42 protein-coding genes are annotated in these 45,067 nt (G+C 68.3%); 16 read left to right on the top strand and 26 right to left on the bottom strand.

Annotation, left to right across the window (positions count from 1 at the left end; genetic code table 11):
• Positions 1-440: 440 nt before the first annotated feature.
• From BLQ77_RS25710 to BLQ77_RS25685, 7 genes are all read right to left on the bottom strand, one after another.
• Positions 441-677 carry an MBL fold metallo-hydrolase gene (locus BLQ77_RS25710; protein WP_207545903.1) on the bottom strand — a complete coding sequence of 79 codons (237 nt, stop codon included), beginning with the start codon at positions 675-677 and terminating at the stop codon, positions 441-443.
• Positions 678-752: 75 nt separating this feature from the next.
• A complete protein-coding gene (locus BLQ77_RS25705) occupies positions 753-1,733 on the bottom strand; it encodes an LOG family protein (protein ID WP_089963987.1) in 981 nt (326 codons plus the stop codon).
• A gap of 414 nt (positions 1,734-2,147) precedes the next feature.
• On the bottom strand, positions 2,148-2,408 hold the full coding sequence (locus tag BLQ77_RS25700) for a hypothetical protein (protein ID WP_089963986.1): 261 nt from the start codon (positions 2,406-2,408) through the stop codon (positions 2,148-2,150).
• 36 nt (positions 2,409-2,444) lie between these two features.
• The gene (locus BLQ77_RS25695) at positions 2,445-4,310 is read right to left on the bottom strand and encodes a Na/Pi cotransporter family protein (protein WP_089963984.1); all 1,866 of its coding nucleotides are present in this window, start codon (positions 4,308-4,310) and stop codon (positions 2,445-2,447) included.
• Positions 4,311-4,558: 248 nt separating this feature from the next.
• Positions 4,559-5,149, bottom strand: coding sequence for a putative PEP-binding protein (locus BLQ77_RS29755; protein WP_278184732.1), 591 nt, complete (start codon positions 5,147-5,149; stop codon positions 4,559-4,561).
• A complete protein-coding gene (gene ppsA, locus BLQ77_RS25690) occupies positions 5,146-6,972 on the bottom strand; it encodes a phosphoenolpyruvate synthase (protein ID WP_278184731.1) in 1,827 nt (608 codons plus the stop codon). The genes BLQ77_RS29755 and ppsA overlap by 4 nt, the downstream gene beginning before the upstream one ends.
• 118 nt (positions 6,973-7,090) lie before the next feature.
• Positions 7,091-7,891: a hypothetical protein gene (locus BLQ77_RS25685; protein WP_089963982.1), complete on the bottom strand. Its 801-nt coding sequence runs from the start codon at positions 7,889-7,891 to the stop codon at positions 7,091-7,093.
• 252 nt (positions 7,892-8,143) lie between these two features.
• Here BLQ77_RS25685 and BLQ77_RS25680 point away from each other — a divergent pair, with 252 nt between their 5' ends.
• The 7 genes from BLQ77_RS25680 (at position 8,144) to BLQ77_RS25650 (ending at position 16,187) form a co-directional block, all read left to right on the top strand.
• Complete coding sequence (locus BLQ77_RS25680; RefSeq protein WP_165617214.1) at positions 8,144-9,283, top strand: 4Fe-4S dicluster domain-containing protein; 1,140 nt, start codon at positions 8,144-8,146, stop codon at positions 9,281-9,283.
• A gap of 3 nt (positions 9,284-9,286) precedes the next feature.
• On the top strand, positions 9,287-9,757 hold the full coding sequence (locus BLQ77_RS25675) for a cyclic nucleotide-binding domain-containing protein (RefSeq protein ID WP_089963978.1): 471 nt from the start codon (positions 9,287-9,289) through the stop codon (positions 9,755-9,757).
• 19 nt (positions 9,758-9,776) lie between these two features.
• Positions 9,777-10,595: an FAD/NAD(P)-binding protein gene (locus tag BLQ77_RS25670; protein WP_089963988.1), complete on the top strand. Its 819-nt coding sequence runs from the start codon at positions 9,777-9,779 to the stop codon at positions 10,593-10,595.
• 2 nt (positions 10,596-10,597) lie between these two features.
• Complete coding sequence (locus tag BLQ77_RS25665) at positions 10,598-11,365, top strand: NADH-quinone oxidoreductase subunit B family protein (RefSeq protein WP_207545902.1); 768 nt, start codon at positions 10,598-10,600, stop codon at positions 11,363-11,365.
• On the top strand, positions 11,358-12,647 hold the full coding sequence (locus BLQ77_RS25660) for a Ni/Fe hydrogenase subunit alpha (protein ID WP_089963975.1): 1,290 nt from the start codon (positions 11,358-11,360) through the stop codon (positions 12,645-12,647). The genes BLQ77_RS25665 and BLQ77_RS25660 overlap by 8 nt, the downstream gene beginning before the upstream one ends.
• Positions 12,640-13,152, top strand: a complete 513-nt coding sequence (locus BLQ77_RS25655) for a hydrogenase maturation protease (protein WP_089963972.1) — start codon at positions 12,640-12,642, stop codon at positions 13,150-13,152. The genes BLQ77_RS25660 and BLQ77_RS25655 overlap by 8 nt, the downstream gene beginning before the upstream one ends.
• Positions 13,153-13,451: 299 nt before the next feature.
• The gene (locus BLQ77_RS25650; RefSeq protein WP_089963970.1) at positions 13,452-16,187 is read left to right on the top strand and encodes a cation-transporting P-type ATPase; all 2,736 of its coding nucleotides are present in this window, start codon (positions 13,452-13,454) and stop codon (positions 16,185-16,187) included.
• A 547-nt stretch (positions 16,188-16,734) separates the two neighbouring features.
• Here BLQ77_RS25650 and BLQ77_RS25645 read toward each other — a convergent pair.
• The 10 genes from BLQ77_RS25645 to BLQ77_RS25600 form a co-directional block, all read right to left on the bottom strand.
• On the bottom strand, positions 16,735-17,196 hold the full coding sequence (locus tag BLQ77_RS25645; protein WP_008887797.1) for a universal stress protein: 462 nt from the start codon (positions 17,194-17,196) through the stop codon (positions 16,735-16,737).
• Positions 17,197-17,416: 220 nt separating this feature from the next.
• The gene (locus BLQ77_RS25640; RefSeq protein ID WP_089963968.1) at positions 17,417-18,193 is read right to left on the bottom strand and encodes a MetQ/NlpA family ABC transporter substrate-binding protein; all 777 of its coding nucleotides are present in this window, start codon (positions 18,191-18,193) and stop codon (positions 17,417-17,419) included.
• A gap of 36 nt (positions 18,194-18,229) precedes the next feature.
• The gene (locus BLQ77_RS25635; RefSeq protein WP_008887576.1) at positions 18,230-18,904 is read right to left on the bottom strand and encodes a methionine ABC transporter permease; all 675 of its coding nucleotides are present in this window, start codon (positions 18,902-18,904) and stop codon (positions 18,230-18,232) included.
• Positions 18,894-19,955: a methionine ABC transporter ATP-binding protein gene (locus BLQ77_RS25630; protein WP_089963967.1), complete on the bottom strand. Its 1,062-nt coding sequence runs from the start codon at positions 19,953-19,955 to the stop codon at positions 18,894-18,896. The genes BLQ77_RS25635 and BLQ77_RS25630 overlap by 11 nt, the downstream gene beginning before the upstream one ends.
• Before the next feature lie 487 nt (positions 19,956-20,442).
• On the bottom strand, positions 20,443-21,255 hold the full coding sequence (locus BLQ77_RS25625; RefSeq protein WP_089963965.1) for an HAD-IIA family hydrolase: 813 nt from the start codon (positions 21,253-21,255) through the stop codon (positions 20,443-20,445).
• A complete protein-coding gene (locus BLQ77_RS25620) occupies positions 21,252-22,106 on the bottom strand; it encodes a phosphodiesterase (RefSeq protein WP_089963963.1) in 855 nt (284 codons plus the stop codon). The genes BLQ77_RS25625 and BLQ77_RS25620 overlap by 4 nt, the downstream gene beginning before the upstream one ends.
• Before the next feature lie 82 nt (positions 22,107-22,188).
• Positions 22,189-23,439, bottom strand: coding sequence for an ABC transporter substrate-binding protein (locus BLQ77_RS25615; protein WP_089963961.1), 1,251 nt, complete (start codon positions 23,437-23,439; stop codon positions 22,189-22,191).
• Positions 23,440-23,557: 118 nt separating this feature from the next.
• Positions 23,558-24,532 (bottom strand): carbohydrate ABC transporter permease, encoded by a 975-nt coding sequence (locus tag BLQ77_RS25610; protein ID WP_089963959.1) that lies wholly within the window; start codon positions 24,530-24,532, stop codon positions 23,558-23,560.
• Positions 24,529-25,551 carry a carbohydrate ABC transporter permease gene (locus BLQ77_RS25605; RefSeq protein ID WP_089963957.1) on the bottom strand — a complete coding sequence of 341 codons (1,023 nt, stop codon included), beginning with the start codon at positions 25,549-25,551 and terminating at the stop codon, positions 24,529-24,531. The genes BLQ77_RS25610 and BLQ77_RS25605 overlap by 4 nt, the downstream gene beginning before the upstream one ends.
• Entirely contained in the window at positions 25,548-26,705 is a 1,158-nt protein-coding gene (locus tag BLQ77_RS25600; protein ID WP_089963955.1) for an ABC transporter ATP-binding protein, read from the bottom strand. Before BLQ77_RS25600 ends, BLQ77_RS25605 begins: the two co-directional genes overlap by 4 nt.
• Positions 26,706-26,826: 121 nt before the next feature.
• Here BLQ77_RS25600 and BLQ77_RS25595 point away from each other — a divergent pair, with 121 nt between their 5' ends.
• The 7 genes from BLQ77_RS25595 (at position 26,827) to BLQ77_RS28930 (ending at position 34,317) form a co-directional block, all read left to right on the top strand.
• Positions 26,827-27,705, top strand: a complete 879-nt coding sequence (locus tag BLQ77_RS25595; protein WP_089963953.1) for a LysR substrate-binding domain-containing protein — start codon at positions 26,827-26,829, stop codon at positions 27,703-27,705.
• 274 nt (positions 27,706-27,979) lie between these two features.
• Complete coding sequence (locus tag BLQ77_RS25590; RefSeq protein ID WP_089963951.1) at positions 27,980-29,020, top strand: ABC transporter substrate-binding protein; 1,041 nt, start codon at positions 27,980-27,982, stop codon at positions 29,018-29,020.
• Positions 29,017-30,210, top strand: coding sequence for an isochorismatase family protein (locus BLQ77_RS25585; protein WP_008887661.1), 1,194 nt, complete (start codon positions 29,017-29,019; stop codon positions 30,208-30,210). The genes BLQ77_RS25590 and BLQ77_RS25585 overlap by 4 nt, the downstream gene beginning before the upstream one ends.
• Complete coding sequence (locus BLQ77_RS25580) at positions 30,201-31,103, top strand: ABC transporter permease (RefSeq protein WP_089963949.1); 903 nt, start codon at positions 30,201-30,203, stop codon at positions 31,101-31,103. Before BLQ77_RS25585 ends, BLQ77_RS25580 begins: the two co-directional genes overlap by 10 nt.
• Complete coding sequence (locus BLQ77_RS25575; RefSeq protein WP_165617213.1) at positions 31,103-31,900, top strand: ABC transporter permease; 798 nt, start codon at positions 31,103-31,105, stop codon at positions 31,898-31,900. Before BLQ77_RS25580 ends, BLQ77_RS25575 begins: the two co-directional genes overlap by 1 nt.
• A 3-nt stretch (positions 31,901-31,903) precedes the next feature.
• The gene (locus BLQ77_RS25570; RefSeq protein ID WP_089963944.1) at positions 31,904-32,944 is read left to right on the top strand and encodes an ABC transporter ATP-binding protein; all 1,041 of its coding nucleotides are present in this window, start codon (positions 31,904-31,906) and stop codon (positions 32,942-32,944) included.
• Positions 32,945-32,952: 8 nt separating this feature from the next.
• On the top strand, positions 32,953-34,317 hold the full coding sequence (locus BLQ77_RS28930) for a hypothetical protein (protein ID WP_089963942.1): 1,365 nt from the start codon (positions 32,953-32,955) through the stop codon (positions 34,315-34,317).
• Here the strand turns inward: BLQ77_RS28930 and BLQ77_RS25560 are convergent.
• The 9 genes from BLQ77_RS25560 to BLQ77_RS25520 all read right to left on the bottom strand — a co-directional run bounded on the left by BLQ77_RS25560 (position 34,302) and on the right by BLQ77_RS25520 (position 43,527).
• Complete coding sequence (locus tag BLQ77_RS25560) at positions 34,302-35,012, bottom strand: IclR family transcriptional regulator (protein ID WP_165617212.1); 711 nt, start codon at positions 35,010-35,012, stop codon at positions 34,302-34,304. The genes BLQ77_RS28930 and BLQ77_RS25560 overlap by 16 nt on opposite strands.
• A 507-nt stretch (positions 35,013-35,519) precedes the next feature.
• Complete coding sequence (locus BLQ77_RS28925; RefSeq protein WP_165617211.1) at positions 35,520-35,684, bottom strand: hypothetical protein; 165 nt, start codon at positions 35,682-35,684, stop codon at positions 35,520-35,522.
• 312 nt (positions 35,685-35,996) lie between these two features.
• A complete protein-coding gene (locus BLQ77_RS25550; protein ID WP_089963938.1) occupies positions 35,997-37,034 on the bottom strand; it encodes an NAD(P)-dependent alcohol dehydrogenase in 1,038 nt (345 codons plus the stop codon).
• Between the two features lie 73 nt (positions 37,035-37,107).
• A complete protein-coding gene (locus BLQ77_RS25545) occupies positions 37,108-38,103 on the bottom strand; it encodes an ABC transporter ATP-binding protein (RefSeq protein ID WP_089963935.1) in 996 nt (331 codons plus the stop codon).
• An 18-nt stretch (positions 38,104-38,121) separates the two neighbouring features.
• Positions 38,122-39,546: a sulfatase family protein gene (locus BLQ77_RS25540; protein WP_089963932.1), complete on the bottom strand. Its 1,425-nt coding sequence runs from the start codon at positions 39,544-39,546 to the stop codon at positions 38,122-38,124.
• 4 nt (positions 39,547-39,550) lie between these two features.
• Positions 39,551-40,381, bottom strand: a complete 831-nt coding sequence (locus BLQ77_RS25535) for a carbohydrate ABC transporter permease (protein WP_089963930.1) — start codon at positions 40,379-40,381, stop codon at positions 39,551-39,553.
• Positions 40,374-41,258: a carbohydrate ABC transporter permease gene (locus BLQ77_RS25530; protein ID WP_040384920.1), complete on the bottom strand. Its 885-nt coding sequence runs from the start codon at positions 41,256-41,258 to the stop codon at positions 40,374-40,376. Before BLQ77_RS25530 ends, BLQ77_RS25535 begins: the two co-directional genes overlap by 8 nt.
• Before the next feature lie 89 nt (positions 41,259-41,347).
• On the bottom strand, positions 41,348-42,640 hold the full coding sequence (locus BLQ77_RS25525; RefSeq protein ID WP_089963927.1) for an ABC transporter substrate-binding protein: 1,293 nt from the start codon (positions 42,638-42,640) through the stop codon (positions 41,348-41,350).
• A 56-nt stretch (positions 42,641-42,696) separates the two neighbouring features.
• Positions 42,697-43,527, bottom strand: coding sequence for a helix-turn-helix domain-containing protein (locus tag BLQ77_RS25520; RefSeq protein ID WP_089963924.1), 831 nt, complete (start codon positions 43,525-43,527; stop codon positions 42,697-42,699).
• Positions 43,528-43,622: 95 nt separating this feature from the next.
• Here BLQ77_RS25520 and BLQ77_RS29750 point away from each other — a divergent pair, with 95 nt between their 5' ends.
• Together BLQ77_RS29750 and BLQ77_RS25515 are read left to right on the top strand one after the other, a co-directional pair.
• Entirely contained in the window at positions 43,623-43,754 is a 132-nt protein-coding gene (locus BLQ77_RS29750) for a hypothetical protein (RefSeq protein WP_278184730.1), read from the top strand.
• 298 nt (positions 43,755-44,052) lie between these two features.
• A complete protein-coding gene (locus BLQ77_RS25515) occupies positions 44,053-44,268 on the top strand; it encodes a hypothetical protein (RefSeq protein WP_089963921.1) in 216 nt (71 codons plus the stop codon).
• Positions 44,269-45,067: the final 799 nt, after the last annotated feature.

Below are 45,067 nucleotides of genomic sequence, written 5' to 3'. Positions count from 1 at the left end.
TCCCACGGCCGCACTCCAATCCTGCCCATTCAGGGGAGTGTGACACTTCAGCTTTGCTCATGTGGGACATTCTAACTTGGCGCTTACAGACAGATATCTCATAAGGTACATTATGTAATATCCTCGATCCCGCCAACCTGTGGCAACCGAACAAAGACTTACGCGAACTTAACCCGAGGCCGTTCGGCATCTTTCGGCGCCGTGGCGGCACCGTTTACGGGAGCATAAACCCCGCAAACGGCCATGGATATCACTCGATGCCGGCCAGCCAGACCTGCTCGATGGTCTCCTCGTGAGCTTCGATCCACTCTTCCGCAATGTCCTCGACGCTGCGACCACTTCGACGCTGCCACCGCCCCGGTCCGTGCCTGCGCAAAGCGCGGTCTGGGTGGCGACGATGACCGCCACCGATGACCGTGCCGATGGTGGCGCCGCGCGTCCTATTGGTGGAGATGCGCGGAACCGGGCAGCACCAGCCGCGCCGGAGCGCGGGTGGCCGAGGCCGGGATGATCTCACCGCGGAAGCCCTGCCTGCAAAGCAGCGGCAAGCGCCCGCAATGATCGAGATGGGCGTGGGTGAGCAGCACGATGTCGATCCCGGAAGGCTCGAACCCGAAAGGCCGGGCGTTCTTGTCATGCAGCGCGTGACCGCCCTGAAACAGGGCCGCAATCGGCAAGCATCCGACGTCCGGCGCACTCGACGAGGTGGCACGAGCCCGTCACCTGCCCCGCGGCGCCGTGAAACGAGAGCTTCATGGCATCGCTCCTCCCTCCGTGTGGGTCGGCGTCCCGATCAGCGCTCGACCGGCGCGGGCATACCAGCGCTGGATGTCCTCCCAGATTTCCTGCGCGGTTTCAGCATACCAGAAGAGCGCGCGGTCCTCGGGGTCGATGACGCCCTCCTCGACCAGAAAATCCGCGTCGAAGGCGCGCGCCCAGTAGTCGCGCCCCACGAGGATCACCGGAACCGGCTGGATCTTGCGGGTCTGGATCAGCGTAAGCGTCTCGAAAAGCTCGTCGAAGGTGCCGAAGCCGCCCGGAAACACCACCAGCGCCCTGGCGCGCAGCAGGAAATGCAGCTTGCGCAGGGCAAAGTACCGGAAGCGGAAGCAGAGATCCGGCGTGACGTAGGGGTTCGGGAGCTGTTCATGCGGCAGGGTGATATTGAGCCCGACGGTGCGCGCGCCGGCCTCGACGGCACCGCGGTTGGCGGCCTCCATGATCCCCGGCCCTCCGCCGGTCACGATCGCGAGACGGTTGCCATGCTCGCCCTCGGCGGCGCCGACGATGCGGCCGAATTCGCGGGCGATGTCGTAGTACCGGCTCTTGTCGTTCAGGCGCCGGGCCACGCGCAACCGGCGCTGCAGATCGGCGTCCTCCGGGTGGCGGGCGCTCTCGGCTTCCAGTGCCGCGAGGGTCGCCGCGGCGCGCTCCGGCTCGGTCACGCGCGTTCCGCCGAACACCACGATCGAGTGGGCGATGCCGTGATCCCTGAGAAGCGTCTCGGCCTTCTGGTAGTCGAGCTGAAGCCGTGCGCCGCGCATGACGTCGCGGTCGAGGAAATCGGCGTCCGCGTCCGCGAGCCGGTAATTGGGGTTTGCCATGATCTGACGGACAAGCGCAGGCGCGTCATCGCCCGGCGGCAGAGGTCGGCAGCCAGGCAGATCGATCTCGCGCCGGGTGGGATGCGCCGGAAATGGTTTGCCAAGTATCGCTGATTTCCGGTCTTTCATCCTGTCTCCTTCTGACGTCCATCCGTGAATGCGGGCACGGCCCGTGCTCTCGGGCCGCCCCCCGGCCCGGCAAGCTCCGCACCTGATTTGAGCGAAGCGTATCATCCCCGCGCGGCGGCAGGTATGACCCGCATCAATCGGTCACGGCGATGCGTCTCGGAGGCTGCCGCCCGCGGGACGTGTCGATCACAGTGCAGGCCCCGATGGACGACATTGACAGGGGGCTGAAACCGGTTTCGGCCAACCGTTGCGCTCTCATCGACACGCAGCAGCTAGGTGCGGCCCCCTCTTGCCGGGCTGGCACATCGTGGAAAGCGCGCGTAGGGGCCAGGCGAGGCGCCGGATCCGGTCCCGCCCACCGGCGCACCAGCATCACTCGAGCCCCAGCAGGATCGCAGGACCCGACCAGTCCGCCTAGGACGCGGGCTTTTTCACCTGCGCCATCAGCCATTCCGCGCGCGCGATCTGCTCCAGCGCGATCTTGCGCTTCTGCTCGAGCCGGGTCCGTTTCTCGGTGTCGCTCGTCTCGGCCATCTCCTCGCTAAGCGAGGCCTCCTTCCTCGTGAGTTTCGCGAGGATCCTTTCGACGTGTTCCGGCCGGATCTCGCGGACGCGACCGGCTTCCTGACGTTCTCGATACTCGGCCAGTCTGGCCGCCAGCTTCTTGAGGCCCATCGGCTCGCTTCCGGAAAGGGGGTGATCTGGGACATCCTACGCCTCTCGCGTGACATCTCCATGATTTGAGTCATCGTGGGCATCGCGTGGGCCGGTCGCGTCCGGAGCGGCGGGATCGTGCAGTTCTTCCTCTTCCAGCGTGAGGATCTTCTCGACCTCCGCCATCGCCCTGTCCCGCTCGATGTAGCAGCGTCTTGCGGCATTGGTCAGCTGCCGCATCGCGGCGTAGGCATAGGTCGAGTCGTTGAGAAACGAAGTCGCACTGCCGGGTGTCAGCACGCTGTCCCGGATCAGCCCGTCGATCCGCTGCGCCGTGACATGCGCGTCCTTCTCGATCTGCACCCGCTCCTGATCCAGCCAGAGCGCGCTGCGTTCCTCGGGGTCGGTCCGGGACAGCGTGTGGATCTCGAAGGCGATGCGCGCCATCTCGGTTCGGAGACCGTCGTAGAGTTCCGTCGTCAGGCCAAGAGACAGGGTCGTGTAGCGCAGCACGTTCTTGCGCAGGTGCTTGACGGCCTTGACCGCCTGCACGATCTCGCCTGCCACGTCTCGCAACTCGTAGACCCGTTCGGCGATGTCCGGTGCCAGATGACGGTCACCGATCCGGCTCGAGAACGCCAGGATCGCCTCGTGGAGCGACTTGATGCGCCGTGCGTAGGCATCGTCGTAGTCGAGTGGCAGCTGCGCCCGGTGGGCGCGGACCGTGCCGGCGAGGTCGCTGCTCTGGAAGACCGCCGCGCTCGGGAGGTTCAGACCCTGCAGGATCAGGTCGAGCGCATTGTCGGTCAGGTGCTGGACTTCGCGGCGCAAGGCGGTCTCGAAGGTCTGGGGGAATTCGTCGACGGCCTCGTTCAGGAAGTGCGGCTTGCTGACATCCGGCAGCTTCTCCGGCAGGATCCGCACCAGCGTCGCGACGAGCCGGTCGAGACCCGGCAGCATGAGACCGAGGCCGAGCAGGTTGAAGAGGGTGTGAAAAACCGCGAGCTTCAGCGCGTAGTCGTCGGGCGCGATGGTCAGGGCGTCGCTGATCCAGTCGACCGCGCCGCGCAAGGGAACGATGAGGATCAGCGCGGCCACCGCCGTCACCACGTTGAAGACGAGGTGGGCCAGCGCCAGCCGCTTGCCCTGTACGTTCGCCCCGAGCGACGCGATGATCGCGGTGATGGTCGTCCCGATGTTCGAGCCGATCGCCAGCGCAAGGGCGTTGTCGTAGGTCAGCTGACCCGACGCGAGCGCCGTCAGGATGAGCACCAGGGCGGCGTGGCTCGACTGCATGATCACTGTCGCGGCCGCGCCGATGAGCGTGTAGACCACGAGCCCGATAAGACCCGGCAGGGCGAACCGGGTCAGGTCGAGCTGCCCCTGGAAGGCGTCGAACCCGTCCTTCATGAACTGGATGCCGAGGAACAGGAAGCCGAGCCCGCCAAGCGCGAGGCCGATCCCGTGCAACGGCTTGGACTTCTGGAAGACCAGCACGATGCTCAGCGCCAGCATCGGCATCGCGTAGGCGCCGATGTCGACCTTGAGCCCGAGCCCGGCCACCAGCCACGCGCCGGTCGTCGTGCCGATGTTCGCGCCGAAGACGATCCCGACGCCACCCGCAAGCGAGATCAGCCCGGCGCTCAGGAACGAGATGGTGATGACCGACACGAGCGAACTGGATTGCAGCAGCGTGGTCGAGGCGACCCCGAAGAGCAGCGCCCGCGCCTTCGAACGCGTGGCCTTCTCGAGCCAGCGCTCGAGCATACCGCTTCCGGCCAGCTTGAAGCCGTCCTCGAGCATGCGCATGCCGAAGAGGAAGACCGCGACGCCCGCCGCGATCACCTGCAGGTCGGGGCTGATCCAGAAGACCAGAAGCAGCCCCCCCAAGGCCGCGGGCAGGGTGTAATTCCTCGTTCGCATCGCCAGCTCAGATCATCGTCGTCTATCAGGTATCTGCCGCGTCACCGCGGATCTCCGGAATACCCGCACCCCCGGGATCGGCAAGCGATAATGCCAGGCCGCGACCTGCCGGCAGACTTCCGCGCCGCGGACCACAGGCAACTCGGGCGCCCGGCGTCGCCTGTGGTCCGCGTCGCGGGACGAACCGGGGCGGACCCTCCGTCGCCGGCATGACCAGCGTGCCGGCAACCGGCGCGATGCGGCGGCCCTCAGGCCGGAGCCGGGCTCCCCGCCTTCTCGGCTTCCGCCACGTTGTTCCGCACGGCGATGAAGCTGTCCGGGGTCACCGAGATGCTGTCGATCCCGGCGCGCACGAGCAGCCGGGCGAACCCGGGATCGTTGCTCGGGGCCTGACCGCAAAGGCCGATCTTCCGGCCCGCCTTGCGCGCCTTGGCGATGACGGTCTCGATCATCCACAGCACCGCCGGGTCGCGTTCGCTGAAGAGGCCGGCCAGCGCCTCGGAATCCCGGTCGATGCCCAGCGTCAGCTGCGTGAGGTCGTTCGAGCCGATGGAAAAGCCGTCGAACCGCTCGGCAAACGCCTCGGCCTCGATCACGTTGGACGGGATCTCGCACATGACGTAGACCTGCAGCCCGTTCTCCCCGCGGCTGAGGCCGTTCTCGGCCATGACCTCGAGCACGCGGTCGGCCTCGCCCACGGTGCGGCAGAACGGGATCATCACGATCACGTTGGTGAACCCCATGGTCTCGCGCAGGTGCCGGATGGCGCGACACTCGAGCGCGAAGCCGTCCCGATAGGCGTCGGAATAGTAGCGCGACGCGCCGCGGAAGCCGATCATCGGGTTCTGTTCGTCGGGCTCGAAGCCCTTCCCGCCCAGCAGGTCTGCGTATTCGTTGGTCTTGAGTCACTCATGCGGATGATCGCCGGGTTCGGATACCACGTCGCGGCAATCCGCGAGAGCCCGCGCGCCAGCGTCTCGACGAAATAGTCGGTCCGGCAGTCGAACCCCCGCACGAGGCGGTCGATCTCGTCGCGGTCCGCGCCCGGCGCCAGCCTGTCGTAGCGGCTGAGCGCCAGCGGGTGGACCTTGACCTCGTTGCTGATCACGAACTCCATCCGTGCGAGACCGACCCCATCCACGGGCAACCGCCACCAGCGGGCCGCGGCCGAGGGGTTCGCGAGGTTGAGCATGACCTTGGTGCGGGTCTCGGGCACCTCGTCCAGCCGGGTTTCGCGGATGCTGAACTCTGCCTTGCCGGCATAGACCGCGCCCTCGTCGCCGCCGGCACAGGACACCGTCACCTCCTGCCCGTCGTGCAGCAAGTGCGTGGCGTTGCCGGTGCCCACGATGGCAGGCACGCCCAGTTCCCGGCTGATGATGGCGGCGTGCGAGGTCCGCCCGCCGTGATCGGTGACGATGGCCGCGGCGCGCTTCATGATCGGCACCCAGTCCGGGTCGGTGGTCGAGGTCACCAGCACCGCGCCATCGACGAACCGCTCGATCTCCTCGGCGCTCTCGATCAGGCAGACCTCACCCGTCGCAACGGCGCTGCCGACGCTGAGGCCGCCCAGAAGCTTCGCCCCCGTGGCGCCCAGCCGATAGGTCCTGAAGGCATCCGCCTCCATGCGCGATTGCACCGTCTCGGGACGGGCCTGCACGATGTAGACCTGCCCGGTGTCTCCGTCCCGCGCCCACTCCATGTCCATCGGCTGCCCGTAGTGCTCTTCGATCACCACCGCACTGCGCGCCAGCTCGAGGATCTCGGCATCCGACAGCACGAAGCTCTCGCGCTCTGCCTTCGATGTCGGCACGTTGCGTGTCGGGGCGCCCTGCCCGCCCGCGTAGATCATCTTGATCTCCTTGGCGCCGAGCGCCTTGTGCAGGATCGGAACCAGCCCCTCGTCCGCGAGGAAGGGTTTGAAGACCTGGTACTCGTCCGGGCTCACCGTGCCCTGCACGACGTTCTCGCCAAGACCCCACGCGGCATTGATCAGAACCACCTTGTCGAAGCCGCTTTCGGTGTCGATCGAGAACATCACCCCCGACCCGCCGATGTCGGACCGGACCATCAACTGTACCCCGACGGAAAGCGCCACATCGAGCTGACCGAAGCCCTTCAGCTTGCGATAGGTGATGGCGCGGTCGGTGAAGAGCGACGCGAAGCAGCGCCGGCAGGCCGACATCAGCGCCTCCTCGCCCCGGACGTTGAGAAAGGTCTCCTGCTGCCCCGCGAAGCTTGCGTCCGGCAGGTCTTCGGCAGTGGCGGACGAGCGCACGGCGACCGAGGGCGCGTCCTGTCCGACCCGCGCGCCAAGAGTCCGGTAGGCCGCACGGATTTCCTGCTCGATGTCCTCGGGCCACGCGCCGCCGGTGATGGCCGCACGGATCTGCCGGCCGGCCTCGGCAAGCGTCAGCTGTCCGGCGTCCAGTCGTCCGAGGAGATCTCCAAGCAACGCGCCAAGATCATTGGAAGCGATATAGCGGCGAAAGGTGTCGGCGGTGGTCGCGAAGCCCGGAGGCACCCTGACCCCCTTCTCGCCCAGCGACCGCACCATCTCTCCCAGCGATGCGTTCTTGCCGCCAACCGTGGCCACGTCGTCTCGCACGAGGTCCTCGAACCATCTGAGGACGCCCGTGCTCTCGCAGGTGCGCTTGTCCATTGGCATCTCCTCCCTTGCCATGGGCCAGCGTAGGGGAAGATCCGACCGCGGGCCTTGATTGTGGTCAATTCGAAGCCGGCCCGGCGCGACTGAGCCCCCTTGCCCCCGGGGCCTGCGCCTAGAGATCCGGAAGTCGGCGCCCGAAGACGTGCAGACCCAGTTCGGCAACCCGCGCCAGCAGCGCCGCCGAGATGTTGGCGATTGTGAGCGGCACCACCACGACAAGCCCGTGCCCCTGCGGGTAGCCGGGGTTGCGCGCCTTGAAGAACCGCACGTCGGAGCGGTCGCCGCGACGGTTCAGGGATTTCTCCGCGTCGGTCTCGATGGTCACCCAGCCGACGTCGCGGACGAACGGATCGTGTTCCGAGACTGCCGGATCGTCGAAGGACTCGATGAGCTCCTGCGCGATCTGGCGCAGCCTTGGCGGGTCATCGCGGGAATGGTGGGGGAAGATCTGCGGGAAATACTTGCAGAACAGGTGGTAGCTCGAGGTGTGGACGAGAGTCCCGAGGTAATAGAACGGCGTGAACGGGTGCCGGAGCTTCACCTCCGCGGCACGCGCGATCCCGATCCCGTAGGTCATGCTGCGGCCCCGATACTCCGGGCGCAGCCCCGCTTCCGCACGCAGGACAAGGCTCTCGCGCCCGAGAACCTTGCGGCGGAAGAGATGCAGCGAGCAATAGCCGACGACCGCGCCGTGATCGTCGAGGAACAGCTGGATGCGCGTGTCCTCGGCGGCGGGCTCGACGACATGGGCACGGAAGTCCTCCGGAGTGCTGCCGTCGAAGATGCGGCTGTGCACCGCGTAGAGCTGCGCCGAAAGGGCTGCGATTTCGGGCTCGGACAGGTGCCCGGGGCACACGGTGCGGTGGCGGGCGATACGGGGCGCAAGATCGATGATGTCCTCGCGAATTGCCATGTGATCCCCCCTCCCATCTGCATCCGCGCCAGAGTGTCCACCCGAACTTCGGTGGATGTCCACGATCTCGATCAAAGACAACGGCCCGCCTGCGGGTCTAGCTGAAGCGCGCTTTGGGGGCGCTGTCACCCCCGAGTGTGGCGTCGCATCAGATCGCGGGAGCGTTGATTTCGAGCGCGACGTGAACACCCCTTGGCAGTGGCCCGTCAGGCAAGACGAAACGTTGGTATGCGGTTGGGGAGGCCGGACCATGTGGAAGCGCTGCCGAACACCGCGGACGCGGGCATGACGCGCCCGAGGCTCATCGACGATCCGCGCGACCTGCTGAGGCATTTCCTCGGTCAGGGCTATCGGATCCTCGCGCCGCAGGAACGCGACGGTGTCATCGACCCTGCCCCGCTCACCGAGCCCGAAGCACTGCCGCGCGGCCGCGTGGACGATCAGGGGCCCGGGCACTACCGGCTGCGCGACGGCGATCCGGATCGCTGGTTCGACTACGTCGTAGGACCTTCGGGCTGGAAGGCGTGGCTCTATCCCGCAAGACGCAAGCTCTGGTCGGCAGAGCGGACCGACGATCGCCTCACCTTCCGCGATGCGACCACAGCATGGCCGAAGACGGTGCTCTTCGGCGTCCGCCCCTGCGAGCTTGCCGCCATTGCGCGCCAACGCCGGATCTTTGCCGAGGGCCCCTATGTCGATACCGCCTTCGCCGAGCGGCTGGAGCGGAGCATCATCGTCGTGGTGCAATGCGCGCGCAGCGCCCCGACCTGTTTCTGCGCCTCGATGGACACCGGCCCGCGGGCGGTGGCCGGCTACGATCTGGCGCTGACCGAGCTCCCCGCGGATCACGGCGCCGCTTTCCTTGTCGAGAGCGCCTCGCAGGCCGGTGACGATGTTCTGCACACGCTCGGAGGCGCTACCGCGAGGCCGAGGGACCATGCCGCGGCCCTCGACCTCTCGCGCGCCGCCGCTGCGCGACAGACCCGGACGATGCCCGACGACATCGCCGGCGGACTGAAGCTCCGGCTCGAGTCTCCGGTCTGGGCCGACATCGCGTCGCGCTGCCTGACCTGCGGCAACTGCACCCTCGCCTGCCCCACCTGCTTCTGCTCGGATGTCGAGGAGGTCAGCGACCTGTCCGGAGACCACGCCGAACGCTGGCAGCTCTGGGACAGCTGCTTCAACTCCGATTTCAGCTTCATCCACGGAGGCCCCGTCCGCAGCAGCCCCGCCGCCCGCTACCGGCAGTGGATGACCCACAAGCTGTCCTACTGGCACGACCAGTTCGGCAGCTCCGGATGCGTCGGTTGCGGCCGCTGCATCACCTGGTGCCCGGTGGGGATCGACCTCGTGGCCGAAGCGGACCGGCTGATGGCAGAAGGGACGGACTGACCGATGGCGCATCAGACGATCAGGGACATTCTCGCCGACCACCCGGCCTTCCTCGGGTTCGACGGGGCGGCGCTCGATCTCATCGCGGGCTGTGGCCGCAACATGCGCTACAGGGCCGGTGAGCTGCTGTTTCGCGAAGGCGATGCGGCCGAGACCGTGGTGATCCTCAGGCACGGCGATGCCGCCATCGAACTCGCCGCGCCGGGCCGCGGACCGCTCAGGGTCGAGTCGCTGCATCCCGGCGATATCGTGGACTGGTCCTGGCTGCTGCCGCCCTGCCGTGCCATGTCGGATGCCCGCGCCGTCACCGATGTCGCCGCCATCGCGCTCGATGCCCGGTGCGTGCTCGACAAATGCGACGAGCACACCGAGCTCGGCTACCGGCTGTTCAGGCTCTGGCTCCCGCACCTTGCCCGACGCGTCCGGATGCAGCGGCTGCAGCTGCTTGATCTCTACGGCGCCCATGCCCGCTGAGGCCGCGATCTCCGGGTCCATGCGGCCACAGCCCTACCGGGTGACCGAGGTCCTGCGCGAGCTCGACGACGTCGTCACCCTGCGGCTTGCCGCCGAAGACCGCGCACCGCTGCCGTTCCGGCCCGGGCAGTTCAACATGCTCTACGCCTTCGCCACAGGAGAGATCCCGGTCTCGATCTCGGGCGATCCGTCACGGCCCGACGAATTGCTGCACACGGTGCGACGGGTCGGCGCCGTCTCCTCGGCGCTTGCGCAGCTCGAACGGGGAGCGGTGCTGGGGCTGCGCGGCCCCTTCGGCTCGCACTGGCCGGTGGAGACCGAACGCGGCCGGCACCTGCTCTTCGTCGCGGGCGGTCTCGGCCTTGCGCCCCTGCGACCCGCGATCTGCCGCGCCCTGGCGCGCCGGGCCGACTACGCCGGCATCACGCTGGTCCTTGGTGCCCGGTCACCGCGAGAGATCCTCTACGCATGGCAGCTCGCGGGCTGGGCCGCCGCAGGGGCTATGAAGATCCATGTCTGCGTCGATCATGCCGGGCCCGAATGGGGCGGCCCGGTCGGTGTCGTCACCTCGCAGTTCCCACGCGCACTCGACGGCATCGCGCCGGACCGGGTGTCGGCCTTCCTCTGCGGGCCCGAAATCATGATGCGCCACGGCTGCGGCGACCTCGAGCATCTGGGCATTCACCCGGAGCGCATGTGGATCTCGATGGAGCGGAACATGAAATGCGCCACGGGACTCTGCGGTCACTGCCAGTTCGGCGCGGATTTCGTCTGCCGCGACGGCCCGGTCTTCCGCTACCGCCGGGTGCGCCGCCCCCTTGGGATCAGGGAGGTATGACCATGGCCCGCCCGAAACTCGCGGTCTGGAAGTTCGCGTCCTGCGACGGCTGCCAGCTCTCCATTCTCGATTGCGAGGACGAGCTTCTTGCCATCGCGGACCGGATCGACATCGCCTATTTCCCCGAGGCTTCCAGCCGGATGGCGCCGGGGCCGTACGACCTCTCGCTCGTGGAGGGCTCGATCACGACCGCCGATGACGTGGCCCGCATCAAGGACATCCGCGACCAGTCCCGGACCCTCGTCGCGATCGGGGCCTGCGCCACGGCGGGGGGCATCCAGGCGCTGCGCAACACCGCTGACGTGGCGGAGTGGACCCGGCTCGTCTATCCGCGCCCGGAGTATATCGAGACGCTCGCCACCTCGACCGCCATCGCCGACCACGTGCGGGTCGACCTCGAGCTGCACGGCTGCCCGGTGTCGAAGGCGCAGCTTGTCGAGTTGGTCACCGCCGTGCTGGCCGGACGCCGACCGCAGATCCCCAGCGCGGTGCAATGCGTCGAATGCAAGCGCCACGGCACGCCCTGCGTGATGGTCTCGCACGGCACCCCCTGTCTCGGCCCGGTGACCCGGGCGGGGTGCGGCAACCTCTGCCCGTCGGTGGGGCGCGGCTGCTACGGCTGCTTCGGCCCCGTCGAGGGGGCGAACACTGACGCGCTCGCAGCGCAGTTCCGCAGGCTGGGCCTTCCGGAGGCCGCACAACGCGCGCTCTACGGCGGGGTCACCTGCGCGGCCCCCGCCTTTGCCGCGGCGAGGGGCCGCCATGACTGAGCGCACGATCAAACTCGACCTTCTGGCGCGCGTCGAGGGTGAAGGGGCGCTCTACGTGAAGCTGCGCGGCCAAAAGATCGAAACGCTCGAGTTCCGGATCTTCGAGCCGCCGCGCTTCTTCGAGGCCCTGCTGCGGGGACGGCCCGCGACCGATGCGCCGGACATCACCTCGCGGATCTGCGGCATCTGCCCGGTGGCCTATGTCATGAGCGCGAGCCAGGCCGTCGAGCAGGCGCTCGGCATCGCGATCCCTCCCGAAATCCGCGCCCTGCGGCGGCTGATCTACTGCGGCGAGTGGATCCAGAGCCACGTTCTGCACGCGGCGATGCTGCATGCGCCGGACTTCCTGGGCCTACCCGATGCGATGGAGATCGCCCGGGCCGAGCCCGATCTCGTGCGCACGGCGCTGCGCCTGAAGAAGCTCGGCAACACCCTGATGGAGGTCATCGGCGGCCGCGCCGTTCATCCGGTCAACACGCGCGTCGGCGGCTTTTACCGTGCGCCCGATGCGGACCGGATCGCGGCGTTGGTGCCAGAGCTCGAATGGGGCGCCGGGGCCGCCCGCGACATGGCGCTTGCCTTTTCGCGCTTCGAGTTTCCCGACGACGCGGCCGACTACACCTTCGTATCGCTGGTGAACCCCGACGAATACCCGATCCTCGAGGGCCGCATCGGCTCCAACCGGGGGCTCGACATCGGCATCGACGCCTTTTCCGGGTCCGTCCGGGAAAGCCAGGTCGCCCACTCGAACGCGCTGCTCGCCCATCTGGCCGACGGGACGCCCTACATGGTCGGCCCGCTGGCGCGCTACGCCAACAATCACGACCGGCTGCCCGAGGCCTGCCGCCGGACCGCGCGCGAGGCAGGGCTGGGCCCGGTTGAGAGAAACCCCTTCAAGTCCATCCTCGTGCGCATGATCGAGGTCCAGTTCGCGTGTCTTGAAGCGCTCCGACTGGCCCGGTCCTACGTGGTGCCCTCGCCGGCCTGCGTCGAGGCACCGCCGCGCGCGGGCGAGGGCTTCGGCTGCACCGAGGCGCCGCGCGGGATCTGCCATCACAGCTACGTCATCGACCACGATGGAACGCTCGTATCGGCCAGCATCGTGCCGCCCACCTCGCAGAACCAGCCGCAGATCGAGGCGGACCTCGCGCGCGTTGTCCTGAGCTCGCTGGATCTGGACGACGACGCGCTCCGGCAGCGCTGCGAACAGGCGATCCGGAACTACGATCCCTGCATTTCCTGCGCGACCCATTTCCTGAAGCTGACGGTGGTCCGTGCCTGATCCGCGCCCCGCCTTTTCGCTGTTCATCGGGGTGGGCCACCCGTTCCGCCGCGACGACGCGGTCGGGCCATGGATGGCGGAGAGGCTGGCGCTGGCCGGGTGCCGCGCGCTTGCGCACACCGGCGACGGGGCGGACCTCGTGGGGCGCTTCGGGATGGCCGATGACATCCTCATCGCGGATGCCACGCAGAGCGGCGCCCCGCCCGGACACATCCGCCTGATCGACGCGCGCGCCGCCCCCCTGCCCGACCGGACCTTCCGCAACTCGACCCACGAGTTCGGGCTCGCCTTCGCGGTCGAGACCGCACGGGCGCTTGGTCTCCTCCCCCGTTCGCTCTGGGTTTTGGGGATCGAGGGGCAGGACTTCGGCTTCGGCGAAACCCTGTCGCCTCCGGTTGCCCGCGCTGCGGAGGCTCGGGTCGAATGGCTGCTGGATCGCCACGACGGGCCGGCTCGGGGCTGGCAGCCCCCACCGGGATCGCGCCCCGGAAAGAAGTCGCCCTGAGATGAGCCCGCCTCCTGCTCCGGCAAGGCAATTGCACCGCAGAGTCAGGTTCTGACCTGCCGGGATCCGGTCTGCGACCTCGGGAACGGCCAGCGGGCGCCAGGGTGCGGCTCGTTTCAGTCGAAACCCGCGCTGCGTCACCCCGACCGACCGCGCTCCGCGACCGATCTTCGCAAGGACGGCAAGACGCATTGCGCCGATGGGCCCGGAGCGACAATGCTTGCGCTGGCCGGTCCGGCGAGGGGCCAGACCACAGCCAAACCTTGCCAGAGGGGACGGCTTCCGGAGGGACAGGAGACATGGCAGACCGCGACGACAGCGTGCCGTTTCATGCGCTCGGGCACCGGCAGGTGCTCGACGGGTTGCGCACCTCCGCGGAGGGGCTGAGCCACGCGGATGCGCAGCTTCGTCTTGCCGAGCATGGGCCGAACCAGCTTCCCGAGCCTGCCGGGCGGCCGGCGCTGGTCCGGTTTCTCCTTCAGTTCCGGAATGTGCTGATCTACGTGCTGATCGGGTCCGCAGTGATCACCGCCGCCTTGCAGCACTGGGTGGATACCGGCGTCATCCTCGCGGTGGTCCTGATCAATGGCGTGATCGGTTTCGTGCAGGAGGGACGCGCGGAACAGGCAATGCTCGCGATCCGGGGCATGCTGGCGCCGCAGTGTTCGGTCCTGAGGGATGGGCGGCGTCGCAGCATTGACGCCGCAGAGCTGGTTCCCGGCGACATCGTGCTTGTCGAAGCCGGAGACCGCGTTCCCGCCGACCTCCGGCTGATCGAGGCCCGCGCGCTCAAGGCAGAGGAAGCCATCCTGACGGGCGAGTCCATCCCGGTCGACAAGGGCATTGCAGCGGTTGCCGCGGCGAGCCCCCTCGGGGATCGCAGCTGCGTGCTGTTCTCGGGAACGATGGTCGTCGCGGGCACCGGTCGTGGCGTGGTCGTCGCCACGGGCAGCGCCACGCAGATCGGCCAGATCAGCGGGCTGCTGTCGCAGGTCGAGACGGTGAAGACCCCGCTGCTGACCCAGATGGACCACTTCGCGCGCCTGCTCACGGGGATCATCCTGATCGTTGCCGCAACGCTCCTCGCTTACGGCTACCTCGTCCGGCATCTGGTGTTCTCCGACCTCTTCATGGCGGTGGTCGGCCTCTCGGTCGCCGCGATCCCCGAAGGGCTCCCGGCGGTGCTGACGATCACGCTCGCGGTCGGGGTCCAGCAGATGGCCCGGCGCAACGCCATCGTCCGCCGCCTTCCCGCCATCGAGACCATAGGCTCGGTCTCGGTGATCTGTACCGACAAGACCGGCACGTTGACCCGCAACGAGATGATGGTGGCGCGCCTCGCGGCGGCAGATCGCCTCTACACGGTCAGTGGGCGCGGATACGCCCCAGACGGCAGCATCCGTCGGTCCGATGCCGAAATGGGACCGCAGGACGACGCCCTGCTGACGGCTTTCGCCCAGGCCACCGGGCTCTGCAACGACGCCCTCCTGCATGCGCACGGGAACGGCTGGCAGGTCGAGGGCGACCCGATGGAAGGCGCCCTCATGGCGCTGGCGGGCAAGATCACCGGCGACCGCCCCGCCCCCCTGCGCCAGTGGAGCCGCACCGACACGATCCCGTTCGATGCCGCGCATCGCTACATGGCCACGCTGCACCACGACCACGAGGGGCACAGCCGCATCCACGTGAAGGGCGCACCGGAGGCGATCCTGCCGCTGTGCCGAGACCAGCTTGCACCGGATGGCGCACCGGCGCCGCTCGATGCCGGTCGCTGGCACGACACGGTGGAACGGTTCGCCGGGGACGGGCTGCGCGTGCTGGCGGTGGCAATGCGCGTGGTGCCGCCGGGGCAGACCGTGCTTGAAGCCTCGGACCTGCCCGGAGAGCTGACCCTGATCGGTCTGGTTGGCCTGATCGACCCGCCACGCCCCGAAGCGATCGAGGCCGTGGCGGACTGCCATGCGGCGGGGATCCGGGTGAAGATGATCACCGGCGACCATGCCGCCACCGCCCGCTCCATCGCCCGGGAGATCGGACTGAGGAACGTGCAGCAGGTTCTCACCGGCGCGGATGTCGAGGCCATGGGGGACGAAGCGCTCGCGGACGCGGCGCAGGACACCGACATCTTCGCCCGGACCTCGCCCGCTCACAAGCTCCGGCTGGTGACGGCGCTGCAGTCCCGCGGTCTCACCGTCGCCATGACCGGTGACGGCGTCAACGATGCGCCTGCGCTCAAGCGTGCGGATGCGGGCATCGCGATGGGCCTGAAGGGAAGCGCTGCCGCGAGGGAAGCCGCGGCCTTCGTTCTGGCGGATGACAACTTCGCCTCGATCGCCGCCGCCGTGCGCGAGGGGCGGACCGTCTTCGACAACATCAAGAAGGTGATCAGCTGGACCCTCCCGACCAGCACCGGCGAGGCCATGACCATCGTCGTGGCTCTCTTCGCCGCGATGCCCCTGCCCATCACCGCGGTCCAGATCCTCTGGATCAACCTGATCACCGCCGCGACGCTCGGACTGGCCCTCGCGTTCGAGCCGGCCGAACCGGGCACCATGCGGCGGGCCCCCCGCCCCCGGAGCCAGCCGCTTCTGACCGGAGAGCTGGTCTGGCACATCGCCCTCGTCTCGTGCCTGTTCCTCTTGGCCGTGTTTGGAATGTACTTCCACGCCATCGCGCAGGGCCATTCCACCACCCTCGCGCAGACGATCGCGATGAACACGATGGTCGTTCTGGAGATCTTTCACCTCTTCTTCATCCGCAACATCCACGGCACCTCGATCACCTGGGCGGCCGCGCGCGGCACGCCGGTCGTCTGGGCCTGCGTCCTGATCGTGACCGCCGCGCAATGCGCGATCACGTACCTGCCCACCCTGCAGGGGATCTTCAAGACGGCCTCCGTGCCGGTCGCGGACGGCGTCCTCATCATCGCAGTGGGCGTGGTCTTCTTCGGACTGATCGAGCTTGAGAAACAGATCCGGTTGTCTTTCCGCGCCTCACATCGGCACCCGCCGGAGCGGGATCAGGGCGCACACTGAACGCCTGTCGGGCATGGTGCTCGGCACGTGAGATCGCTGTTTTCCGAGCTGGGTCTTGGTGACACGCTGGTCGGGGCTGGCACGGCAAGGTCGTCCTGGCCAACCCCGGCGAAGCGCGAACTCCGGCGGCTTGGACCGAACTGCCCGTGCGCCACCGCCACGCACGCCGTCAGAGCAGCATTACAGCGATCCACTGCCCGGGGCATTGCGCGGCTGTGTCCCGAGAGGGGCCGGGTTTCGGGCGCAAGCGCGCAGCCGGGCCCCCGCGCAGGCCATGGTTACGCGAGAGGTCTCGTGCAGGCGGCGGCGGGTTCAGGTGACACCCGGCGACGCCGCCTTGGCCAGCAGATCGAAGACGAGATGGACCGACACCGGGGCCTCTGGCCGGGCTCGGTCGGGATCAAGCCCGGCCGAGCGCCGGGCACCTGCGCTGAGGCGCCCTGCCGGGCCCGGACATCTCGGCGACGGCAGGGCGGCAGGTCATTCGCCGCCTGGTGTCGCCATCCCCACTCCCCATCCCAAGGCGCTCATGAGGCCCTGAGGTCATTCAGCCTCCCTCACCGAAAAGCTGCGCGTCGGAAATTTCGAGGCGCGCGACGAGCAGGCTGCAGTTCAGGCTGTCGCAAAGCGCGGTCGTGACCGATCCTCGCAGCCACCGCGCCATGGCCCCCTGCTTGTGATGCCCGACCACGACGAGATCGGCCCCGATCTCGTGCGCCACGGCCGTGATGCGCTCCACGGCGAGACCCCGCTCGAGACGGGTTTCATGGGGAAGTCCCATCCGGAGCAGGCGCGCGGCGCCTTCCTCGAGAACGTCCCGGACCTCGTCCGTCGTGTCCGGGCCCATATAGACCGTGCTCGCATCGCCCACGTAGATCTCGGATGCGTGTTCCACGACGGCCAAAAGCACGACACGCGCGCCACATTCCCGGGCGAGCTTCGCCCCTTCGCGCAACGCCAGCCGCCCCTCGAGGGATCCGTCATATGCCAACAGGATCGTGCTATACATGGTTGCCTCCGCTCATATTTTCCCGCTTCCCGCTCCACGATACGCCCGCGAGCGCTTTCGAACAATCGCAGCGTCTGAAGATGTGGAGGCGCCTCATGTGCCGGGCGCGAAGCAAGCCCATGATGGGCAACTGCCTGACCCGCTAAAACGCAATCGCCTGAAAGAAAAAAGGGCGGCCCCCGAAGGAGCCGCCCCGCAAAAGCGATCCAGGCTGCGCAGCTTACCAAGAGGTCAGAACGGTGCCGTGGTACTTGTCTTCGATGAACGCCTTGATCTCGGGGCTGTGGTAGGCGTCGATCAGCGGCTGCACCCAGTCCTGCCCCTCGTCGCCTTCACGCACCACGATGATGTTCACGTAAGGGTTGTCGGCGCTTTCCATGGCGATGGAATCTTCCTTCGGGTTCAGGCCCGAGGCGATCGCGTAGTTGGTGTTGATCAGCGCCGCGTCGAGGTCGGCGAGCGAGCGCGGGAGCTGCGCGGCGTCGAGCTCGCGGAAGCGCATGTCCCTGGGGTTCTCGACCACGTCGAGGACGGTGGGGACAAGACCGGTGCCCTCGGCCAGCTTGATCAGCCCCAGTTGCTGCAGCACCAGCAGCGCGCGGCCGCCGTTGGTGGGGTCGTTCGGGATGCCCATGGAGCCGCCCTCGGGGAAGTCGTCCATCGCGGTGATCTTATCGGAATAGACGCCCATCGGGGTAGTGATCGTGGTCGCGATCGGCACCAGCGCGAAGCCGCGGTCCCTGATCTGATTGTCGAGGTAGGGCTCGTGCTGGAACGAGTTGGCCTCGATGTCGCCATCGGCCAGCGCCTGGTTCGGCACGACGTAATCCGAGAATTCGACCACGTCGATGTTCAGGCCCATGGGCTCGGCGATCTTGGCCACCTCTTCCATGATCTCGGCATGCTCGCCGGGGGAGACACCGACCTTGATGTCGGCAGCGGTCGCGGCACCGGCCATCAGGGCCAGCGCGGAGACGAGGGGAATCATACGCTTCATGGGATTTCTCCTTCCATCTGCGTTCTTATTGTTGGTTCAGCGGCCGCGGTTGCGCGGCGCGCGCTTGTCGACAAACCGTGCCAGCCCCTCACCCAGGGACTGCACGAGCTGGACCAGCACGATGAGGATGACGACGACCGCCAGCATGACCTCGGGCATGAAGCGCTGGTAGCCGTAGCGGATGCCGAGATCGCCGAGACCCTCGCCGCCCACGGCGCCCACCATGGCCGAGTAGCCGATCAGGCTGACCACCGCGAGCGTGAGCCCCAGTGCGATGCCGGGCAGGGCCTCGGGGATCAGCACCTTGCGGATGATCTGCAGCGGCGTCGCGCCCATGGCGCGGGCGGCCTCGATCAGGCCGCTGTCGACCTCTCGGATGGCGTTCTCGACCAACCGCGCGATGAAGGGCACGGCGGCGATGGTCAGCGGCACGATGGCGGCGGTGGTGCCGATGGACGTGCCCGCGACGAGCCGGGTGAAGGGGATGATCGCCACCACGAGGATGATGAAGGGCACCGAGCGCGTGGCGTTGACCACCAGCCCCAGCACCTTGTTCACCGCGGGCGAGGACAGCAGCTCGCCCCGTTGCGACACGGCGAGGTAGGTGCCCAGCGGCAGGCCCAGCAGGGTGCCGAGCGCGCCGGAGACGGCGACCATGTAGAGCGTCTGAAGGGTCGCTTCGAGAAGCATGTTGATGAGGTTAGCCGACATAGCCGAGGACCTCCGTGAGCAGTTCGTGGCGTTCCAGGTAGGCGCGGGCCTCGGCGGCGCGCTCGGCCTCGACCGAGACCAGCAGGTTGCCGAACGGATGCGCGCCGATCTCCTCGATGGCACCGGCCAGGATGTTGACGGCGATCCCCAGCTCCGAGGTCAGCCTCGCCAGCATCGGGTCGGTGGCATGGCGCCCGGCGAAGGTGATGCGGATCACCTCCTGCGACGGCCCCTGCGGCCGCTCGGCCTGAAGCCGGCCCGCGATGAAGCTCGGCAGGGTGATGCCGGTGATCCCCGTCAGGAACGACCGCGTCGTCGGGTGCTTCGGGTCGGCGAAGACATCGTAGGTCGGCCCCGCCTCGACGATGCGCCCGCCGTCGATCACCGCCACGTGGCTGGCGATGTCGCGCACGACCGCCATCTCGTGGGTGATCAGCAGGATCGTGAGGCCCAGATCGCGGTTGATGTCGGCAAGCAGCTTCAGCACCGTCTGGGTGGTCTCGGGGTCGAGCGCCGAGGTCGCCTCGTCCGACAGCAGCACCTTGGGCTGGGTGGCGAGCGCCCGGGCGATGCCGACGCGCTGCTTCTGCCCGCCCGAGAGCTCCGCCGGGTAGCGGCGGCTGAGCGCCTCGAGGCCCACCCGCGCGATCAGGTCGTCGACGCGGCGCTTGATCTCGGCCGAGGGCACGCCCGCGATTTCGAGCGGCAGGGCCACGTTGCCGTAGACCGTGCGCGAGCTCAGCAGGTTGAAATGCTGGAAGATCATGCCGACGTCGCGCCGGATCCGGCGCAGCTCCGCGGCACCTGCACGGCCGACGTCATGGCCGGCGACGGTCACCGTGCCGGAGGTCGGCTGCTCGAGCCCGTTGACCATGCGAAGGAGCGTCGACTTGCCCGCGCCGGAGCGCCCGATGATCCCGGTGATCGTGCCCGCCGGCACGTCGAGATTGACGCCCTCGAGCGCCATGACCTGGCTAGAGCCCTTCTTGTCGAAGGACTTTCCCAGGTTCTGGAAGGTGATCGCGGCACCTGATGTCTGTCTGTCGGCCATCCAAGCCTCTCGTCTGCACCCATGTCCTCCGTCCGGCGCGATAGACCGGATCTGCTTCTGGAGCGCAAGACCAGGGACCGCACAATCGCTGTGCCCTCAGAGCGGGTTTGCCCGATCTCCGGGCGGTTCATCGACCGGGGTGCGGTCTCCCGAAGCCCCCGGGGCGGCAGGTGACGTGTCTGTGGCGACCCGAGCGGCACATCCCGGCCCCTTGCGCCGTTGCGACCGGGCGTTACGGGCGCGTGCCCCGTATTCGCTTCAACCGGCCCCTGCGACGCAGGAGCGTTCGGACAGGGATCACGCGCGATCCTGTGCCCCGTCCGGTCGCATGAAACTGAGCACAGCAATCTGGCGGCGTCAGGCTTCGCTCGGACGGGACGCGACCCCGACCTTGCCCTCGGCGGCTCGTCTCTTGGGCATGTCAGCGCACCTCTCTTTCCCGACATGCCCCCGACAGCTTGCAGGCCCCTCCGCGCTGTCTCCCGGGTCAGTACCCGGCGACGGCGCCGGGAACGTCGGCCTCGTCGGGGAAGAGGCAGTCGAAACCCGTCAGGCCGGTGGCCTGCCCTCCGAGGCCCACGTGGATCGAGGGGATCCCGAGCCGCCGGGCGCCGGCGATGTCGGTGTCGGGGTTGTCCCCGATCATCACCGCCGCTTCCGGCGCGACCGGGCCCAGTGCCACCCGGAAGAGATGCGCCGAGGGTTTGCCCGCCACGCAGCTCCGCGCCCGCGGGACGCAGGCTTCGAGCAGGGCAAGCAAGGCGCCGGTCTCGATCACCGGGCCGTCCTCGCCGGGATGGGTAAGGTCGGGGTTGGCGACGATCAGCGGCAGCCCCCGCGCGAGCAGCGGCATCGCCGCCTCGAGCTGGGACCGGCTTGCGTCGCGGCAGAGCACCACCGCCTCGGGCGTGGCGGCCAGCGGGTCGAGCCCCAGCGCCCGGGCACGCGCCTGCATCACCGCACCCGCGAGCAGCAGCAGCCGCCCCGAGGGCACGCGCCGCTGCGCCATCCCCAGAGCCGCCTCGCCCGCCAGCACGATCCGCCCGGCCGGGAGCATCAGCCCCAGCCCCGCCAGCCGCCGGGACAGGGTCTCGGCGGTGTCGGTCGAGTTGTTGCTGACGATGACCAGCCGCTCGGCATGGCGCCGCACGAAACCCGCAACGCCCGGCAGCACGCGGGCGCCGGAGACGAGGCAGCCGTCGAGATCGCAGAGGATCCGCTGCGCCCCGTCCAGAAGGCCCCGCGCCCGGGCGATGCGCGCCTCGAGCGGCAGGACCGCGCCGGAAAGCCCGTCACTCATAGATCGGCGAAGCCCGGGTGGCGCATCGAGGTGGCGTAATCCTCGCCGAATTCGCCCTCGGGTGCGTTCAGCGGGAAGCGCGGCGCGCGGCTTGCGAACTCGTGCAGGTGGACGGTGACGCAATCCTCGTCCGCCAGCACCACGCCATAGGCGGGCTCGGCGAGATCGCCGGGGATTGCGGACTCGTCGGCCTCGAGATCCAGCGCCACCTGGTGGTTGAGGCCGCGCATGCAGGAATACGAGATGCCGCGCCAGTTGCCGAAGATCGCCCGGTGGACGTGGCCGAAGAACAAGTGCCGGATGCGGTCGCGATGCGGGGCGACGACCTCCCAGAAGGCCGCGTGGTCGTGCATCATGATCGCGTCCATCGACCTGATGCCATGCCGGAACGGCGGGTGGTGCATGAAAAGGAACACCTGGCCCGGCGTCTCTTCGAGCTGCCGCTTCAGCCAGGCCAGCCGCTTGTCGCAATAGCCGCCCGCGTGGGTGCCGGGCATCTTGGTGTCGAGGAAGAGACAGGTGCCCTGCGGCGTCTCGCGGCGTGACTGCACGAAGCCATTCTCGTCGCGCGCCACGTCGGGGAAGCGCCCGGCAAAAGCGGCAGTGTCGTCGTGGTTGCCCACCATCAGCACCAGCGGCATCGAGAGCCGCCGGATCTGCGCCTCGAAGGCGGCATAGGCGTCGGCATCGCCCCAATGGGTCAGATCGCCGGTCACCACGGTGAAGGCGGCGTCGCCATGCTCGGCGTTGATGCTGTCGACGGCCAGCGCCAGACGGCGGGCCGGGTTGGCGCCGTAGAGCGTCCGGTTGCCGCCGATGACATGGGTGTCGGTCAGATGGATGAATTTCATGCGGGGGGCCTGCGTCTTCGGGTAAGGGGCAATGGGTGGGGGCGGCACGCACGGCGCCGCCCCGGGTCGTTGGAGGCGCGGATCAGCTGCGCGGCAGCAGGTCGTCGATCTCTTCGGTCAGCTCTTCCTGCAGCTCTTCCATGTCCTGAGCGTCGCCGGTGACGATGCGCTCGAGCCCGTCGTAGATCACCTGGGTGATGGCGAGCCCGTTGTCGCCCGGGTAGGCCTGCCAGTCACGCAGCAGCGGCAGCTGCTCGACCGCGGTCGCCTTCTGCGGGTTCTGCTCGTAGAAATCCACGAGGATGATGTCGTTGGCGGCACGGTTCGGCGGCATGTAGCCGGTGGTGCGCGCCACTTCCGCAGCCCCCTCGCCCGAGGTGATGAACTTCAGCCACTGCCACGCGGCCTCGCGCACCGCCGGGTCCTCGGAGGTCGAGGTCATCACCGCGGCGTTGCCACCGGCGGGCAGGCCGTCGGGCGTGCCGTCGATGCCCGGGTAGGCGCCCGTCTCGAAGTCGAAATCCGCCTTGATGGTCATCATCCGGCCGACGTTCGAGGTCGAGGTATACATCAGCGGCAGCTCGCCCGCGGCGAAGGCCGAGACTGCCTCGTCGCCGGTCAGGTTGCGCATGTTGCAGCCATCGACGATGTGCTTGACCGTCTCGAGCGTCTTCAGCGCCTCGGGGCTGTCCATGTTGATGCGGCCGTCCTCGACCGGGGCCCTGCCCTGGGTCCACATCAGCGCCTGGAAGAACCAGTTGCCGGTGATCGCCCAGTCCCAGTAGATCGGGTTCTCGACGCCGCTGTCGATCAGCGTCTGGCAGGTCTCGACGACCTCGTCCCAGGTGGTGGGCAGGGTCTCGACCCCGGCCGCGGCCAACGTGTCCATGTTGTAGTAGCCGACCGGCAGCGACACCGAGAACGGCAGGCCGTAGACCTCGCCGTCGAAGGTCGAGAGCGACAGCATCGCCTCGTGGTAGCCGTCCTTCTGGAAATCGGCCTCCCCGGCGATGAAGGGCTCGAGCGACTGCGCGATGCCGCGGTCGACGAGGATCTGCTGACGGTTCAGACCCTGCATGGTGACGTCGGGCAGATCGCCCGAGACGGCCTCGCGCAGGATGGTGTTCGAGGCATCCTCGTATTCCTCGTAGGAAGCGCGGATGTTGATGTCGATGTTCGGATGCGCCGCCTTGAAGGCCGGCATGATCGCCTCGTAGGTCACGTCGAAGAGCGACGAGTAGGGGTAGACGAAGTCGATGGTGACGCGGTCCTGCGCGAGCGCGGGAAGCGACGAGGTGGCCAGAAGCAGGGCACCGAGCGAGAGCTGTTTCATGGAAGTCTCCGGGGGTCTGGGGATCGGGGTGTCGGGAGGGTGTCGCCGGGCCGGGAGGCCCGACGCGCGGGTTGCGAAAGGGTTCGTGAGTGGTGCGGGGCCTGCGCCCCGTTGGCGGTCACTTCATGCCCGAGAGGGTAATGCCCTCGATGAAGCGACGTTGGGCCAGCATGAAGGCAGCGATCAGCGGCACGACGATCACCGTCGCCGTCGCCATCATGGGGCCGTAGAGGTTGCCGTCGGCCCCGGCCTGGAACTCGCGCAGGCCGAGCGGCGGGGTGAAGAGGCTGCGGTCGCCGGTGACGACGATGCGCGGCCAGAAGTAGTCGTTCCAGTGCGCCACGACCGAGAAGATGGCAAAGGCCATGAGCGCCGGGATCGCGGTCGGCAGCATCACCCGCCAGACGATGGCGAACTCGCTCATGCCGTCCATGCGCGCCGCGTCCACGAGGTCGTCGGGCACCGTCATGAAGAACTGGCGCATCAGGAAGATGCCGAAGGCCGAGACGATCCACGGCACCACCAGCGCGGCGTAGGTGTTGGTCAGCCCGATCCTGGCGAGCCCGAGGTAGAGCGGCAGCGCGATGGCGTGCACCGGGATCAGCAGGCAGAAGAGCACCAGCCCGAACACCGCCTCGCGGCCCCAGAACTTCAGCTTCGAGAGCGCATAGGCCGCGGGCAGCGCGATCACCATCTGCAGTAGGAAGATCGACGCGGTCACGATCACCCCGTTCAGCAGGTAGCGCATGAGCGGCGCGTCCTGGAAGGCCGAGCGGTAGTTGAAGACCACCGGGCGCAGCTCGCAGGCGGCGTTGGCCTCCTCGGTCAGAGTGGCAAGGATGGCGCCGTCGTCGCGGCCCGGGAAGCGGTCGCGGGCGGCCTCGACGTCGGCCCGGCGCGGGGCGCTGCGCAGGGCGCATTTCGGGTCGACCATCATCTCCTGCGCACCGAAGAGCCCGCCGGTTCCGCGCTCGATCTCGGCGGGTGATTTCAGCGAGTAGCTCAGCATCACGAGGAACGGCGCCAGCACCACCACGGCACCGATCAGCAGGATCAGGTGCCGGATGATCAGGGAGGGCGAGAAGCGGGTCATGCGTAATGCACCTTCCGTTCGGTGAACCAACGCTGGATCAGCGTCAGAATCATGACAAAGACCAGGAACAGCACGGTGATCGCGGCGCCGAGCCCGACGAGGTTCTGGGTCACGCCCTTCTCGTAGATGGCGAACATCATCACGTAGGCCGACTTGCCGGGCCCGCCGCCGGGCGAGAACAGCGCCTCGACCGTGTCGAAGGCCTGAAAGGCACGGATGCAGGTGATGGTGACGACGAAGACCGTGGTCGGGCCGAGCGCCGGCCATGTCACCAGCCGGAACCGCTCCCAGCCTGAACGGGCGCCGTCCATCTCGGCGGCGGCATAGAGGTCGCGCGACACGCCGGTGAGGCCCGCGAGGTAGAGCACCATGTTGAAGCCGAAGCCCTGCCAGATGCCGATGAAGCAGACCACCCAGATGGCGTAGTCCCGGTCGCCCAGCCAGAGCGGCGTGCCCTGGGAACAGACGCGGCCGAACCACGTGCTTTCCGGCGCCAGCCCGAGGAAGGAAAGACTGAAAAGGCCTTCCAGTGCCGGCTGCGCGCAGACCCACTCCAGCCCGCGGTTCACCACCCCGATCGAGGGGTGCAGCATCAGTTGCCAGACGATGGTCATGGCCAGCAGCGTGGCCATCACAGGCAGGAAGTAGATCGCCTTGTAGACCCCTGCCCCGCGGCTCAGCGACTGGATCAGCAGCGCGGCCCCCAGCCCGAGCCCGACCGAGAGCGGCACCACCGTCAGCACGTAGGTGAAGGTGGCGCCCAGCATCTTGGCATAGGTCGGGCGGGTGAAGATGCGCTCGTAATTCTCGAGCCCGACCCAGTTGAAGCCCGGATTGCCGAGCGCGTAGTCGGTGAAGCTCAGCACCACGGCCAGCAGCACCGGCGCGATCAGGATGGTCAGCATCAGCGCCAGCGCGGGCGCGCTCATCAGCCAGCCCGCCCCGGCCTGACGGCGGTCGGCATCGACCGCCCGGCGCCGTTGCGGCGGGGCGATGGGAAGCGTGTCGGTCGCGGTCATGCCCATGCCTCGCGAACGGCGGGCGCGGTTGCCACCACGCCGCGCAGGCGCCGGCCCTCTGCGTCGAAGAGCATGGCGCGGGCGGGATCGAACCGCAGCCCGGCCTCTGCCCCGAGCCCCAGCCCCGCCCGCAGCGCCGGATCGGCGCGCAGCACCACCCGGTGCCCGCCGCCGTCGAGGGTCACCTGCACGTAGATCTCGTGGCCGAGGTTCTCGGAATGCGCCACCCGGCCCGAGAAGATCGGATCCCGCCGCGTCAGCGTCAGCGCCTCGGGGCGCAGCCCCAGCGACAGCGCCCGGCGGCCGGGTTCGAGCTGCAGCGGCAGCGCGCGGCCCATGACCGAGACCCTGCCGGCGCTGTCGCTCTCGGCGGGCAGCACGTTGATCTTGGGCGAGCCGATGAACTCGGCCACGCGCAGGTCGACCGGGTCCTCGTAGATCCGCGCGGGCGTGTCGCACTGCAGGATCTCGCCGCCCATCATGACCGCGATGCGGTCGGACATGGTCATCGCCTCAACCTGGTCATGGGTGACGTAGATGAAGGTCGCGTCGAGGCGGCGGTGCAGCTCGGCGATCTCGGTGCGAGTGTGCACGCGCAGCTTGGCGTCGAGGTTCGAGAGCGGCTCGTCGAGCAGGAAGGCCGCGGGCGAGCGCACCAGCGCCCGGCCAAGTGCGACCCGCTGCCGCTGCCCGCCGGAAAGCTGCCCGGGCTTGCGGTCGAGCAGCCGGTCGATCTCGAGCGTGCCGGCGGCGTCCTGCACCCGGTCCTCGATCTCGCGCAGCCGTGCCGTGGTGCCGGGCATGAAGCGACCGACGAGCGGCAGGCGCTGCGCGGTGCTCAGCCGGCGCATCCGCAGCGGCACCGCGATGTTCTCGGCCACGGTCAGGTGCGGGTAGAGCGCGTAGGACTGGAACACCATCGACAGGTTTCGGTCGGCGGCGCGCAGACCGTCGACAGCGGCGCCCGCGATCTCGACCGAGCCCGCGCTCTGGCCCTCCAGACCGGCGATGATGCGCAGGAGCGTGGACTTGCCGCAGCCCGAGGGGCCCACCAGCGACACGAACTCGCCGTCGCCTACCTGCAGGTCGACCCCGCGCAGGACGTCGGTCTCCTTGAAACTCTTGCGGATGCCCCGAAGGGTGACTGTGGCCAATACCCTGTCCTTTTGCCGTGTGCCGCGGTGCGGCATCTGACGGCGAGCTACAGGGGATTCTTGTAATCTAGATGACGCATTATCACTTTAGGTTATGGCTCCAACAACCATCGGAGCCCAAGTGAAACGTCCCACCGCCGCCCAGCTACGGGCCTTCAATGAAGTCGCCGCCACCGGTAGCTTTTCCCGCGCCGCGCGCTCGCTCGGCCTGTCGCAGCCCGCGATCACCGCTCAGATCAAGGCGCTCGAGGAGGGGTTCGCCGTGCGTCTCTTCGACCGCACCGCCAGCGGATCCGAGCTGACGGCGCTCGGGCACAGGCTGTTCCAGCGCACCGCCGAGCAGCGCGACGTCGAGCGGGACGCGGCCGAGATCCTGCTGACCGTGCGCAATCTCGACGTGGGCGAGCTGTCGATCGCCGCGGGTGCCCCCGGCCCCGCGATGCAGCAGGTGGCGCGGTTCCGGCAGCGCTATCCGGGCATCAAGATCGACATGTCCTTCGGGAACTGGCAGGACGTGGTGACCGCCGTGCGCGAGCGGCGCGCCGATCTGGGCATCCTCACCGCCGCGCCCTCGGGGAGCGAGATCTTCAGCGCGCCGGTGCTCTACCAGTCGCTGGTGGCGCTGGTGCCCCGCGCCCACCCCTATGCCACCCACGCCAGCCTGCGGCTTGCCGATCTGGTCGGGCAGGCGCTGCTGTTCCGAAGCGGACGCTCGCAGACCCAGCGCGAGCTGAACCTCGCGCTCAGGGCACAGGGCCTGTCGCTGACGCCGCTGTTCTGGCTGGAATCGCGCGAGGCGGTTTTCGAGGCGGCGGAACAGGGGCTCGGCATCGGGTTCATGTTCGACGCGGCCTCGGGTCGCTCGGGCGGCGTCGTGCGTGTTCCCATTGCCGACATCGACCAGACCTTCCCCGAGCACGTGTTCTGCCTGCACGCCAAGATCACCTCGCCCACCGTGAGCGCCTTTCTTGAGACGTCGGGGATCGCCGCGCCGGTCTGACCCCGGCCACGGCCGAATCACGGCGCGCAACCGCTGCCGCAGGCCCCTCCTGCCCCGCGTAGCGCCGCCCGTGGCGCGGCGTCGACCGCGTGTTGCGTGATGCCACGACGCGGCGGAATCGTTTCATCCGGGATTAATCCGTGGGCATTGAGTACGTGGTCGCTCAAAGCCGCGCCGAACGGCTGCAGCAGTGGCACGCCGAACGGCGCCCTGCATGTTCATATATCCGAACATGAGTTCTCTTATGTGAACCAACAGCAGGAACCACGACACCATGACCAGACTTGACCGACGCAGCTTCCTGGCCTCGACGGGGGCGATCACCCTCGGCGCGATGATCCCGGGAATGGGCCGCGCCGCCGGCGACAGCTTCACTTCCACCGTCTTCGGCGGCGTGTGGGAACAGAATTACCGCAAGGCCATCGTCGACAGCTTCGAAGCCTCGACCGGCGCGACCGTGAACCTTCAGCTCGGCTCCTCGGCGGAATGGCTGACCAACGCCATCGTCAACCGCGACGCCCCCGAGATCGACATGCTGATGCTGCCCTACCCCGACAGCATCAAGGCCATCATGGCCGACATCGGCATCGAGCTGACGCCCGAGGACATCCCCAACATCGCCAATATCGCGCCGGTCTGGTGGGAGCAGTACAAGAAGCGCGGCGTCGGGCTCGACTACGCCTCCTACGGCATCGCCTACCGCACCGACCTCGTCGACGCGCCGATCACCAAGTGGGAAGACCTGTTCCGCCCCGAGCTCGCCGGCAAGATCTCGATCCCCGACATCGGCACCTGGGGCTCGTGGGAAATGCTCGTGATGCTGGCCAAGCTGCGCGGTGGCTCCGAGGAAAACCTCGAGCCTGCCTTCGAGGCGCTGGCCGAGCTCAAGCCGAACATCCGCCGCTTCTTCACCTCGTCCACCGACGCGATGTCGATGCTGGACGCGGGCGAGGTCGTCGCCGTCGGCATGACCACCAACATCCCGCCCTACGCGCTGATCGACGCCGGCAAGCCCGTCGAATTCGTCTTCCCCGAGGAAGGCGCGATGGTCGGCATGGTGTCCTACCACATCGCCGAGGGTGCCTCGAATCCCGAGCTCTGTAAGCAGTTCATCAACCACGCGATCTCGCTCGAGGCACAGGAAGCCTTCTGCAACGCCGTGATCGCGGGCCCGGTGCGCCCCGATGCCAAGCTGACCGGCAAGGCCGCCGAGCGGGTGCCTGCGCTTGACCAGCTGACCCTCTTCGACTGGTTCAGGATCGTGCCGCAGATGCCGATGCTGACGGATCGCTGGAACTACGAGGTCTCCCTGTGATCCCCCAGACGACCGAACTGACCCACCCGCAGGCCGATGGCCTGCGGGGACTCGACGCCCCCGAAGCCGCAGCGCTCGTCTGCGCAGGCCAGCCCTGCCCCGCGCCCCTGCGCGCGGCGGCGGCGCGGGCCGAGATCCTGCTGGTGCAGGTCACCCCCACCGACCGGGTCGAACCCACCGACCAGCTCGACGGCCACGGCGCCGTCACCATCAGCCATACCGGCCCCTCGCCCTTCTACGCCTCGGACATCGACCTCGTGCTGCGCTCGAACGGGGTGCGCACGCTTTATGTCTGCGGCGATCCCGTTGCCGGGATGCGCCTTGCCTATGACGCGCAGCGCAAGGGCTACCGCGCCGTGCTGGTGCGCGCGGGCAACGCGCCGGCCGACGTGCTCGGGCTGCGGATGCCGCAGATCTCGCAGGCAGAACTGACCGGACAGCTCGCGGGCACCGCGCCCGGCGCGCGCAACTGGCACGAGGCCGTCAAGGCCGAACGCATGGCCCGGCCCTTCGCCGCGCGGCTCGAGCCCACGCGCACCGCGCTCCTCATGATCGACGTGCTCAACGACTTCTGCGCCGAGGACGGCGTGATCGCCAAGACCAAGGCCGCGATGCCCCGCGTCACCGAGGCGCTGCCGCGGATCCGGACGCTGCTCGAAGGCGCCCGAGCCGCCGGGGCCCACGTGCTGCACGTGCAGGCGATCTACGGCCCGATGTTCCGCGGCCAGGGCTCGCCCTACCGCTACCCCTCGACCCAGACCCGCGAGGGCGCCGTCTGGTGTGCCTCCGCCGCCGACATCACCGGCGCCGCCCCGGCCTTTGACCCAACCATGGTCGAGGTCTGCCGCGAGGGCACCTGGGGCGCCGATTTCGTCGAGGGCATGGGCCCCGTCGACGGCGAGACCGTGATCCGCAAGCACCGCTACTCGGCCTATCTCGACACCGCGCTCGACGCCGAGCTGCGCCGCCGCGGCATCGAGACCGTGGTGCTGGCGGGCGTGACCACCAACTGCTGCGTCGAGAGCACGGCACGCGATCTCGCGATGTCGGACTATGATACGGTGATCGCCGAGGACTGCGTCGCGGTGAAGGATCTCGTCCTGCCGCTGCACGACGCCAGCATCGAACAGATCCGGACCTATTTCGGCATCGTCACCCCTTCGGACAGGATCCTGGACGCATGGCACTGACCGATACCGCCCCCGCCCCGCGCGCGGCGCCCGCCCCGCGCAAGCCGGTCTCGCCCGCGTGGCTGACGCTGCCCGGGCTCTGCTTCCTCGTCTTCGTGCTGCTGCTTCCCGTGGGCTGGCTGATGGCGCTGAGCCTCAAGCCGTCGATGCCGGGCGCCTTCACCATGGAGGGCGACTGGACCATCGCGAACTACCTGCGCTTCTTCAGCCAGCCGTTCTACTACTCGACGCTGATCAAGACGCTCTGGGTCTCGGCGCTGACCACCGGCATCACCGCGGTGCTGGGCTACGCGCTGGCGCTGATCATCTGGACGGCCAGCCCCGCGAAGCGCGGCTGGATCGTGCTGATCGTTCTGTCGCCGCTGCTCGTGTCGATCGTGGCCCGCACCTACGGCTGGATGATCATGCTCGGCGACCGCGGCATCCTCAACCAGGCGCTGCTGGCGCTCGGCGTGATCGAGGAGCCGATCCAGATCATGTACACCTCGGCCGCGGTCATCGTCGGGCTCGTGCATGTCTTCGTGCCCTTCATGGCGCTCTGCGTGCTGACCTCGCTCGAGAAGATCGACCCCAAGGTCCCCGAGGCCGCGATGACCTTCGGCGCCAGCCGCTGGGCCGTGCTGCGCCGCATCCTGCTGCCGCTGACGGTGCCGGGGCTGGCCTCGGGCCTGACCATCGTCTTCTCGCTGGCGATCTCGTCCTACGTGACCCCCGCCCTGATGGGAGGGCCGCGCTCGGGGATGCTGACCACCTTCATCTACCAGCAGTTCGCGGTGACGCTGGACTGGCGCTTCGGGGCCGTTCTGGTGACCCTGCTGCTGGCGCTGACGCTCGTGGTGCTGACCTCGATCCTGGCGCTTGCCGCCCGCATGACCGCGACGTGGAGCAAATGATGTCGACCTATTTCTCGCTCTTCCGGCGCACCGGCACCGCGGCGCTCTTTGTCTTCCTGCTCGCCCCTCTGGTCGCGGTGATCATCGTCTCGGTCAACGCGGGCGCCACGCCGAAATTCCCGCCCGAGGGCTTCTCGTTGCGCTGGTACGGCGCGGCGCTCGCCAACCCGGCCTTCACCGGATCGGCGCTGACCTCGCTGGTGCTGGCGGCGGTGGCCACCGCGCTCGGCACGCCGCTCGGCGTTGCGGCGGCCTTCGGCATCGCCCGCGGCAAGCTGCCCAGCAGCCTTCGCGGACTGCTCGAGGCGATCTTCCTGTCACCGCTCATCGTGCCGGGCATCGTGATCGGCGTGGCGCTGCTGGTCACGCTCTCGACCGCCGGGCTGCGCGACGCATGGCTGCGGCTGACCCTCGGCCACGTGCTGCTGGTCATGCCCTACGTGATCCGCACCAGCCTCGCGGCGCTGCAAAGCTTCGACCCATCGCTGGAGGAGGCCGCCCACACGCTCGGCGCCAGCCGCCGTCAGATCCTGACGCGGGTGACCCTGCCGGTGCTGCGCCCGGCCATCTTCGCCGGTGCCGCCTTCGGCTTCATCATCTCCTTCGACGACGCCGCCGTGTCGATCTTCCTGATCGACAGCAGCACCTCGACCCTGCCGCTCGCGATCATGAGCTACATGCAATACAACTTCGATCCCTCGATCGCGGCCGTGTCCTCCATGCTGATCGCCATCACCCTGGCCGGAGCCCTCGTCATCGAGCGCGTCTTCGGTCTCAAGAAATTCCTCGGGAACTGAACCATGGCCCAAGTCACCCTCTCGCGCATCACCAAGCGCTACCCCGGATCCGAGACCGCCGCGGTCGACGACGTCTCGCTCACGATCCCCAAGGGCAGCTTCACCACGCTGCTCGGACCGTCGGGCTGCGGCAAGAGCTCGACCCTGCGCATCGTCGCGGGCCTGTCCAGGCCCGACTACGGCGTGCTCCAGATGGACGGGCGCGACATCACCCATCTCTCCGCCGCCAGGCGCAACATCGGCATGGTGTTCCAGTCGCTGGCGCTGTTCCCGCACATGACCGTGGCCGAGAACGTGGCCTTCGGGCTGGAGATGCGCGGGATCGGCCGCTCCGAACGCGAGACCAAGGTCGCCCGGGCGCTCGACATCGTCGAGCTCGGCCACCTCGCCGCGCGGCATCCGCACCAGCTTTCGGGCGGCCAGCAGCAGCGCGTGGCGCTGGCCCGCGCGCTTGTGGTGGAGCCGTCGATCCTGATCCTCGACGAGCCGTTCTCGGCGCTCGACCGCAAGCTGCGCGAGACCATGCAGATCGAGCTCTACCGGATCACCCGCGATCTCGGCATCACCGCCATGTTCGTGACCCACGACCAGGAAGAGGCCCTGACGCTCTCGGACAGTATCGTGGTGATGAACCAGGGCCGCATCGAGCAGCAGGGCACCCCGCGCGAGATCTACGGCGCCCCGCGCACCCGCTTCACCGCCGAGTTCATGGGCCTGTCGAACTTCCTGCCGGCCCGCTGCAACAACCGCGCCCTGTCCTTCGAGGGGCTGACCACCGAGATGCCGGCGGCGTTCGAGGCCGAGGGCAACTGCACCGTGGCGCTGCGCCCCGAGGGCCTGTCGCTCAGCAGCACCCGCCCCGAGGGCGCGGCGCTGAAGGGCCATCTCGCCGAGGCGATCTACCAGGGCGCCAGCACCAGCTACACGCTCGACCTGCCGTCGGGACGCCGGATCACCGCGCGCACGACCGACTGCGGCCTGCTGCCGGGACAGGAGGCCTGGATCGCCTGGACCCCCGAGGCCCTGCACGCCTTCGCCGCCTGAGACAGACCATGACCACCGACATCCTCGCCCGTCCCTTCTCGGGGGCGGAAGGCCCCGGCCGTGCCGCGCTCGCCATTGCGGCGCTGTGCTCGGTCGCCGGGCAGATCACCGGACAGCCGAGCCTGACCTGGCTCGGCCTCGTGGCGCTTGGGGGCTTCGTTCTCTGCGACTGGCTTCGGGTGCGTGGCTCCGGGCGCACGGTGATGGCGCTGGCGGTGCTGCTGGCGCTGGCAACCGCGGCGCTGCTGCCAGAGGCGCGGCCGGTGATCCTTGCCGCCGCGACGCAGGGGCTTGGCTTCACGGCGCTGCTCGTGGCGCTGGCAACGCTGCGCCCGGCAATGCAGCGCTCGCGGCTGCTGGCGCAGGCGGCGGCCTGGCTGATCGGGCGCCCGCGCGGGCAGCGCTATGCCTCGGTCACCTACGGCGGCCACGGGCTGGCGCTGATCTTCAACGTGGGCGTGCTGCAGCTGATCGGCGACATCCTCGCCGCCGCCCGGCTCGACTTCCGCCAGCACCCGACAGCGCGGCACCTGCTCATGGGCACCATGCGCGGCTCGGCCGCCATCGCGCTCTGGTCGCCGCTGGCGATGGGCTTCGCGGTGGTGACCTCCTCCTTCGCGGCGCTCAACCCGCTGGCCTACATCGCGCTCGGCCTGACGCTGGCGCTGGTGCTGCTCGGCGCGGGCTGCCTGCTGCCGCGTCACGACCGGTCCGAGACGCTGGACCTGCCCGGCGATGGGAGCGCCAGGGCCATGGCGCTTCTGCTGCTGGGGGCGCTGGCGCTGCTGGCGAGCACCTCGGCGCTCTACCTGCTGGCCGGGCTCAGCTTCCTCACCGCGACCACCATCGTGGTGCCGCTCTTTGCCCTGGCCTGGATCCGCATCGAACCCGGCCCCGAGGGCGAACGGGCCTCGCCCGCCATGCTGGCGACGCGGCTCTCGGACCTGCGCAACGAGATGTTCATCTTCGCGGGCTCCACCGTGATCGGGGCGCTGGCGGCGCTGGTCTTCACCCTCTACGGCCCGCAGTCGATCATCGCCGTCGACAGCCCGCTGATGCCGGTGGCGGTGCTGCTCTGCATCTGGGGTCTCTCGGTGGCCTCGACGCCGCCGTCGATCCCGGTGATCCTGATCGCGCAGCTGATGGCGACCTCGCCGCTGGCGCAGGACCACGCACTGTCGCTGGCGATGGCGCTTTCGGCGGGCTGGTCGCTGGGGATGATGGTCTCGCCGGTGTCTGCCACGCTGCTGCTCTCGGCGCGGATCGCAGAGGAGCCGGCACGGCGCATCGCGTGGGAGTGGAACCGCGGCTACACGGCCATCGCCGTGCCCCTGACCGCGGCGGCGCTGGCGCTGACCTACCTGCTCGAGTGAGAGGTCCCGAGCGCCTCTTCGGCCTCGTCACGCAACGCCGACAGGGCGGCCTCGATCCCGGCGCGGATCGTGGCCGTCATGCGCGACACCGGCATCGCCAGCGAGAACGCCAGCGGCGGCACCCCCGGCGGCACCCGCAGCGCGACCGCAAAGGAGCCGACGCCGGGCACGATGGCCGAGGGCAGGTAGCACACCCCCTGCGCGCTGATCTCGACCGGCTCGGGCCGGCCGTCCGCATCGGTCAGCACCTCGCCCGGACGGCAGAGGGCATGCCCGCCCGCGGTGCCGTGCAGCGGCGCCACATCGCCCACCGGAACGGTGAAGCTCAGCCCCTCGCGCACCAGACGGCGCGCCACCACGACGCGACTGTCATCGCGCCGCTCGACGAGGAAAGTGGTCTCGTTGGTCTCGTCCCGGAGCTGCTCCAGCAGCGGCAGCAGCGGCGCCAGCCACTGGCGATGCGCGAGGAACCCCTCGCTCAACCGCAGCACCCTTGGCGAGAGGCTGAACTTGCGGTCCTCGTCCCGGGTGATGAACCCCGCCCCCTGCAGCGACTTCAGCAGCGCGCTGGCGGTGCTCTTCGGGATCCCGAGCCGCTCAGAGATCGCCATGTGGCCCATGGCTCCCATCTCGGCCAGAAGCTCGAGCATCTCGAGCGTGCGGATCGGGGAACTTGTTTCGGTGCGGGGGGCCAAGGCAGTCTCCAGTCGAACTGTCAGCGGTTTTGCAGCCTTCCCCCAGCCGCCGCAAGCCAATAGGGCAGCATTCATTATGGAATCCCCGCGACGCCGGGCTCGGGGGCCGGGATTGGCGGGCATGTCGCGCAGGCCTCTGCCGGTGTCCCGCGACGGGACGCCCACAAGCCGCCCCGCCTCCCGCACGACCGCGATGGCGAGGACCTCGGCATGGGCCTCCCGCCATGCTTCGGTCGGCGCCCGGCTCCGCCTGCACGCATCGTTGCCAGTGGCATTCGCCGGCTCGCTCGCCCGATCTGATAACCGTCGAAGACCAACGACGGCGCCCACCGCGGATGCTCGAGCGCGGAGTCACCGGGGCCGACCGCGGGCGTGGGCTGAATGTTCCGGTGGTCGCTGAACGCCCTGAGGGTGGTCCCACTGCGCCGAAGCTGGCTCTGTCAGAGCCGCGCTGCGCAACCTCAATCTCGGCTTCGCCGACCTCAGGGGCAAGACCCTGGACGTGCCCTAAGGCACCGCGGGCGACAGGCTGCTGCGGCTGGCGCTGGAAGAGGCCGGGATGACCATGGACGACAGCAAGGTCGTGCCGATGGAGCCCTCGACCGTGGTCCCCGCATTCGGCTCGGGCCAGGTCGACGCCGCCGGGATCTGGTACCCGTTCGTGGACGTCATCAAGGAGACCATCGACTTCCGCCGCGACAACCCCGAACGGTCGCCCGAGATCACCGCAACGTTCCCCGGCCTGCCAGTCGGAGCCGCTGCTGGCCGGTCTGGAACGGGCCGCCTGACACGGGGTGCCGTGCCCCCGCGGCGCGGTCGCGCCGGTCCCGACACAAGCCATGCCCAAGGCCCCGCCTCCGGGGGTACGGGCAGCAGGCCTCGGGCCCCCGGCCGTCGCGCCTCTTCTCCCGCGGGGGGCACGACAAGGGGGAGCCCGGTGACCGGGCCCTCCCTTCGATCTCCGGGCAGTGATCCGGGCCGCCGCTACTGCGGCATCACGATCTGCAGCTTCACGTCGCTGTCCCGCGCCTCGACCGCGCGGTCGAAGCCCGCGATGCTGTCGGCGAAGGGAATGCTGGCCGAGATCAGAGGCTTCAGGTCCACCTTGCCCGCGGCCATGAGCGCGATCGCCCGGTCGTAGACATTGGCGTAGCGGAACACGGTCTCGACCCGCAGCTCCTTGGCCTGAAGCCCGACGATGTCGACCGGCACCGGATCGACCGGCATACCCACCAGCACGATGGCGCCACCCGGCCGGGCCAGCCGGTGCATCGCGAGGATCGCCGGCGCCGCGCCCGAGCATTCGAAGACCACGTCCGCGCCCCAGCCATCGGTCGCCGCCGCCACTGCCTCGGGCAGCGGTGTCTCGCGGATGTTGACCGTCTCGATGCCGTCATAGGCCGCGATGATGTCGAGCTTGGGCTGGGCGAGATCCGCCACGATCACCCGCGCGCAGCCGCCCGCGAGCGCCGCAAGCGCCACCATCATGCCGATGGGCCCGGCCCCCGTGACCACGGCGGTGTCGCCGGGCTGGATCCGCGCGCGCAGCGCCGCCTGCATGCCGATGGCGAAGGGCTCGACCATGGCGCCCTCTGCGAAGCTGACCGCGTCGGGCAGCTTGTAGGTGAAGGCGGCCGGGTGGATGACCTCGGGGGCGAGGCAGCCATGCACCGGCGGCGTCGCCCAGAACGTCACCGCCGGGTCGACGTTGTAGATCCCGAGCTTGCTGGCCCGCGAGGTGGGATCGGGAATGCCCGGCTCCATGCAGACCCGGTCGCCTGGCACGAGGCCCGAGACCTCGGCACCGCAGGCGATCACCGTGCCCGAGGCCTCGTGGCCCAGCACCATGGGCTCGCTCACCACGAAATGGCCGATCTTGCCATGGGTGTAGTAGTGCACGTCCGAGCCGCAGATGCCGACCGTGTGGGTCCTGATCCGCACGTCGCGCGGTCCCAGCGTGCCGGGGATGTCGAACTCGCGCAGGGACAGCCTGCCCTTTTCCTCCAGAACCAGCGCCTTCATGTCCGGTGTCTCCCTTGGATGATCTGATGCGGCGGGGCCGAACGCCCCGCCATGTGCCTTACGCTTCCCCGGCTCAGAGCGCGAGGCCCTGCGCGTCGAACCGGTGGATCGCGTTCTCGTCGGGGTTCAGCCAGACAGTGTCGCCGCGATGCACCCCGAACTCGCCGGCGGTGCGCACGTTGACCGGGCCCACGTCGGTGTCGACGTGCAGGTAGGTGTCCGAGCCCAGATGCTCGGAGACGCTGACCCGCCCGCCCCAGAGCCCGCTCTCTCGCGAGGCGCGGATGTGCTCGGGCCGGATGCCGATGGTGGGGGCGCCGAGCCGCTCGGCCTCGGCGCCGCGGATGAAGTTCATCCTGGGCGAGCCGATGAAGCCCGCGACGAATTCGTTCCGCGGCTGCTCGTAAAGCTCGAGCGGCGTGCCGACCTGCTCGATCCGGCCGGCCTGCAGCACCACGATGCGGTCGGCCATGGTCATCGCCTCGACCTGGTCATGGGTCACGTAGATCATCGTGGAGCCGAGCGTCTCGTGCAGCTCGGCGATCTCGAGACGCATGTTCACCCGCAGCGCCGCATCGAGGTTCGACAGCGGCTCGTCGAAGAGGAACGCCGAGGGCTCGCGCACGATGGCCCGCCCGATGGCGACCCGCTGGCGCTGCCCTCCCGAAAGCTGCCCCGGCTTGCGCTCCAAGTAGGCCGAGAGGTTCAGCACCTCGGCTGCCCGCGCCACCTTGTCCCTTGCGGTGCGGGCATCGACCTTCGCCATCTCGAGCGGGAAGAGCATGTTCTCGCGCACGGTCATGTGCGGGTAGAGCGCGTAGCTCTGGAACACCATCGCCAGTCCCCGGTCGCCGGGGGCCAGATGCGACACGTCGCGGCCTCCGATCTCGATGTTGCCCTCGGTCAGGTCCTCGAGCCCCGCGATCATCCGCAGCAGCGTGGACTTGCCGCAGCCCGAGGGCCCCACGAAGACCACGAATTCGCCGTCCCTGATCCCGAGATCCAGCGGCGGGATGACCTCCGCCTCACCGAACCGCTTGACCACCTTGCTCAGCGTGATGCTGCCCATGTCCTTGTCCTTTCGCGCTCAGGCGCCAGCCAGTTCGGCCCGGAAGCCTTGTGTCTTCTTGTCGCTCTCGATCCGCCAACGGAGGATGTCGTGGATCAGCGACAGTTTCCGCTCCGCCTGCGCGGGGTCGTCCCAGAGGTTGCTCCGCTCCTCGGGGTCGGTGGCAAGGTCGAAGAGCTGCCCCTCGGAGCTGTCGACGAAATGCACCAGCTTCCAGTCGCCCCGGCGGATCATCGTCATGTACGAGGTTCCGGTCAGGATCGCGTCGTTGGCATGTTCCGCGAAGACCCGGTCGCGGGGCTGCTCCTCGCCCGCCATCAGCGGGTTCAGCGACTGCGCCTCCATCCACGCCGGCGGCGTGAGGCCCGCCCATTCGAGGATCGTCGGGCCCCAGTCGAAGAGCGCCACCAGCTCGTCGCGCCGCATCGCCGGAATGCCGCGGCCCCAGACGATGGCGGGCACCCGCACCGTGGGCTCGAACATGTTCCACTTCTGCGAATGCCCGTGGTCGTTGAGGCAATCGCCGTGGTCCGAGGTGAAGACGATGATGGTGTCGTCGAGCACGCCGCGCCGCTCGAGCGCGGCGAGGATGTTGCCCACCTGCGTGTCGATCATCGAGACGTTGGCGTAGTAATGCGCGCGCTGCAGCCGCATCTGCTCGGCCGTGGGGTCGGGCAGGTGCACCACCGCGTCGTGGTCGTTGTCGAGATGCTGGCGCCGCAGCTCGCGCATCGGGCCGGGCTGGGTGTCGAAGTCGTAGCGGATGGGCTCCGGCAGGTCGTCGCGCGCCTCGTATTTCGCGAGGTACTCGGCGGTCGGATCGTAGGGCGGGTGCGGCCCCGGGATGCCGATCTGCAGGAAGAACGGCTCGTCGCCCTTGTAGCGGTCGAGCCACATGCACGCCATCTCGGGCACGAAATTGTCCGCGTGCAGGTCCTCGGGCGCGTCCCAGACGTAGCAGCCGAGGCGCTCGGCATAATCGGGCATCTCGCGCTGGGTGACGCGGGTCGGCTTCTCGACCCCGCGCGCCCAGAACGCCTTGTCCCAGTTGTCGAGGTAGAAGGGCAGGTTCGGGTGGGCACGGTCCTTGTTTTCGGTGACGTGGCGCTCGTCGTAGCCGAAGGCGCCCTCGACCGGCCATGTGTGCATCTTGCCGACGTTCACCGTGCGGTAGCCCGACTGCTTCAGCAGCCCGACCCACGAATAGACCCAGCGCTCGTCGTTGCGGAAGACGCCGTTGGTGTGCGGATATGTCCCCGAGAACAGCGAGGCCCGCGACGGGCTGCACGAGGGCGAGGTCACGTACATCTGCTCGAAGGCGGTGCCCTCGTTCACGAGCCGGTCGAGGTTGGGCGTGTCCATCCACGGGCAGCCCAGAGCCCCGATGGTGTCGATGCGCTGCTGGTCGGTGATGATGAAGACGATATTGGGGTGTTTTGTCATGGGCTTATCCCTTCACAGCACCGCCCAGAGACTGGACGATATACTTGTTCGCAAGCACGATGATCGGCACGATCGGCAGGGTCAGGGCGATCGAGGCGACGGCGATGGCGCCCCAGTCGACCGAGGCGTAGGAGACGAAGTTCATCACCGCCACCGGCGCCGTCGTGGTGTCCGAGCGGGTGATGATGAGGCTGAAGAAGAAGTCGTTCCACGCCAGCAGGAAGCTCAGCACCCCGGCGGCGACCAGTCCCGGCCGGGCGGCGGGGATGACGATGCGCCAGAGCACCCGGCCCAGCGAGGCGCCGTCCATGAGCCCGGCCTCGACCAGCTCGTCGGGGATCTGGTTGAACGAGGTCCACATCGACCACACCACGAAGGGCAGCGTGAGCGAGGTGTAGGCGAAGATCAGGCCTGCGTAGGTGTCGATCAGCCCGGCCCGCACGTAGACGAGGAACAGCGGGATCACGAAGCCCACCGGCGGCGCCATGCGCAGCAGCAGCAGCAGCCACGAGGCGAAGAACTTGTTCGAGGCCCGGCGCTTGGACAGCGCGAAGGCCCCCGGCACGCCGACCAGCAGCGCCAGCAGGGTCGAGCTGCCGGCGGTGATGAAGCTGTTGAGCAGTGCGGCGGGGAAGTCCGAGCGCGCGATCGAGCGGATGTTGTCCAGCGTCCAGGCGGCCGGGCTCTCCCAGATCGGCTCGAAGAGCGCGGTGGCGGGGCGCAGCGACAGCAGCACCACCCAGACCACCGGCAGCAGCGAGAAGCCGAGGAAGGCCAGCATCATCGCGTAGCCGAGCGCCTTCTTGACCCGGAATGCGGTCGAGGTGTCACGCATCGGAGAGCCTCGCGTTGGCCTTGGCGATGTAGAAGCTGATCGCGGCGGCGAAGAGGAACAGGAAGACGGCGATGCTTGCGCCGTAGGCGACGTTGGAGTTCTGGAAGGTCTGCACGTAGGCGTAGTAGTTGGTCGCCTGCGTCGCCCGCCCCGGCCCGCCCGAGGTCATCACGAAGATCAGCGGGAAGTGCTTGAGCGTCTCGATGAAGCGGAACAGCGCCACCATCAGCAGCGTCGGGTAGAGCAGCGGCAGGGTGATGCGGAAGAATGCCTTCACCCGCGTCGCTCCGTCGAGCGCTGCCGCCTCGTCGAGATCGGGCGAGATCCCCTGCAGCGCGGCGAGCACGATCAGCATCACGAAGGGATAGGTCGCCCAGGTGTCGGCGATGACGATGGCGGTGATGGCGCCGGTCTGTGTGGTGAGCAGCGCAGGGACCTCGATCCCGAAGACCGCGAAGACCGCGTTGATCGGCGACAGGGTCGGCGTGAAAAGCGACAGCCAGATCAGCGCCACCGCCACGTGCGGCACCGCGAAGGGCACCACGAAGATGCCGCGCGCCACCCGCCACTTGCCGACGATCTTGTCGAGCCCCACGGCGATGGCGGTGCCGAGCACCACCTGCGCCAGCACGCCGAAGGCGCTGAGCGCCATCATGATGTAGATCGACGAGACGAACCGGCGGTCCTCGAACAGACGCAGGAAATTGTGGATGCCGATCTTGCCGCTCCAGCCCCGCACGAGGTGGAAGTCGGTGAAGGACAGGGCCAGCATGCCAAGCAGCGGCGCGATCGCGAAGATGCCGACGGCCAGCGAGGCGGGCCAGAGCATGCGGCGATAGGTCCTGTCCATCGCGGCGGAGGCGCGCGGTGGGGTCATCGGAACTCTCCGGGGGATGAGGGGGAAGGGAAAGACACCGGCTGCGCGTCGGGGCACGGGGCCCGTCGGCGCAGCCGCTGGGGGGAGGATCAGTAGGCGAGGATCGACTTCATCTCGTCCTCGGCAGCCTCGAGCGCCTCTTCGGGGCTCATCAGCCCGTTGACGGCGGCGTTGACGTTCTCGCCGATGGCGGCGCCGATCTCGGGCCAGGTCGGGATCAGCGGACGGTAGTGGCCGAGCGCGAGGGTCAGCGCCTCGACCCGCAGGTCGAGGAAGTTCTCCTGCACGTCCGCGTACTTGGCCTGCACCTCGGGGTTTTCGGCCACCGAGGCTCGGGTGAAGTCGGGGTAGGCCTCGTTGATGGCGAGCTTGCTCAGGGTCTCGGTGCTGGTCGCCCACTTGACGAACTCGAAGGCGGCATCGGCGTTCTCGGAACCCGCGGGGATGCCGAGGCCGTGCACCGCGATGGCAGGCGAACGGCCGGCCGGTCCGCCCGGCGGCAGCGCCAGCACGAACTGGTCAGCGAACTTGCTGGCGGCGGGATCCACCGCCTGACTGACGATCGAGGTGCCGTCCACGGTCATCGCCGCCTGACCGTTCTGCAGCGCGGCCACCACTTCGGGGAAGTTGAAGTTGCCGATGCCCTGCGGACCGTAGTCGTTCATCAGGGTGATGTAGGTGTTCAGCGCCTTCAGGTTCTCGGGACTGTTGATCGCGGGCGTCATGTCATCGGGGTAGTTGGCGAAGAACTTGCCACCGTAGGCGCGCATGATCATCGGGAAGACGAACATGTTGAACCCCTGCCCCGGCGCAACCCGCATCGCGATGGCGGCGGTGTCGTCGCTGTCTACGGCCTTGGCGACCTCGAGCATCTCGTCCCAGGTCTCGGGCACACCGACGCCCGCGGCCTCGAGCAGGTCCTTGCGATAGGCCATGAGCCCGGTCTCGGCGAAGAACGGCATGCCGTAGTAGTCGCCGCTCACCTTGTAGGCCTCGAGCGGGCCGGAGAGGATGTCGTCCTTGTCCGCGAGCCCGTCGATCTGGGCGGTCATCGGCTCGAGCCATCCGGCCTCGACCCAGCGCTGCACCTGGATGACGGGGGTGTGCACCACGTCGATGTCACGGGCGCCGCCGGTGAAGGACAGGGTGATGCGGCTCTCGAAGACGTCCTGCCCGACCACGTCGATATTGGCCTTGATGCCGGTCTCGGCCTCGAAATCATCGGCCAGCGCGGCAAGGCCCCGGGTCGAGGGCATCGAGAACAGCAGCACGTTCACTTCGCGCTCCTGCGCGGCGGCCGTGCCCGGTGCCAGCATCGGCGCAAGCGCCGTGGAGCCGAGCAGCAGCGTCGCGGTCAGCGCCCTGCGGGTGACTTTGATCATGGTCTTCCTCCCTTGGATTTCGGCCGGCGGCTCCTTCCGCCTGGCCTGTCGTCGTTTCAGCCGCCGATGCGAAGCTGCGCCTCCGCGGAGCTGGCGCGGAATTCTTCGGCCAGCACGGCCTCGAGGCGGTCGCGTTCCTCGGCGAGCACCGCGCGGTAGCGCGTGGCGATGGCACCCTCGCCGGTGCCCGGAGGCGCGTTGTCCGCCAGCGACAGGATGTGGAGCACCCCGCCGTCGGGGGCGCGCACCAGCGTGGCGAAGCGGCGGATGCCGATGTGGTTGGCGACGCGGTCGCAGGCGAAATCGGCGCCGCGGGTCTCGGTGATGCGGCTTTCCACATCCTCGCCGCGCAGCCAGCCAATCTCGCGCCCGTTGCGCAGGCCGGTCTCGAAGAAGCCGATCATGTCGAAATCGCGCTTCAACTCGTCGGGGTCGAGCGTAGACAGGTAGAGCCGAGCCAGCGCGTCGAATTCCAGCAGGCTGCGGCGGAAGCCGGCCCGCGCCACGATCCGCACCGCGGGGTCCGAATGCTCGGTCCGGTGATGCCAGAGCAGCTCGTGGCCGACGACCACCACCGATTCCGCCGCGGCACCGGTGAGCGCGGTCAGGCGGCGCGTGGCTTCGTCGAGCGCGCCCATGTAGCTCGCCGACATCTGGATGGTGCGCGAGATGGTGAAGTTGCGCACGAGGTACTTCTCGGAGGTGCGGAAGACGTAGCCGCGCTCCGAAAGGATACGGACGATCCGGTTCAGCGTCGCCGGCGAAAGCCCGAGGTCGCGCACCATGTCTACCTGCTTCACCGGGCCGAGGCCGGCGGTGCTCAGGTATTCGAGGACATCAAGAATGCGCTCCGTCGGGTTCATCTTCTTGCAGCTACCATCTTTCATATTTGAAATATTCACCTATCATATATGAAATACTAATCAAGCAGCATTTTGCGACAGGGCCCTCCGCGGGCCCGGCGGATACGGGAGTACCGAGCATGAGACGCACCGCGCAGCTGAAGCCCTGGCACATCCTGCGCTGGCTCCGACGCTGGCGCGAGGGGCGGAGCTACCGGCCCGAACGGCACTACATGCGCGGCAGCGCCAGCAAGGGTGGCCCGGCGGAATAACGCGTGCTTCCGGGCACGTCGCCCGCGCCTGGAGGCGTCACGCACCGACGGCGCTGCCCTCGCAGCTGACGAACGCCATCCCTCCCGCACCTCCTGAACCTTGCCCCAGGTCACCGGCCCCACCGAGTCCGCCTGGCGGACAGCTTGCGCGGCGCGCTGTGGTTTCGCGCGCCGTCAACATACCCAGTGAGCTGCAACACAGCTTTGGGAGGAGTGTCATGAAAGCGCGCGAAGGTCGCCTTGCGGGGCGGCAACGGTCCATCTATGCCAGCACCCCGGCATTCGCAGGGGTCTTTGAATGAGCCCCTCCCGCCTCAGGTCCAAGGTCTCGAGCGCGCTGGTCTTGGTCGACTTTGCGGCCGTCCTGCTGGCGCTGATGGCCGAGAACATGCTTTCGAGAATCGGCCTCCCCGAAAACCCCTCGGATCTCGGCCTGCCGATGCGGGTGGCGCTCGGGGGCGCGGTGATCGGGCTGGTCGCCGAGCTCTCACCCTCGGCCGGACAGCGGCCATGAGCCGGCTGGTCCTTGGCGGCACGGGCTTTGTGGCGGCCATCGCGATGATCTTCCGCGAGATCCCCGTGGCCGTGACACCGCCGATTGGATCGTCCATGTGGTTGACAGCACCGACGCCGAGATCGAGGCACCTTCCGCAGCGACGACAAGGTGACCTTCGTCGATCTCGACGCCACCGCGAAGAAGGCGTCGGACACAGCTCTCTGTCGAACGCCGAGCGAAAGCGACTCGAAGCTACGGTTTTCTGGGTTGTGACAGCGTACCGTGGCAAGCGATCCCGACCCAACCGCCGAGCATTTCCGACCCAGACCGCACCTTGGACGGTGGACACGGGAAGGTCCCCTAGGAGCAAGACGGTCGCACTCCCGACCTTCGCTGCAGCTGGCCTGAACGGCCCGTGTGCGGACTTTGCCGTCGTTGACGCAGACCTTGCTCCAGGTCTGCTTCCGCTCATGCTGCCTTGAAAGACGAACAAGACATTGACAGTCGCCAGCCGCACTTGAGCACGTTAAAATGTTGCCGAAATCGATCCATTGCAGTAGCGGTCGCCCTATGCAAACTAATTTGAATACCGACGAGACTTGTGAAGCGTGCAGACGTCATACCCATGTCGAACGAATAGATGACGACGACACCAATGAGCCTTATCTGGTATGCAATGAATGTGCCCAACGGCTACGACTTCGCGCTTTGCGTCCGTTGGAATGGTTCAACATCGCGTCGAAACACGGATGGCAGAAGTATTTGCTCCATGATGATTTCTATGATGAGGACGGCACTGCGCTACAAGCTGATATGG

It is taken from the genome of Salipiger thiooxidans, assembly GCF_900102075.1.
Taxonomy (GTDB): domain Bacteria; phylum Pseudomonadota; class Alphaproteobacteria; order Rhodobacterales; family Rhodobacteraceae; genus Salipiger; species Salipiger thiooxidans.
Note: the sequence above shows the minus strand (reverse complement) of the source record. Positions and strands in the feature narration are given on the sequence as shown.

Excerpts from the sequence above, each read along its gene's own strand:
- ppsA (WP_278184731.1), bottom strand. The coding sequence starts at position 6,972 with ATGGACAAGCGCACCTGCGAGAGCACGGGCGTCCTCAGATGGTTCGAG.
- BLQ77_RS25665 (WP_207545902.1), top strand. The coding sequence starts at position 10,598 with ATGGCCCGCCCGAAACTCGCGGTCTGGAAGTTCGCGTCCTGCGACGGC.
- BLQ77_RS25570 (WP_089963944.1), top strand. The coding sequence starts at position 31,904 with ATGGCCCAAGTCACCCTCTCGCGCATCACCAAGCGCTACCCCGGATCC.
- BLQ77_RS25545 (WP_089963935.1), bottom strand. The coding sequence starts at position 38,103 with ATGGGCAGCATCACGCTGAGCAAGGTGGTCAAGCGGTTCGGTGAGGCG.
- BLQ77_RS25590 (WP_089963951.1), top strand. The coding sequence starts at position 27,980 with ATGACCAGACTTGACCGACGCAGCTTCCTGGCCTCGACGGGGGCGATC.
- BLQ77_RS25635 (WP_008887576.1), bottom strand. The coding sequence starts at position 18,904 with ATGTCGGCTAACCTCATCAACATGCTTCTCGAAGCGACCCTTCAGACG.
- BLQ77_RS25625 (WP_089963965.1), bottom strand. The coding sequence starts at position 21,255 with ATGAGTGACGGGCTTTCCGGCGCGGTCCTGCCGCTCGAGGCGCGCATC.
- BLQ77_RS25535 (WP_089963930.1), bottom strand. The coding sequence starts at position 40,381 with ATGCGTGACACCTCGACCGCATTCCGGGTCAAGAAGGCGCTCGGCTAC.
- BLQ77_RS25540 (WP_089963932.1), bottom strand. The coding sequence starts at position 39,546 with ATGACAAAACACCCCAATATCGTCTTCATCATCACCGACCAGCAGCGC.
- BLQ77_RS25550 (WP_089963938.1), bottom strand. The coding sequence starts at position 37,034 with ATGAAGGCGCTGGTTCTGGAGGAAAAGGGCAGGCTGTCCCTGCGCGAG.
- BLQ77_RS25620 (WP_089963963.1), bottom strand. The coding sequence starts at position 22,106 with ATGAAATTCATCCATCTGACCGACACCCATGTCATCGGCGGCAACCGG.
- BLQ77_RS25705 (WP_089963987.1), bottom strand. The coding sequence starts at position 1,733 with ATGAAAGACCGGAAATCAGCGATACTTGGCAAACCATTTCCGGCGCAT.
- BLQ77_RS28925 (WP_165617211.1), bottom strand. The coding sequence starts at position 35,684 with ATGACGTCCACGAACGGGTACCAGATCCCGGCGGCGTCGACCTGGCCC.
- BLQ77_RS25685 (WP_089963982.1), bottom strand. The coding sequence starts at position 7,891 with ATGGCAATTCGCGAGGACATCATCGATCTTGCGCCCCGTATCGCCCGC.
- BLQ77_RS25610 (WP_089963959.1), bottom strand. The coding sequence starts at position 24,532 with ATGACCCGCTTCTCGCCCTCCCTGATCATCCGGCACCTGATCCTGCTG.
- BLQ77_RS25630 (WP_089963967.1), bottom strand. The coding sequence starts at position 19,955 with ATGGCCGACAGACAGACATCAGGTGCCGCGATCACCTTCCAGAACCTG.
- BLQ77_RS25700 (WP_089963986.1), bottom strand. The coding sequence starts at position 2,408 with ATGGGCCTCAAGAAGCTGGCGGCCAGACTGGCCGAGTATCGAGAACGT.
- BLQ77_RS25605 (WP_089963957.1), bottom strand. The coding sequence starts at position 25,551 with ATGACCGCGACCGACACGCTTCCCATCGCCCCGCCGCAACGGCGCCGG.
- BLQ77_RS25660 (WP_089963975.1), top strand. The coding sequence starts at position 11,358 with ATGACTGAGCGCACGATCAAACTCGACCTTCTGGCGCGCGTCGAGGGT.
- BLQ77_RS25530 (WP_040384920.1), bottom strand. The coding sequence starts at position 41,258 with ATGACCCCACCGCGCGCCTCCGCCGCGATGGACAGGACCTATCGCCGC.
- BLQ77_RS29750 (WP_278184730.1), top strand. The coding sequence starts at position 43,623 with ATGAGACGCACCGCGCAGCTGAAGCCCTGGCACATCCTGCGCTGGCTC.
- BLQ77_RS25670 (WP_089963988.1), top strand. The coding sequence starts at position 9,777 with ATGCGGCCACAGCCCTACCGGGTGACCGAGGTCCTGCGCGAGCTCGAC.
- BLQ77_RS25645 (WP_008887797.1), bottom strand. The coding sequence starts at position 17,196 with ATGTATAGCACGATCCTGTTGGCATATGACGGATCCCTCGAGGGGCGG.
- BLQ77_RS25650 (WP_089963970.1), top strand. The coding sequence starts at position 13,452 with ATGGCAGACCGCGACGACAGCGTGCCGTTTCATGCGCTCGGGCACCGG.
- BLQ77_RS28930 (WP_089963942.1), top strand. The coding sequence starts at position 32,953 with ATGACCACCGACATCCTCGCCCGTCCCTTCTCGGGGGCGGAAGGCCCC.
- BLQ77_RS25675 (WP_089963978.1), top strand. The coding sequence starts at position 9,287 with ATGGCGCATCAGACGATCAGGGACATTCTCGCCGACCACCCGGCCTTC.
- BLQ77_RS29755 (WP_278184732.1), bottom strand. The coding sequence starts at position 5,149 with ATGATCGGCTTCCGCGGCGCGTCGCGCTACTATTCCGACGCCTATCGG.
- BLQ77_RS25575 (WP_165617213.1), top strand. The coding sequence starts at position 31,103 with ATGTCGACCTATTTCTCGCTCTTCCGGCGCACCGGCACCGCGGCGCTC.
- BLQ77_RS25520 (WP_089963924.1), bottom strand. The coding sequence starts at position 43,527 with ATGAAAGATGGTAGCTGCAAGAAGATGAACCCGACGGAGCGCATTCTT.
- BLQ77_RS25525 (WP_089963927.1), bottom strand. The coding sequence starts at position 42,640 with ATGATCAAAGTCACCCGCAGGGCGCTGACCGCGACGCTGCTGCTCGGC.
- BLQ77_RS25615 (WP_089963961.1), bottom strand. The coding sequence starts at position 23,439 with ATGAAACAGCTCTCGCTCGGTGCCCTGCTTCTGGCCACCTCGTCGCTT.
- BLQ77_RS25580 (WP_089963949.1), top strand. The coding sequence starts at position 30,201 with ATGGCACTGACCGATACCGCCCCCGCCCCGCGCGCGGCGCCCGCCCCG.
- BLQ77_RS25640 (WP_089963968.1), bottom strand. The coding sequence starts at position 18,193 with ATGAAGCGTATGATTCCCCTCGTCTCCGCGCTGGCCCTGATGGCCGGT.
- BLQ77_RS25515 (WP_089963921.1), top strand. The coding sequence starts at position 44,053 with ATGAGCCCCTCCCGCCTCAGGTCCAAGGTCTCGAGCGCGCTGGTCTTG.
- BLQ77_RS25695 (WP_089963984.1), bottom strand. The coding sequence starts at position 4,310 with ATGCGAACGAGGAATTACACCCTGCCCGCGGCCTTGGGGGGGCTGCTT.